This window comes from Undibacterium sp. RuTC16W, assembly GCF_049339445.1.
Taxonomy (GTDB): Bacteria; Pseudomonadota; Gammaproteobacteria; order Burkholderiales; family Burkholderiaceae_D; genus Undibacterium.
In genome coordinates, this window is the sequence record NZ_JBMPPE010000001.1 from 173,015 (window position 1) to 228,076 (window position 55,062).

Here is a 55,062-nt window from a genome sequence, read left to right on the forward strand (position 1 = left end):
GGCGTACTAGCGATCATACGCGATGCGACGATTGATCAGTTTTCTGAGCAATTAGTCAGAGAGAGTGAACAACGCCTTTTGCGGGTACTCGATAATCTCTATGCTTTTGTCGGTGTACTTGCGATTGACGGGACGCTGCTGGACGCGAATGCCGCGCCTTTATTGGCAGCGGGTATTCACATTGATGATGTGCGAGGGAAGAAAGTCTGGGACTGTTATTGGTGGACGCATGACAGTGAAGCGCAAGAACAATTAAAGCAAGCGATAGAACGCTGTCGTCAAGGGGAAACGCTGCGTTACGACGTACAAGTCAGAATGATCAATGACAGCCGCATGTGGATCGATTTTATGCTGGCGCCGTTATACGACGGTGAAGGTCGCATCACCCATCTGATACCGTCCGGAATGGATATTTCACAACGACATGAAAGTGAACGTCGTCTGCAGTTATCCGAAGAACGTTTTCGCTCGGTAGTCGAATCATCAGATGATGCGATTATCAGTAAATCCCTGGATGGTCTGATCACTAGCTGGAATCCGGCAGCCGAACGTCTTCTCGGCTATCAGGCAGCAGAGATTATCGGTCAATCGGTCACACTCCTTTTTCCTCAGGATAAATTAAGCGAAGAAGCAGAGATCATGAGGCGTATCCGGCTCGGTGAGCGGGTACCTTCGTTCGAAACAGTCCGCATCCATAAAGACGGGCACAAGGTTGATATCGCCGTAACAATTTCGCCCCTGCGAGGAAATAATGGAGCGATTGTCGGCGCCAGTAAAATCGCCCGCGATATCTCAGAACAAAAACGCTACCGTGAATTACTGGAACAAGCACTCGATGAAAAAACCTCACTCCTGCACGAGGTGCATCATCGCGTAAAAAATAATTTGCAAATTGTATCGAGTCTGCTGCATCTGCAAGCACGCAAAGAAACACCCGAGGTAAGACAGGCACTGGCAGAGAGTCAAGGTCGCATCAAGGCAATGGCGCTAGTGCATCAATTGCTATACGAGTCCAACACGACTGCCGATATTAATTTGGATGACTACCTGCGACGCCTGGTTTCTTTGACGAGCGCCACTTACAGTATGAGTAACCGGGATATACAAATTTTGTTCATCCCATCACATGAAAAAATCAAAATTGATATTCAGCGGGCGATTCCGTGCGGTCTGATTATCAATGAGCTGATACTAAATGCGACGAAGCATGCATTTCACGGAAAAACTAGCGGCAAGATTACGATAGAGTTGCATGCAGACGCCAATAACAGAGCAAGAATCGTGTTGTCCGATAACGGCTGCGGTCTGCCGGAAGATTTTAGCTGGAGCGGTGAAGGCAGCTTAGGTAAGCAACTGATTCCTATGTTTGTGCAGCAATTAAAAGGAGAACTACAGACAGAATCGACATCCGGTGGCGCACATTTTGTGATTGAGTTTATTTCATAGATTCAGGAGAACAACAGATGTATGCAGAAACGATACTCATAGTTGAAGATGAACCCGTCGTGGCACTGGATCTGCGCCAAACTCTGGAGGAAATGGGACATCATGTGTGCGGCATTCAGTCGAATATGAAGGCAGCAATCAATGCAGTGGAAAAATATAGCCCGACACTGATCTTGATGGATATCAACCTTGAAGGTCAGGAAGATGGCATTGACGCCTGCAATCATATTTATCTGCGCTGGAAATTACCGGTTATTTATCTGACTGCATTTGCCGATGAAAAAACCATTTTACGTGCAGCAGCCAGTAAGCCCTTTGGCTATTTACTGAAACCTTATGAAACGAAAGAACTGGCGGCAGTTATTCAGGTCGCGCGGTCACGTTGCGATACGGAGCAGGCGCTGGTCAAATCAGAAGAGCGCCTCTCCATCGCGATTGAGGCAGCCGAACTTGGCACCTGGGAGTGGGAATCTTTACTAGATCATGTGCAGGGTGACGCGCGCTTCCAGTCTATTTGGGGCAGCAACTTGAGCCGCTTTTCTGCAGGTATGGCGGCAATGCTCGATCGTATCCACCCGGAAGATAGAGATAAGCTTGATCAGCTATTGCATCAGGATGGCTACTTCAGCAGTATCTTCAGGGCACGCAGGGATTCTGGCGAATTTGCCTGGCTGGAGATGCACGGCAAATTACGCCGGGGAAAGAACGGAAGCAAACAAGTTATCGGTGCGTTACGCGACATCACAACACGCAAGCAAATGGAGGAGCGGCTGCGGCAAGCCAGTGTCGTATTCAGCTCAACGGCTGAGGGCATTCTGATATTAAACGATAGCTATCGGATCGTCTCTGCCAACCCAGCCTTTACCAAACTGACACAGTACACCTCCGACGAGGTCATCAATCGCCATCCTGACGATTTTTTACTGGTTCGCCGGGAAGGTGATCTCACCTACCAATCCATCGCAGAATCGACTGATGGCTATGTGTATTGCGAAGTAGCTTGCCGCTGCCGGGACGGGCGTATCTTTCCGACCTTGCAACATATCTGTGCGGTCAAGGATGAAGCTGGTGACGTACAGCAGTTTGTGCACATAATTTCAGACATCAGTGCCATCCGCGATGTGGAACTCAAACTCGCTCACCTTGCCTATCACGATCCATTGACAGGTTTAGGTAATCGCTACCTGCTGGAGCAAAGATTAAATATCGAATTAGAGCGGGCTCATTTTAACGGCAAAAAAATTGCGATTCTGTTTCTTGACCTCGACGGCTTTAAATCAATCAACGACACCATGGGTCACAATATCGGAGATCGCGTTATACAGGAAGTTGCAAAACGTATTAGTCAGCACATACGTCGTCATGATGAGGCAATCCGTTTGGGTGGCGATGAGTTTGTCGTGGTTGCACCCGAGCTGCACGAAATTAGCGAGGCTTTTTTAATTGCCGAAAAACTGCTCAATGTTTTATCACAAAAACCAATCAAAATCGACGATCAGGAATTGACCATCGGAGTAAGTATCGGTATCTCTATTTATCCCGATGATGGTACTAATATGACGCAACTTTTAAGCGCTTCAGACAGTGCTATGTATGAGGCTAAGCGTCTAGGCAAAGGACAATTCTGCACCTATACCAGCAATCTGATAGAGCGCGTCAGAGCACGTCTGAATATAGAACAAAATCTACATGTCGCACTCGAAAAAAATGAGTTCATTCTTCATTATCAACCAGTGATCAATTTGCCGCAAAACCGCCTAATCGGATTTGAAGCACTGGTACGCTGGAATCATCCGACACTGGGGTTGATCGGTCCCGATACCTTCATCAGTATTGCGGAAGAAAATGGCTTGATTGAACGTCTTGGTTACTGGGTGCTGGATACAGCATTAGCGCAACTTAAAGAGTGGGAGCTAGCAGGGCATACTAATTTATTCATGGCAGTCAATGTGTCCCTTCGACAGTTCAATGAGGAACATTTCGTCCATCATCTCGGACACGTCCTTCAGATGCATAGACTTCGCGGCGAGCAATTGGAAGTTGAAGTCACCGAATCAGTGATCCAGGATTTTCATAAGAGCCGTAAAATCGTTTCCGCCATCAGGGATTTGGGTATTACTGTTGCGATTGATGATTTTGGTACAGGTTATTCGTCACTTGCATTGCTTAAACATTTACCGATTACCCGAGTCAAAATTGATCGTTCGTTTATCGTCAATTTACCGGGCACATCACGTGATCTTGGTATGGTGAATGCGATCATGCAAATAGCGAACAGCCTGGAGCTCAATGTCACAGCAGAAGGAATAGAAACACCGGAACAAGCTAGCCTGTTGCACGAGTTAAACTGTCCCGCAGTGCAGGGATATTTTTTTGGGCGTCCTCAGGAGGCTAATTATTTTTCTTCCGAGTGGCTGAGATTGTCGGCGATGAGGGACCATTTTCAGCGATGATTCAATGAACTTAGTTGCGTTGGAGACCAAGATAAAACGCCCCAGACGAAAGGGGCGTTTTATCTTGGTTTTTATCTTTTTTCTATAACTAATTTTCTACACCACTACCGGCCAACTCACATTCCACGTCATTAACCGATATTGAGATTGCACTATGACATGCACAACTATTTATTCGGCTGTGGAGTAATACGTAAATAAGGACGAGGTGCGGTATAGCCTTTTGGATATTTTTGCTTGATCACGTCTTCATCTTTGATCGATAAAGGAATAATCACATCATCACCATCGCGCCAGTTACCAGGTGTCGCCACCGAGTAACCATCAGTCAGTTGAAGTGCATCAATGACGCGCAAGACTTCATCGAAATTACGTCCGGTAGTCAGTGGATAAGTAATGATCAGGCGTACTTTTTTCTTTGGATCGATGATGAACAAAGAACGTACGGTAACGGTCTCCGACTGATTCGGGTGAATCATGTCATACAGTGCGGCGACTTTTTTATCTGCATCAGCAATGATGGGAAAACCGACGATGGTTTTTTGCGTATCTTCAATATCTTTGATCCATTGCAGATGTGATTCCGCACCATCGACGGACAAAGCAATGGCTTTGACATTGCGCTGATCAAACTCTGGCTTTAACTTTGCGGTCAAACCTAACTCAGTTGTGCAGACCGGAGTAAAGTCAGCAGGATGGGAAAATAAAACAACCCATGAGTCGCCCGCCCAAGCATGGAAATTCAATTTACCTATCGAAGAATCCTGTTCAAAATCAGGAGCGATATCACCTAAACGCAGAGTCATGTTTTTCTCCAATCAAAAAGTTTGAGATAAAAACTATAGAGCGCAACCTCAATAGATTCAAGGATAGAGAAGTTGATTGCTTATATCTTGTCCGGTATATGCTTCTCTAAAAAATACCGGACAGTGGGGTCATGCCGTGGCGTAATGCGATTCAATTGTATGTTCGTCGCCGTTGCTGAGCAAGATGAGTATTCAACATACACTTCCACTCACTACTCGACATTCACTGCACCTAGCGATGTCAAAAATTTCTCTGCATTTTGATAACCAATAACACGGCCAGCAACTATTTCTTCGCCGCGCTTATTGAAGAAAATAATTCCTGGTGGACCGAATAAATTAAAACGTTTTAAGAGTGCTTTATCGTCGGCATTATTGGCCGTCACATCAACCTGTAATAACAACATTTGTTCCATCTGCGCTTTAACTTTGTCGTCAGTGAAGGTGAGTTTTTCCATTTCTTTACATGACACACACCAGTCAGCGTAGAAGTCGAGCACTGCTGTTTTACCTTTAGATTGTGCGATAGCGGCGTCTAGTTCTGCAATCGACCGGACTCGCGTAAAGCTAACACCATGTTTTTGCCCGCCCGTCAGATGTGCTAAAGGTGCAAAAACATCGCGCCCACCGGTGAGAACGCCGGCTAACTGAGCCGCACCAGCCAAGGCAAAAATAATGGCGAATCCTTTTGAATACAAATTCCCTTTGTGCAAAAACAGCAGATAGATCGCGTAGCTGATCAGCAACACAGACCAAGCTAGCATTTGTGACCAGACGGGTATCACCGGGGACACCATCCAGATTGCCATCGCGAGCATTAACACGCCAAAGAACCGCTTGATGCTTTCCATCCAGGCACCCGCGCGCGGCAACAGACTGCCCGCAGATAAACCAACTAATAACAAAGGAACGCTCATTCCCATTGCCATCGCAAATAAGGCAGAACCACCAACGATCACATCGCGGGTCTGACTGATGTAGACCAAGGCACCGGCCAGTGGCGCCGCCACACAGGGACCGACAATGAGTGCCGACATTGCCCCCATTAAAAAGACGCCGATTAACTTGCCGTTACGCTGACCTTCAGATGCAACCGTCAGTTTTGTTTGCAACGCGGCAGGCACCTGCAACTGATACACACCAAACATGGCAAGAGACAAAATCACCATGAGCAAGGCAAACGCACCGAGCACCCAAGGATTTTGTAATGTTGCCGCCAACCCCTCACCCAGGAGTCCGGCAGCAACGCCAAGAGCGGTGTAAACAAGCGCCATACCAAGCGCGTACATCATAGACAATAGAAACCCACGACTACGACGGACAGAGGTGCCTTCACCAACGATAATGAACGACAAAATAGGGACCATAGGCAGCACACAAGGTGTGAACGACAAACCCAGTCCTAGTAAGAAAAATAAAGGCAAAATGACGATTAACTTACCACTCTTCAACGCAGCGCTGATGCTGCCAATCTCAGTAGCTAAGGTCTGACCCTGACTATTGGCACCATCAGAGACTGGTTTGGTGACGTCGGTATTCGCCTTAGCCGGTGCATCGGTAATGGCAAGTGTAAATACCGCGTCTTGCGGCGGATAACATAGTCCCTGATCAGCACACCCCTGACTGGTCACTTTCAAATTAAAGTTACCTGAAGCTTGCACTGGAACCTTCACGACGATCTCGTGACGATAAGTCTCGACCTCTTTTTGAAAGGTTTCATCAAACTTCACTTTGCCTTTAGGCAGCACTGGCTCACCTAATTTGCTATCCGTCGAAACAAACTTCAAACGTTCGCGATACAAATAGTAGCCATCAGCAATGTGAAAACTGACTTCAGCTACGCCGGGCTCACTCATTTTGGCGCTGACTTTGAATGCGACCTCTGGGTCTAAAAAATCCTCTGCCTTGATTGAGGTAATTGTCGTTGCTAGCACAATGAACAGAGTGAGGAAAGCGGTCCATCTGATATGGAACTTAGACAACCAGTTTGAAAAGCGAGCTTGGGAATACGTTGTAAAAGTTTTCATGCAGATCCTGTTTCATGGAGAACCCATTGCCGATAAGCCGGTAAGCCTTGCGTGATGGGAGTGCCGATAATTTCTGGTATTTCGTAAGGATGAATGTTCTGGATAAGAGTTTGTAAAACCGTATATTTTGCTTCGCTTGTTTTGATCAGCAAGGCAATTTATGTTGCAAGCGAAAGTACTTCATTCCAATGAGAGAAAGACCTGATTGCTGGCAGTACGTTCACGCAAGCAGCCAATTTATTTTCCAGAGCTGAGTGAATAATCGCCTGAGCGGTGGCTTCATCCGACACATTAGTCGTAACGAGCAAGACTTTATCCATATTTGCTGACTCATCTTGGACATAAATATTCCATGATTCTAACAAGGTCTGACTGATCATGCCCGTCGCCTTATGATCCATCCGAATGGTCCGAATGTAAAAAAGCCAGGCAATGCCTGGCTTTTTTTGACGCTTCATACGAGCAACAAATTACTCTGCTGTTGGCGCTGCGTCAACATCAGTAACTTCTGGGCGATCTAACAGTTCTACGTAGGCCATAGGTGCATTGTCACCAACACGGAAACCCATTTTCAAAATACGCAGATAACCGCCGTTACGATTTGCGTAACGTGGACCGAGTTCAGCGAACAGTTTCAAGACCATTTCGCGATCACGCAAACGGGAGAAAGCCAAACGCTTGTTAGCCAATGTGTCTGTTTTACCCAAAGTCAGAATTGGCTCGATAACACGGCGCAGTTCTTTTGCTTTTGGCAAAGTTGTTTTAATAGCTTCGTGGCGCAGCAACGATACTGTCATGTTGCGCAGCATTGCCAGACGGTGGGAAGAAGTACGATTCAGCTTACGTAAGCCGTGACGATGACGCATGATATTTCCTTTCAGATTTTTAAAATAATTCCAGCTCTTCTATCACTGAGTTTTACAGCGCGGGCCGGTAATTGCTTGAGACTACTAATACAACCGATACTACTTGCTACTACAAATTTATTAAACAGCCTGAGTAAATTTGCTACTCAGGCGTGACCATAAATTACTTTTCCAGGCCAGCTGGTGGCCAGTTTTCCAATTTCATACCAAGAGACAAGCCACGGGAAGCCAGAACTTCTTTGATCTCGTTCAAAGATTTGCGACCCAGATTTGGTGTCTTCAACAATTCATTCTCGCTACGTTGGATCAGATCACCAATGTAGTAAATGTTTTCTGCTTTCAGGCAATTAGCTGAACGTACTGTCAATTCCAAATCATCGACTGGACGCAACAGAACTGGATCGACTGCCGGTGCGCGTGAAGGCGCCTCAGCAGCGGCTTCTGTACCTTCCAGAGCAGCGAAGACATTCAATTGATCAACTAAAACGCGGGCGGACTGGCGAATCGCTTCTTCTGGCGTAATAACACCATTGGTTTCGATATTGATGACCAGTTTATCCAGATCTGTACGCTGCTCTACACGTGCAGATTCTACAGAGTAAGATACGCGGCGTACTGGCGAGAATGACGCATCCAGTATCATACGGCCAATCGTTTTGTTCGCATCTTCTGACAAACGACGAACGTTACCCGGCACATAGCCGCGGCCTTTTTCAACCTTAATCTGCATATCCAGCTTACCGCCGGCTGTCAGATTGGCAATAACGTGATCTGGATTAATGAGTTCTACATCATGCGGCAAATCGATATCAGAGGCCAGTACTGCGCCTTCGCCATCTTTCTTTAATGTCAGCGTGACTTCATCACGGTTATGCAACTTGAAAACGATGCCTTTCAAGTTCAACAAAATATCCACAACGTCTTCTTGAACACCATCTAAAGATGAGTATTCATGAACGATACCGGCGATAGTAACTTCTGTCGGCGCGTAACCAACCATAGAAGACAACAATACACGGCGTAAAGCGTTACCTAATGTATGGCCATAGCCACGTTCAAATGGCTCCATCACAACTTTAGCGTGACCAGCACCCAACATTTCCACGTCGATAATACGTGGCTTCAACAAATTGTTTTGCATAACAATGTCCTTTTCAATACCCTCGACTCGTTACGTCGATAAGGCTGATGGCATTAAAGAAAAAAGCCTGCCTATCGAAAAATAGGCAGGCGGTGAAACTTGAATATTAACGTGAGTACAATTCAACGATCAGAGATTCGTTGACATCGTGAGCGATATCGCTACGATCTGGCATGGACTTGAAAGTACCTTCCATTTTCTTTGGGTCTACAGATACCCAGGAAGGCATACCAGTTTGCTCTGCCAAAGACAGGGCTTCAACAATACGTACTTGCTTTTTCGATTTCTCACGAACAGCAACAACATCACCAGCCTTAACTTGATAGGAAGCGATATTTACTACGATATTATTGACTGTGAATGCTTTGTGGCTTACCAACTGACGTGCTTCAGCGCGTGTGGAACCAAAGCCCATACGATAAGCAACGTTGTCCAGACGGGATTCCAGCAATTTCAACAGTGTTTCGCCTGTGTTGCCTTTTTGACGATCAGCTTCAGCGAAGTAACGACGGAATTGACGCTCCAAAACGCCGTACATGCGTTTAACTTTTTGCTTTTCGCGCAATTGGTTACCGAAATCAGAGGTACGAGCACCGGAAGTGCGACCATGCTGACCTGGTTTTGCGTCGAGTTTGCATTTTGAGTCTAATGAACGACGTGCGCTCTTCAGAAACAGATCCGTGCCTTCGCGACGGGATAATTTTGCTTTTGGTCCGATATAACGTGCCACGATATTTTCCTTGTAAATGACGTAATGTTTTCTACACTACGCTAGTCTGATCTGCCTGCAACCAGACGGTGGTCTTAACAACAAAGACGATGTCTTTGTCAATTGTAAAACTTCCACAACACAAAACCCGCCAACGAAATGGCGGGTCCGCATTCTAACGGAGATTCCATAAGAATGCCAGCAGAAAATAAATCTGCTTAGATGCGACGACGCTTTGGAGGGCGGCAGCCGTTGTGCGGAACTGGTGTGACGTCTTGAATCAGGGAAATTTTAATGCCCAGATTGTTTAACGCACGCACTGAAGATTCGCGACCTGGGCCTGGGCCTTTGATACGAACTTCCAAGTTTTTGATGCCGCATTCTACAGCAACTTTACCAGCTGCTTCCGCTGCAACCTGCGCTGCAAACGGTGTAGATTTACGTGAGCCTTTGAAACCCGCACCACCAGCAGTTGCCCATGACAGCGCATTGCCTTGACGATCAGTGATCGTAATGATGGTATTGTTAAACGAAGCGTGTACGTGGGCAATACCCTCGGCTACGTTCTTTTTAACTTTTTTACGAGCGCGGGCTGCTGCTGCGTTATTTTGTGCTTTTGCCATAATATTTCCTTGAATCTAGTTACCTAGATTATTTCTTCAAAGATTGCGCTGCTTTACGTGGGCCCTTACGTGTACGAGCATTCGTACGTGTACGTTGACCACGGCAAGGCAAGCCCTTACGATGACGCAGGCCGCGGTAGCAACCTAAGTCCATCAAACGCTTGATGTTCATCGAGAGTTCACGACGCAAGTCACCCTCTACGACGAATTTTGCAATCTCGTCACGGAGTTTTTCCAGTTCGTTGTCGTCCAGATCTTTAACTTTTTTATTAGTTAAAACACCGGTAGCGGCGCAGATGTCTTCTGCGCGTGGGCGGCCAATACCATAGATAGCTGTTAAGCCGATTACGGTATGCTGATGATTTGGGATATTAACCCCTGCGATACGTGCCATTCGTTATTCCTCGTCAATAACCTGAATTAACCTTGACGCTGTTTATGGCGTGGTTCTGTGCAAATTACACGAACTACACCTTTGCGCTTGATGATCTTGCAATTGCGGCAAATCCGCTTAACTGATGCGAGAACTTTCATTTTTTGCCCTCTTCCTTCTTTACTTGGTTACTTAGTACGGAACACTATTCGCGCCCGGCTCAAATCATAAGGCGTCAATTCCACTGTCACCTTATCACCAGGGAGAATGCGAATATAATTCATGCGCATTTTTCCAGAGATATGGCCTAGTACAATATGCCCGTTTTCCAACTTAACTCGAAATGTTGCATTTGGAAGATTCTCAAGAATCTCACCCTGCATCTGTATAACGTCGTCTTTTGCCATTCGGTCTGCTGTTCCTCTGAGTGCTACCTTGAAGGTATGCCACCCTTGAAATTTGCTTTACGAAGAAGCGATTCGTATTGCTGTGACATCACATAGTTCTGCACTTGTGCCATGAAGTCCATCGTCACTACTACGATAATCAATAATGATGTACCGCCGAAATAAAATGGAACCTTCCAGTGTGCCACCAAAAACTCTGGCAACAAACAGACCAAGGTAATGTAAAACGCTCCAGCTAAAGTCAAACGCATCAAAATCTTATCGATATAACGCGCTGTTTGATCGCCTGGGCGAATACCTGGTACAAATGCACCGCTCTTTTTCAAGTTATCTGCAGTCTCTTTGCTATTAAAAACTAAAGCAGTGTAGAAAAAACAGAAGAAAATAATTGCAACGGCGTATAACAAAGCATGAATCGGTTCGCCGGGAGCCATCGATGCGGAAAGATCCTTTAAAAAGCGAATAAAACCGCTATCTGAAGACTCCATACCTTTGGTGAACCAACTTGTAATCGTCGCAGGAAACAAAATGATAGAAGAAGCAAAAATCGGAGGGATTACACCCGCCATATTCAGTTTCAACGGCAAATGACTACTTTGCCCACCGTATACTTTATTTCCTACCTGACGCTTCGCATAATTGACCAGAATTTTACGCTGACCACGCTCTACGAATACTACAAAGAAAGTTACTGCAGCAGCAATTAAGCAAATCAATAATGCAGAGAAAGCATTCATAGAACCGGTACGAACCAGTTCAAACAAGCTAGCCAAACCGTTTGGCAAACCTGCTGCAATACCAGCAAAAATAATGATCGAAATGCCATTACCTAAGCCACGCTCCGTAATCTGCTCACCCAACCACATTAAAAACATGGTGCCGGTAACCAAAGTAACTGTCGTAGTGAAGCGAAATGCCACACCAGGGTCAATCACCAATCCCGGCTGAGCTTCAAGACCGAAGGCAATGAAATAAGCCTGCAAAGTTGCGAGCAACAAGGTACCGTAGCGCGTATATTGAGTAATCTTGCGACGACCGGACTCACCTTCTTTTTTCAAGGCTTCCAATTGGGGCGAGACTATTGACATTAACTGCATGATAATCGATGCAGAAATATACGGCGTGATTCCTAGTGCAAGCACAGCGAATCGTGACAACGCACCGCCGGAGAACATATTAAACATCCCCAAAATACCACCTTGGTTTTGCTTAAATAAGTCAGCCAATGCATTAGGATCAATGCCTGGAACCGGTATGTGCGCACCTATCCTATATACAACTAATGCCCCCAGTAAAAACCACAGTCTTCCCCAAGGAAAACCACTGGCGGCACTTTTAGCTTGTTGTGGAGATGTTGCCAATTATTGCTCCAGTGTCAGCACTGATTACGCGACTGAGCCGCCAGCAGCTTCGATTGCAGCTTTAGCGCCTTTTGAGGCGATCAAACCGTTCAAAGTTACTTTTTTAGTGATTGTACCTGCCAGGATCACGCGAACAACGCGAGCCAATTCAGACACGACACCAGCTTGTTTTAAGGCCAGAATATCGATTTCAGTCACTGGTAAATTTTCCAGATCTGTCAAACGAACTTCTGCTTTGTATGGCGTTGCCAAGGATTTAAAACCACGCTTAGGCAAACGACGTTGTAAAGGCATTTGACCGCCTTCAAAACCGACTTTATGAAAACCGCCTGAACGAGACTTTTGACCTTTGTGACCACGGCCTGCTGTCTTACCTAAACCAGAACCGATACCGCGACCAACACGACGTTTGTAGTGTTTTGCGCCATCTGCTGGCTGGATTGTATTTAATTCCATAATTTGCTCCGATCGCAAACCTGACGGTTTACGATACAACCTTCACAAGATACGAGACTTTATTGATCATGCCACGTACGGATGGAGTGTCTTGCAATTCAGAAACTGAATTCACACGACGCAAACCCAACCCACGGACTGTAGCGCGATGAGACTCACGAGTCCCGATCAAACCTTTGACCAAAGTTACTTTTACTGTCTTTGTCATTTCGCTCACCTTAGCCCAGAATTTCTTCAACGGACTTACCACGTTTCGCAGCGATTTCCGATGGTGTACTCATTTTGGACAAACCATCCAAAGTTGCACGAACCATATTGTATGGATTAGTAGAGCCGTTAGATTTCGCAACGACATTAACTACACCCAATACTTCGAAAATAGCGCGCATTGGTCCGCCCGCAATAACGCCAGTGCCTTCTTTAGCTGGCATAATCATCACTTTGGATGCACCATGACGACCCGTAACGGCATGCTGCAAAGTACCATTATTTAAAGTCACCTTGATCATCTTGCGACGCGCTTCTTCCATTGCTTTTTGTACGGCTACAGGAACTTCTTTCGATTTCCCCTTACCCATACCGATGCGGCCATCACCGTCACCAACGACTGTCAGTGCTGCGAAACCCATGATACGACCACCTTTAACCACTTTGGTTACACGGTTGATCGCGATCATTTTTTCGCGCATGCCATCATCTGGCTTGTCGGCTGCCGTTTTCGCTTGCATTTTTGCCATGACGAATTTTCCTTAGAACTTCAGACCAGCTTCACGCGCGGCTTCTGCCAACGCCTTGATGCGGCCGTGGTAACGGAAACCGGAGCGATCAAACGCGACTTCGGTAACCCCTGCTTTCAATGCTTTCTCTGCAACGCGCTTGCCGATCAAAGTTGCTGCGGCTGCATTGCCACCATTGCCAGACGCTGCTGCCAACTCTGCACGAACTTCTGCCTCGAGGGTAGAAGCCGACGCTAACACTTTGGCATCTGGGCCAATGATGTTTGCGTAGATATGCAGATTTGTACGGTGCACCGCCAGGCGGTTCACCTTGAGTTCTGCGATCTTGGCACGGGTTTGAGTCGCGCGGCGCAGACGTGATTGTTTCTTGTCCATCGTCAACCCCTATTACTTCTTCTTGGTTTCTTTAATCACAACCACTTCGTCCGCGTAGCGGACACCCTTGCCTTTATAAGGCTCTGGGCTGCGGTATGCACGGACTTCAGCTGCCACCTGACCTACTTGCTGCTTGTTGATCCCTTTAATCAGGATCTCAGTAGGTGTTGGTGTAGCGCACGTTACGCCTTCCGGCATTTGGTGCACAACTGGATGTGAAAAACCCAAGGACAAATTTAATTTGTCGCCTTGTGCTTGCGCTTTATAACCAACGCCAACCAAAGTGAGTTTTCTTTCGAAGCCTTTAGTAACGCCGTTAACCATGTTATTGACCAGAGCACGTAATGTGCCTGTCATTGCATTGGCTTCACGACCATCATTGGCTGGTGAAAAACTCAAAGTGCCGTTATCGTTCGCTATTGCGACCAAGCCATTTAAGCCTTGAGTCATCGCGCCCATTGGGCCTTTTACTGAAATCGCTTCTGCCGAGATCTTAACTTCTGCACCTGCTGGCAAAGCGATTGGCATTTTACCTACTCGTGACATCTTGCACTCCTTAGGCGACGTAGCAAATAACTTCGCCACCGACACCGGTTGCGCGTGCTTTGCGGTCAGTCATGACGCCTTTTGGTGTGGAAACAATCGCCACTCCCAAACCGTTCATCACACTTGGGATTTCGTCTTTACCTTTGTAAATACGAAGACCAGGACGTGAAACACGTTCCAAGCGCTCAATAACAGGACGTCCTGCATAATATTTCAAACCGATTTTCAATTCGGATTTACCTGCAGCTTCAACAACTGCGAAATCCTCAATGTAACCTTCATCTTTAAGCACGTTTGCAATTGCAATCTTTACTTTAGAAGATGGCATCGCAACAGCAGTCTTTTGAACAACTTGCGCATTACGGATGCGGGTCAGCATATCGGCGATAGGATCGCTCATACTCATTGCATATTCTCCTATTACCAGCTGGCTTTAGTCATACCCGGAACTTCACCACGCATGGCGACTTCACGGAGTTTAATACGGCCCAAACCGAATTTACGGAATGTTCCACGTGGACGACCTGTCAAAGCGCAGCGATTGCGCTGACGAGTCGGATTGGAATTACGTGGCAATGCCTGCAATTTGAGGCGAGCTTCATAACGCTCTTCCTCAGATTTTGACTGGTCATCAATGATGGCCTTCAATTCGGCGCGTTTGCCAGCGAATTTCTTCACCAGATCTGCACGCTTTTGCTCACGATTAATCAGTGCCAATTTTGCCATGGCGACCTCAGTTTCTGAACGGGAATTTAAATGCGGCGAGAAGGGCTTTCGCTTCTTCGTCGGTCTTTGCTGTCGTCGTGATACTAATATTCATACCACGCAGCGCGTCAATCTTGTCGTACTCGATTTCAGGGAAAATAATCTGTTCCTTGACGCCGATATTGTAGTTACCACGACCATCAAACGCACGACCAGACACACCACGGAAGTCACGCACACGCGGCAGTGCCACGGTGATGAAACGATCCAGGAATTCATACATTTGAGCGCCACGCAAAGTTACCATACAACCAATTGGATAACCTTCACGAATTTTGAAGCCAGCAATCGCTTTACGCGCTTTAGTGACAACAGGCTTTTGACCAGCAATTTTCGTCAAATCGCCAACAGCGTGCTCAATGATCTTTTTGTCAGCAACTGCTTCTGACAAACCCATGTTCAGGGTAATTTTCAAGATACGAGGCACTTCCATTGAAGATTTGTAAGAGAATTTCTCTGTCAAATCAGCAACAACTTTTTCTTTATAAAATGCTTGTAGACGGGCCATGATGTTATGCCTTCACAACTTCGCCAGTCGACTTATAGGTACGGACTTTCTTACCATCCACAACCTTTAAGCCTACACGGTCTGCTTTACCAGATGCAGCGTTAAACAACGCAACATTGGAAACATGAATCGGCATCAATTTATCAACGATGCCACCAACTGCGCCAGTCATTGGGTTAGGCTTAGTCGCTTTTTTTGCAACATTAACACCTGCGACAACAACGTAATCAGCTCCAACACATTGCTGAACTTGACCACGCTTACCTTTGTCTTTACCCGTCAAGACGATGACTTCGTCGTTTTTACGAATTTTGCTCATGACGTTCCCTTACAGCACTTCTGGAGCAAGCGAAACGATTTTCATGAAGCGCTCAGTACGCAATTCGCGTGTTACTGGGCCGAAAATACGAGTTCCGATAGGCTCAAGCTTTGCATTTAACAAAACTGCAGCATTGCTGTCGAACTTTACCAAAGAGCCATCTTGACGACGAACACCTTTAGCAGTACGAACTACAACTGCATTGTAAATCTCACCTTTTTTTACACGACCGCGAGGAGCAGCAGATTTCACAGTGACCTTAATTACATCACCGATACCCGCATAACGACGCTTAGAGCCGCCCAACACTTTAATGCACAATACTTCACGCGCACCAGTGTTATCAGCCACTTCCAGCCGGCTTTCTGTTTGAATCATAATGTTCTCTTTCCCAACTTAATCCACATAATCCGCACGATGCAAATCTGTAGTCAGTCTTGGTCCCGCCAGCCAACCCAATACACAACAAACAATGCACGAGCCAACTGATTAGGTGGACGAATTTTTAATTACTTTCACAACACATTTAATGTTGCGAAAGGCATTTAGGCTGTCATTTGCAATGATTTGCAAATGACAGCCAACTATTATTACATCAAAAAACGATTTGTGCAATAACTTTATAAAACTTGAGCAACTTGAACCACACGTGTCACTGTCCAAGCTTTAGTCTTGGAGATTGGACGACCTTCTTGAATCTCAACAGTGTCGCCAGCCTTTGCTTGGTTTGCTTCATCGTGTGCATGGTACTTGTTAGTACGGACGATGATTTTACCATACAAAGGATGCTTGACGTGACGTTCAACGACCACTGTTACGGTCTTGTCCATCTTGTCAGAAACAACCTTGCCAATCAATGTGCGCTTCAATGCCACTTTAACTTGATCGTTCATTATTTGGCATCCTTCTGATTCATGACAGTTTTTACGCGTGCGATGTCGCGACGAACCTTCTTCAATTGGGAAGTATTATTCAGCTGCTGCGTAGCAATCTGCATGCGCAGGCTAAATTGAGCCTTCAACAATTCGTTCAGTTCTTTCGTCAAAGCCGCCTGATCCTTACCTTGGAGTTCAGATACTTTCATTTACAACTCCTATTATTGGCCGACTTGACGCACGACGAACGTAGTCAATAACGGCAGTTTAGCTGCAGCCAAGCGGAACGCTTCGCGTGCCAGCGCTTCATCAACGCCATCCATCTCATACAACATTTTGCCTGGTTGAATCTCAGCAACGTAGTATTCAGGATTACCTTTACCATTACCCATACGAACTTCCGCTGGCTTTTGGGAGATTGGCTTATCTGGGAAAATACGAATCCAGATACGGCCACCACGTTTGATATGACGAGTCATAGCACGACGTGCCGCTTCGATTTGACGCGCAGTAATACGACCACGGCCAACCGCCTTCAGACCAAATTCACCAAAAGAAACAGCTGTGCCGCGGGTATGTGAAATACCCTTATTACGGCCTTTTTGCTCTTTACGATACTTTCTGCGTGCTGGTTGCAGCATGATTATTCTCCTGCTTTCTCAGCCGGTGCTGCTGCTACGCCATCCGCCTTAGTGCGAGCACGTTTGGCTGCTGGAGCGACTGCTGTACCGGGTGTGTTTTGTCCCTCTGGGCGCTTAGTGCGAGGACGGCTATTTGGTTTGCCATCATCACGACGCGGACCGCGACGTTTTTTGTCGTCTTCTGGAGTGGATTCAATCACAGGTGCGTCGCCGTTAGCTAAACGATCACCTTTGTAAACCCAGACCTTAACGCCAATAATGCCGTAAGTTGTCGATGCTTCGCCGAAGCCGTAATCGATATCGGCACGCAATGTATGCAGAGGCACACGGCCTTCGCGATACCATTCTTTACGTGCGATCTCAATACCATTCAAACGACCGCCAGACATGATCTTAATACCCTTAGCACCCAGACGCATTGCATTTTGCATCGCACGCTTCATTGCGCGACGGAACATAATACGTTTTTCGAGTTGCTGAGCAATAGAATCAGCGATCAATTGCGCATCGATTTCTGGCTTGCGAATTTCTTCGATATTGACATGCACAGGCACGCCCATCAGCTTCGCCAAGTCAGCCTTCAACACTTCAATGTCTTCACCTTTTTTACCGATTACAACACCCGGACGGGAGCTATAAATAGTAATACGGGCGTTTTTTGCCGGACGCTCAATAGTGATACGACCTACAGATGCGTTTTTCAGTTTTTTCTTCAGGTATGCACGTACTTTCAGATCTTCACCAAGCATAGAGGCAAAGTTACCATTGCCTGCATACCAGCGTGATGACCAGTTACGTGTTACCGCAAGACGAAAACCGGTTGGATGTATCTTCTGTCCCATCGTGACTCCTTAATTACCGACAGTCACGTAAATGTGACAGGATTGTTTAGAGATACGATCACCACGACCCTTAGCGCGCGCTGTGAAGCGCTTCAGGATCGCACCTTTTTCAACATAGATAGTCTTCACTTTCAACTCATCGATGTCGGCGCCATCATTGTGCTCAGCGTTTGCAATCGCAGACTCCAAGACTTTCTTGATGATTGTTGCGCCTTTTTTCGGGCTGAAGGCCAAGATATTCAATGCTTGATCTACTTTTTTACCGCGAATCAGATCAGCCACCAGGCGACCTTTTTGCTCAGACAGACGCACACCGCGCAGAATTGCTTTAGTTTCCATCATTGCACCTATCTCTTAGCCTTTTTATCGGCGGCGTGACCCTTGAACGTACGAGTCAACGCGAATTCGCCAAGTTTGTGACCAACCATGTTTTCGGATACATATACTGGCACATGTTGCTTGCCATTATGTACCGCGATCGTCAGGCCAATAAAGTCCGGCATAATTGTCGAACGGCGTGACCATGTCTTAATTGGCTTTTTGTCTTTAGTTGCTTGCGCAGTTTCGACTTTTTTCACCAAGTGGGCGTCGCAAAACGGCCCTTTTTTCGCTGAACGTGTCATGTGTTATCCCTTATTTCTTACCACGGCGTGAGACGATCATCGAAGTAGTACGCTTGTTGCGACGTGTCTTCTTACCCTTGGTCTGTTGACCCCATGGCGATACTGGATGACGGCCGGCTGCAGTTTTACCTTCACCACCACCGTGCGGGTGATCGACCGGATTCATTACCACACCGCGAACGGTAGGACGAACACCACGCCAACGCATCGCACCAGCTTTACCAATCTTACGCAGATTGTGCTCGCCGTTACCGACTTCACCGATCGTTGCACGGCACTCAATGTGAATGCGGCGAACCTCACCGGAACGCAAACGAACTTGTGCATAAGTGCCATCACGAGCCATCAACACAACACCAGCGCCGGCTGTACGCGCAATCTGCGCACCTTTACCTGGTAACATTTCGACGCAATGCATCGTAGTGCCAACTGGAATGTTGCGAATAGGCAAGCAGTTACCAGATTTGATCGACGCTTGCGAGCCGTTCATTACTTGATCACCAACAGCCATACCTTTAGTTGCGATGATGTATTGACGCTCACCATCTGCGTAGCACAACAAAGCAATGTGCGCAGTGCGGTTAGGATCGTATTCAATACGCTCAACTTTTGCAGGAATACCGTCTTTAGTACGCTTAAAGTCCACCAGACGATAATGCTGCTTATGACCACCACCGATATGACGGGTAGTGATATGACCGTTATTATTACGGCCAGCAGTTTTTGATTTCTTTTCCAACAGAGCAGCAAACGGACGACCTTTATACAGGCCTTCAGTTACCACTTTCACCATACCGCGACGACCTGGTGAGGTTGGCTTCATCTTAACGAGTGCCATGCTTATGCCCCCTCAGTGAAGTTGATTTCCTGACCCGGCTTCAAGCATACAAAAGCGCGTTTTGTATGATTGCGACGGCCATTAAATCTACCGGTACGTTTTTGTTTACCTTGGCGATTTGCAACTTGAACAGATTCAACTTGAACCTTGAACAGCAATTCCACGGCGGCTTTAATTTCTGGCTTAGTAGCGTCCGGAGTAACCAGGAATACCACTTGCTCATTCTTTTCAGCAACCATAGTTGCCTTCTCAGAAATCACAGGAGCCAGCAACACCTTCATCAGGCGCTCTTCGCTATGCTTAACTAATGCGTTCATGCCAGCATCTCCTCAATCTTTGCCAATGCAGGCTTAGTGATCAACACTTTCTTGTAGAACACCAAAGAAACCGGATCAGCGTAGCGTGGCTCAACGACCAAAACATTTACCAGATTGCGAGCAGCCAACATCAGGTTTTCATTGAATTCTTCAGTAATAATCAAGACCGAATCCAAGCAACCCATCGCCTTCAATTTATCGGACAATAATTTTGTCTTTGGAGCATCGACAGCCAGAGTATCAACAACATTCAAACGACCTTCACGAGCCAACTGAGACAGAATCGAGCAAATACCTGCACGATACATTTTCTTGTTAACTTTGTGAGAGAAATTCTCATCAGGTGAATTCGGGAATATACGACCACCTCCGCGCCACAGCGGGGAAGAAGACATACCAGCACGAGCACGACCAGTACCTTTTTGACGCCAAGGCTTCTTGGTTGTGTGATGAACTTCTTCGCGATCTTTTTGCTTGCGATTGCCACTACGAGCATTCGCTTGAAAAGCAACAACCACTTGATGAATCAAAGCTTCGTTGTAATCACGGCCGAAAATAGTATCAGGAGCAGCAACATTAGATGCAGCTTGACCTTGTTCGTTTAGGAGCTTCAGTTCCATAGATTAAGCCCCCTTCTTTGCTTTAACTTTAATAGCAGGAGATACAATCACCTGACCATTTTTCGCACCAGGCACAGCACCCTTCACCAGCAACAACTGACGCTCAGCATCAATGCGAGCGATTTCCAGATTTTGCACAGTACGATTCACATCACCCAAGTGACCGGTCATGCGTTTACCAGGGAAAACACGACCCGGATCCTGCGCCATACCGATAGAGCCCGGCACGTTATGTGAACGAGAGTTACCATGAGTTGCACGGCCAGAAGAGAAGTGATGGCGCTTGATAGTACCGGCATAGCCTTTACCAATCGTCACACCCTGCACGTCTACTTTCTGACCAGCTTCGAACAATCCAACAGGCACAACATCACCCGCCTTGAGTTCAGCAGCTTTAGCAGCATCGACACGGAATTCTTTTAAGACAGTACCAGCTTCAACACCTGCTTTTGCGAGGTGACCTGCAGCCGCTTTTGTTACACGGGATGCACGGCGCTGACCGAAAGTTACCTGAACAGCGGAATAACCGTCTGTGTCAGGAGTTTTGATTTGTGTCACGCGGTTGTTAGACACATCTAAAACTGTGACTGGAATTGAATCACCATCATCAGTAAAGATACGCATCATACCAACCTTGCGACCAACAAGGCCCAAGCTCATTGTTTTCTCCATTCCCACCTACGATTGGGTGGGGCTGACTGTTTAAAAAACTTAAACGAATAGGCCAGCATAAGCCGACCCACATCTAAGCCTTCGATTATAGCTTGCAAAATTTTATTTCACAAGACTAATTATTTGAAAATACCAAAAATTGTGGTATGTGGCATTTTCAGAAAAATTTATTGCAATTTGATTTCAACATCCACACCAGCTGGCAAATCCAACTTCATCAGCGCATCAACAGTTTTATCTGTTGGATCAACAATATCCATCAGACGCTGATGAGTACGAATTTCGAATTGATCACGAGAAGTTTTATTCACATGCGGGGAACGCAGAACGTCAAAACGCTGAATACGTGTTGGCAGAGGAACCGGACCCTTAACGACCGCACCAGTGCGCTTAGCTGTTTCAACGATTTCCAGTGCAGACTGGTCGATCAACTTGTAATCAAACGCTTTCAAGCGGATACGGATTTTTTGATTTGTAGACATAACAATCCTATAAAGAACGGGCCGACGCCTGACTTGGGACGGCATTTTAAAAAAGAACGAATACTAAAAAATCGGCTGCCATACCAAAAAGTATGACAGCCGACTAGTGTACTACAAAATTAAAGTAAACCAACAAACAAATCACCTAATTTAGGCGATTTGCTCGATAAGTTAATTACTCAATAATTTTAGCAACGACACCAGCACCAACAGTACGACCACCTTCACGAATCGCGAAACGGAGACCTTCTTCCATCGCGATCGGGTTGATCAGCTTCACTGTGATGGAGACGTTGTCGCCTGGCATGACCATTTCTTTGTCTTTCGGCAACTCGATCGAGCCAGTAACGTCCGTTGTACGGAAGTAGAATTGTGGACGATAGTTGTTGAAGAATGGTGTGTGACGACCACCTTCGTCTTTGGACAAGACGTAGATTTCACCCGTGAAGTGGCTGTGTGGCTTGATGGAACCTGGTTTTGCCAACACTTGACCACGCTGGATGTCTTCACGCTTAGTGCCGCGCAACAACACACCGACGTTGTCGCCTGCTTGACCTTGGTCGAGCAGTTTGCGGAACATTTCTACGCCAGTACAGGTGGTTTTGACGGTGTCTTTGATGCCGATGATTTCGATTTCTTCGCCGACTTTGACGATACCGCGTTCGATACGGCCTGTGACGACTGTACCGCGACCGGAGATGGAGAAGACGTCTTCTACTGGCAACAGAAAGGCGCCGTCAACAGCACGTTCTGGTGTCGGGATGTAGGAGTCCAGTGCATCTGCCAGTTTCATGATGGCTTCTTCGCCCAGTGGTCCTTTGTCGCCTTCGAGGGCGAGCTTTGCGGAACCTTGGATGATTGGCAGGTCGTCGCCTGGGAATTCGTATTTGGACAGTAATTCACGAACTTCCATTTCAACCAGTTCCAGCAATTCAGCGTCATCGACCATGTCGCATTTGTTCAGGAATACGATGATGTATGGAACGCCAACTTGACGTGCCAACAGGATGTGTTCGCGAGTTTGTGGCATTGGGCCGTCTGCTGCGGAGCAGACCAGGATCGCGCCGTCCATCTGCGCCGCACCAGTGATCATGTTTTTCACATAATCAGCATGGCCTGGACAGTCAACGTGGGCGTAGTGACGACCGGCTGTTTCGTATTCTACGTGGGCTGTATTGATGGTAATACCGCGCGCTTTTTCTTCTGGTGCTGCATCGATCTGGTCGTATGCTTTGGCTTCGCCGCCGAATTTCTTGGACAATACTGTCGCAATCGCTGCTGTCAGAGTGGTTTTACCGTGATCAACGTGACCAATTGTGCCTACGTTGACGTGCGGCTTGGTGCGTTCAAACTTACCTTTTGCCATTTTATTCTTCCTTCAAAAAGAACGATTTATCAATAATGTGCCCACCTCGGCATGAGGCGGGCTTTTCAGATACTTACTTGTTTCAGCTTAAATTACTTCGCTTTTGCCGTCACGATTGCATCGATAACGTTTTTCGGCGCTTCGGAGTAGTGCTTGAATTCCATCGTGTATGTTGCACGACCTTGAGTTGCTGAACGCAGGGAAGTCGAGTAACCAAACATTTCGGACAATGGCACTTCTGCCTTGATGATCTTGCCGCCACCACCAGGAATCTCGTCCATGCCTTGCACCATACCACGGCGCGAGGACAAATCACCCATGACTGTACCAGCGTAATCTTCTGGCGTCTCAACTTCAACAGCCATCATTGGCTCCAGAATAACTGGGCTCGCTTTGCGGCAACCATCTTTAAACGCCATCGAACCCGCCATACGGAACGCGTTTTCGTTGGAATCGACATCATGGTAAGAACCGAAGAACAAAGTTACCTTAACGTCAACAACTGGGTAACCAGCCAATACACCCGAAGCTAAAGTTTCTACAACGCCTTTTTCAACTGCAGGGATGTATTCACGAGGAACAGTACCGCCTTTGATTGCATCAACGAATTCAAAACCTTTACCCGGCTCTTGCGGCTCGATCTTCAGAACAACGTGACCGTACTGACCACGACCACCAGATTGCTTAACAAACTTACCTTCGATTTCTTCGCAAGTCTTGCGGATAGTTTCGCGATACGCAACTTGTGGCTTACCAACTGTCGCTTCCACGCCAAATTCACGCTTCATACGATCAACGATAATTTCCAGATGCAATTCACCCATACCACCGATGATAGTCTGACCGGATTCTTCATCTGTTTTTACACGGAATGAAGGATCTTCCTGCGCCAGACGATTCAAAGCCAAGCCCATTTTTTCCTGGTCAGCCTTAGTCTTAGGCTCAACAGCCTGAGAAATAACTGGCTCAGGGAAAACCATGCGCTCGAGAGTGATGATCGATGCTGGATCACACAGAGTTTCACCCGTTGTCGCTTCTTTCAAACCAACGGCAGCAGCGATATCGCCAGCGTGAACTTCTTTAATTTCTTCACGTTGGTTAGCATGCATCTGCAAAATACGACCCAGACGTTCTTTCTTGTTTTTGTTCGGGTTGTAAACTGTATCGCCCGACTTGACAGTACCAGAATAAACACGGAAGAAAATCAGTTGACCGACGAATGGATCCGTCATGATCTTGAATGCCAAAGCGGAGAACTTCTCAGTATCTTCTGCTTTACGCGTTGTTGGCTCATCATCTTCATCCAGACCAGACACCGGTGGAATATCCACTGGTGATGGCAGGTATTCAATGACCGCGTCCAACATCGCCTGTACGCCCTTGTTTTTAAACGCAGTACCGCACAACATTGGAACGATTTCAGCAGCAATAGTGCGTGCACGAATCGCTGTTTTGATCTCAACCTCAGACAAATCACCTTCTTCAAGGTATTTATTCATCAGTTCTTCATTGGCTTCAGCAGCAGCCTCTACCATTTTTTCGCGCCATTCAGCAGCTTGGTCAGCCAGTTCTGCAGGGATATCGCGGTAATCAAACTTCATACCCTGGGATGCGTCATCCCAGTAGATCGCCTTCATTTTGACCAGATCGACTACACCCAGGAAGTTCTCTTCCGCGCCGATAGGAATTTGCATCAAAATTGGATTGGCTTTCAAACGTGCGCGCATTTGCTCGTACACTTTGAAGAAGTTCGCACCGGTACGATCCATCTTGTTGACGAATGCCAAACGCGGGACTTTGTACTTGTTAGCCTGACGCCATACAGTTTCAGACTGAGGCTGCACACCGCCTACTGCACAGTAAACCATGCAGGCACCATCCAATACACGCATGGAACGCTCAACTTCGATTGTGAAGTCAACGTGACCTGGCGTATCAATGATATTGATGTGATGCTCAGGGAAATTATTTGCCATGCCTTTCCAGAAGCATGTTGTCGCAGCGGACGTAATAGTAATACCACGTTCCTGCTCTTGCTCCATCCAGTCCATGGTAGCCGCGCCATCATGCACTTCACCGATTTTGTGGTTTACACCGGTGTAGAACAAAACGCGCTCAGTTGTCGTCGTTTTACCAGCATCAATGTGAGCCGAAATACCGATGTTACGGTAGCGCTCAATGGGGGTCTTACGGGCCATAGCTAATCCTAAATCTTTTAATGGACAAAACCGAGCGCAATTTTTCGTGAAAATTACGCCCGGCCTGATTCAAAATACTTGCCAGAACTGCCGCATTAATCATCACCTCGATTAAACGCAACAGCTCCCTACTCTTACTCTTAGAAACGGAAGTGGGAGAAGGCCTTGTTGGCTTCTGCCATACGATGAACTTCATCACGCTTCTTCATTGCACCGCCGCGACCTTCTGCAGCTTCGAGCAATTCACCACCCAGACGTTGTGGCATGGATTTTTCGCTACGCTTGTTAGCGGCTTCACGCAACCAACGCATAGACAAAGCCAAGCGACGAACTGGACGAACTTCGACCGGCACCTGGTAGTTAGCACCACCAACACGGCGGGACTTCACCTCAACCAGAGGCTTAGCGTTGTTAATTGCCAGCGCAAACACTTCCAGTGGATCTTTACCAGATTTTTGCTGGATGTGATCGAATGCACCGTAGATAATGCCTTCAGCAACAGATTTCTTGCCTGACAACATCAATACGTTAACAAATTTTGCAACTTCTACATTGCCGAACTTTGGGTCCGGCAGAATGTCCCGTTTCGGGACTTCACGACGACGTGGCATTTCAATTCCTTTCAATCTTCAGTTGAGCATCGAGCAACAATTCACTCCACACTCGCGGTAAGCCATCATAACCCACCACTTACTCGACCCATTCGGGACCGACACTGATCCGTAAAGCTTACGGAGATTAAATTACGAGATTATTACTTCTTAACAGCTTTAGCACGCTTCGCACCATATTTGGAACGAGCTTGCTTACGGTCTTTAACGCCTTGAGTATCCAAAGCACCGCGAACCATATGGTAACGAACACCTGGCAAATCCTTTACACGACCACCGCGCAGCAACACTACGCTATGTTCTTGCAAGTTATGGCCTTCACCGCCGATGTACGAAATCACTTCGAAACCGTTAGTCAGACGTACTTTGGCAACCTTACGCAAAGCCGAGTTAGGCTTTTTTGGGGTTGTAGTATAAACACGGGTACATACGCCGCGTTTTTGCGGGCTGTTTTCCAGCGCCGGAGATTTGCTCTTGACACGTGCAGAAACACGTGGCTGGCGAATCAGTTGATTGATGGTTGGCATCGCTCTTAATTCCAACAAAATACAACGTTAAAACACAATCCCGGAAACGGTTGCCCGGGGACTTAAATCCATTTTTATGCCCGGCATTTCATTGGGCAAACTCAATTTTTTACTTAGTATGCCGACCACATTTTGCAAGAAAACGTGCTAGCCATAGACCATCCAAAATCGAGAACTCGCAAGTTTAAACCCTAAATAATGTGACTGTCAATCTGTTTGTTTTGCCGGAAGCTTCTGGCAAATCAAGTAGTTACGTGCATCCGCTACGAGACAGGGCTTAAAGAATAGATGGTTTTTGACGGATTACAAGGATGAACATCGGGACTTGTTTTGCTCAATCCAATTCAAGATTTTCGTAACAATACTCAAGCCGAGCGCACCGGAGTGCATAAATCATTTATATTTACGCGCTCTATTTAGTTCTGATTTTAGTTCTGACCAGCTCCGGGTCAGCTAAACAACTTATTTATCAGACGTCACACTCAGGATCGCTATGCCGTTGTTGCAGCCTGCTGCCTTATTTATTTTGGTCAGCTATTTTCTTTTGTCCGCGCTCCCCTTCTTTTCTCTCCTGCAGGGGAAACCCGTCGAGCAGGCATGGCATATCATCACGCTGGAATTATTTGCCTGGCTGGGAATCTGGTCATTGTGCAAACGACCGCGCTGGTTTCAGTGGCTGCTATTGCCTGCTTTTTTTGCGATCCCCACAGAAATATATTTGCGCCTGTTTTTTGGGCAGGGAATTTCCACCCATCATCTAGGCATCATTGCCGAAACCAGCCCGAAAGAAGCACTCGAGTTCCTCGGCAATAAAACCTGGTTGCTTTTGCTCGTTTCAATTGCCGTGATTGCCTGGTGGTGGAGTATACTGACACTCAGCAAGCGAACCAAGGTACTCGACTGGACGCACGTCTCGCGCTGGCCGGTATTAGTAATAATCCTGTCAGGCATCGCTGTTTGGACCTATGGCCAGCAAATTGGCATCCAGCCAGCGCCAGCCAAAGTCAGCGCTAAAGCCAATGCCAACCTAAGCTCCGCCAGCGGAACAGCCAGCGCGTCTGACGACAACGAAGAAGAGGGGAAGGAGGACGAGGACAGCAACACATCATCTTCGGCAGCCTCGCAACAGGAGTCTTCCTATCTGGAAAAACAATGGGCAAAGCTCCTGCCGCAACTCCCGAAGCTGCCACACTGGGCCAACATCCCTTATGACGAAGAGCTGTTTGCCCGCACCTGGCCGTTTGGCCTGACAGTGCGAGGCGTCGACTTTTGGAATGAGCGCAGCTACCTCTCGAAACTCGCCGATAAAAGCAGCGAATTCCAGTTTAAAGCCTACCAGACCGGCGACCAGAGCAAGCCACAGATCATCGTCATGGTCATCGGCGAATCTTCGCGCTACGATCGCTGGAGCCTGAACGGCTATGAACGCGATACCAACCCCCTGCTTAAACTGGAAAGCAATCTGGTCAGTTTCAGCGACGTCGTTACCGCCGTTGCTGCAACGCGCCTGTCGGTTCCTATCATCGTTTCACGCAAACCCGCTGCGCAAAGCCTGAAAGCAGGATTCTCTGAAAAGTCCTTTATCACCGCATTTAAAGAAGCTGGTTTCAAAACCTTCTGGCTGTCAAACCAAATGAGTTTCGGTCAATTTGACACACCGACCTCGGTGTTTGCCAAAGAAGCTGATGTCACGCAATTTCTTAATCTCGGCGGCTTTACCAACAGCTCAAATTTTGATCAGGTACTGTTAGCGCCAATGGGCAACGCCATGCGCGATCCCGCGCAGAAAAAACTGATCGTTCTGCATACGCTCGGGAATCACTGGAACTACAGCCATCGCCACCCGAAAGAATATGATCACTGGAAACCATCGCTGTTTGGCATCGCCAATCCAGCCTATACGGATCTGAAAAACAAACAGGCGCTAAACAACAGCTACGACAACTCCATCCTGTACACCGACTGGATGCTGTCCGAAGTCATACAAAAACTTAAAGCCAGCGAGCAGATCACCTCGGTGCTGTACGTATCAGATCATGGACAGACCCTGTATGACGGCACCTGCAATCTGGCCTTTCACGGACACAATACCCAATACGAATTTCATATTCCGGCGTTCATGTGGTATTCCGACGCCTATCATGCACAACACCCGGACAAAATTGCACAGCTCCGCAAACACCAGAACGCGAAACTCTCAACGGAAAACGTATTTCACTCCCTGCTCGACCTCGCAGATATTCACTATCCCGGAGAACGACTGGAATGGAGTTTTCTAAATCCAAAATTACAGTCACATATCCGCTACGTCGATAGCTACGGCTGGACGAATTATGACAATGCCACATTCAAAGGCGATTGCCGCGAAGTGATGGACAAAAAGACGCCGATACCACAAGAAAAATAGGGAGTATCCGGCAGTGCAGGCTGATTCTGCACGTATTCATTGCGGATTAAATAAAAATAATCGCATACTCACTACCAGTATATTGACGAAACGCAACTAAAGATAGTCCGGCCCCAGATAGTACTTTAGGCATTACGCCGGCAAAACAGAACGCAAAATACGCAATTAATATCTGCCTGTTTCAGCCTGACTGTCTGCCCGGTACCGGGCACCGCAACATGTCTCACCATTTTGTACATGCATTACCCCCTTCATGCCGGAATACTTGTATGCCACAGACCACCTTGTTTGCCAGATTATTTTCGGAATGATCGGCGCAGTAATTTAACGGGCTTTAACGGACTATTTGCGCAATTATTTGCAGCATCATTTGCTGCACTACCTAATCTCCCTTACACTGATCGTATGCCTCGTGAGATTCCCCCAGCACTGACCATTCAACCGACCTCGCCTGTCACGATACGCCTGACGGGCTCTTGGCGCGCGCATACCTTGAGCGATCGCCAGACCATGCAAATTATCAGCAAGCAACTGCTCGATCTGTCTTCACCAATTGACAGTACAGCACACTGGGATCTCAGCAGCATCAGTGCGCTCGATCACATCGGTGCCCAGCTCTTGTGGCAAGCCTGGGGCAAATTGCGTCCTGCGCATCTGGCACTGCAATCCTGTCATGAGGGATTGCTGGTCAGGCTAGAAGAAGTCAGTAAACTCCCGGTACCACGCCCACCCAAAGAGCGACTGACCCGCGTCATGCGGCTCGGCGTCATCATGCTGGGCTTCTTCGAGCATGCCATCGGTCTGGTCGCTTTGCTCGGTCAATTAATACTGGATCTCATGCGCTTTGTGCGTCATCCGTTAAAAGGTCCATGGAAAGAAATTTCTGCCAATCTCTATCGCACCGGTTTTCAGGCGCTCGGCATTACGGCACTGGTCGGCGTGCTGATCGGCATCGTATTGTCCTATTTATCGGCACAACAATTACGCACCTTTGGCGGCGATCTGTATATTGTCAATATTCTCGGCATGAGTATCATCCGCGAGTTAGGGCCACTGCTTGCGGCGATTCTGGTCGCGGGTCGCTCAGGCTCGGCTATTACGGCGCAGCTCGGCGTCATGCGTGTCACCGAAGAGCTCGATGCCATGCGGGTGATGGGCATACCGCACGGTTTTCGTCTGATCATGCCAAGAGTATTGGCGCTTGCCATTGCGATGCCCCTACTGGTGATCTGGACCGACGTTATGGCACTGGCTGGTGGCATGCTTGCCGCCCAATATCGCCTGGGGATGTCACCAGAGTTTTTTCTGCATAAACTGCCCGAGGCCGTCGCGCTGGTGAACTATTGGATAGGTTTATTGAAAGGTGTGACGTTTGGCATATTGATTGCGCTGGTCGCCTGCCATTTTGGCTTGCGCATCAAACCGAATACAGAAAGTCTGGGGCAAGGTACCACCAGCTCCGTCGTCATCTCGATCACCATCGTGATCATCGCCGATGCTGTGTTCGCGATTATGTTCAGTAAGGTAGGTTACTGATGGACAAAATCATGACTAGCTACGCAGCCCAGGGGACGACGCAAGGTGCCACTACAGCAACTAGCGGACGACCGGTGATTGATATTCAGGGCCTGCGCACGCAATTTGGCCGTGCCGTGGTGCATGACAATCTGCAACTCCAGGTTATGCAGGGCGAGATTTTCTCTATCGTCGGCGGCTCCGGGTCGGGCAAAACCGTTCTGATGCGCCAGATACTAGGGCTGGAGAAACCTAAGCGCGGCATAATCCGGGTGTTTGACGAGGATATTCACGCGCCTAAAGAAGATAATCTGGATTTTTTGCGGCGTCGCTCGGGTATGCTATTTCAGCATGGCGCTTTGTATTCCGCGCTGACCGTATTCGATAATGTCGCGCAGCCGATGCGCGAGATGGGTACCTTGTCCGAGAGCCTGATCGCCGATATGGTGTATTTAAAACTGCATATGTCGGGCATCGCTTTTGAGCATGCGCGCAAAATGCCCTCAGACTTATCCGGCGGCATGATCAAACGGATTGCGCTGGCTCGCGCGCTGGCACTGGACCCTGAATTATTGTTCCTGGATGAACCGACTGCCGGCCTTGATCCAGACCGCTCAGATAGTTTCGTCAGCCTGATTCAGGCGCTGCATCAGCAACTGAACCTGACCGTGGTCATGGTCACGCATGATCTGGATACCTTGTTCGCGTTATCAAACCGGATTGCGGTGCTCGCAGAAAAGAAAGTCGTCACCATCGGCGCGCCACAAGAAGTCGTGACATTCCATCACCCATTTATCGAAAAATTCTTCCTCGGCGGTCGCGGCATGCGTGCCATGGAAGTGTTTACGCCTGCGGGCGTTGAAGGAGCAAGACCGTAATGGAAAACCGATCACATGCCCTGATGGCGGGCTTTTTTACCATCGCCCTGCTAGTGCTGACCGCCGTGTTCGCGCTCTGGCTGGGCAAAGATAAAATCAAGCGCACACCGTATGAGATTGTCACCAAGCTCTCTGTTGCTGGACTGAATGTGCAAGCCGCCGTGCGCTATAAAGGGATCAAGGTTGGCAATGTCAGCAGCATCAATTTTGACCCCGCAGTACAAGGCCAGATTTTGCTCAAAATCGATGTCGTCAGCGATACACCGATCACACCCGACACCTACGCCACTCTCGGTTACCAGGGCGTTACGGGAATCGCTTACGTGCAGCTCGATGAAGATAACGTTCATGCACCGCACGGCGCTTTGATTGCCGCCAGCGGCGATGCGCCCGCACGCATTCCACTCAGACCCGGGATCATGCAAAATCTCGAACAACGTGGCATGGCAATATTGAAGCAGACCGAAGAACTGACTAAACGACTCAACACGCTGCTGGATACGGATAATCAAAAATCCATTGCCAGCGCGATCGATAACATCGGCAAAGCCGCCGTCGCATGGCAAAAAGTACCTGACAGACTAGGGCCGACTTTAGATAAATTACCCGCACTGGCGGATCAAACTCAAAGCACGCTGGCCGCCGTTAAAACACTGTCGGGCGATGCCAGCAAACTCAGCAATAACCTGAACCAGTTCACAATCAGCATGCAAGCACCGGACGGCCCGCTAGCCAGACTGAACAACTCGGTCGAGCTCATCAGCGCCGGCATCAGCCAGGACACGCTGCCAAAAATCAATGCAGTGACCACGGATGCGCGCAACAGTTTGCGTTCGATCAATCGCACTAGCGATGCGCTGAACGAGCGCCCGCAAAGCCTGTTATTTGGCAACCCCACGACACCGCCGGGTCCGGGCGAAGCCGGATTCAGTCCAGCGAAATAATGGACTCAGCTTACGTCCAATTACCTTACTCATTGCCTTACTAAGTTACGCCAAGTCCGCAACCAAGGAATTGTCATGAATTACCGAAATATCGCTTATCTGCTGAATCTGATGGCCTGTCTGCTCGTGCTGCAAGGCTGCGCAAGTCCGGCCCCCGTCAAACAAGCCTATGATTTTGGCTCCATACCGGCAAGTGGATTGGCCGGATTAAGCGCGACATCAGCAGCACCGCTAACCGCGACATTTAAAGGGAATTTCGCCATCAGCCTTGCCGACATCACTACACCGGCGTCGCTGGACGGCACGGCCATGCTATATCGCCTGGAATACGACAACGCGCAGCAGACCCGCCCTTATTCTCTGCATCGCTGGAGCATGCCACCGGCGCAATTGCTGACGCAACGTTTAAAAGCGCGCATCGCCGATGCTGGTGGCAGCGTCGTATCCCCCCGCGATGGCATCAATAATTTACCGCTGCTGCAAATCGATCTCGATGAGTTCTCACAAGTCTTTGCTTCCAGCTCGGCAAGTACCGCACAAATCCAGCTCCGCGCAACAGTGATCAAAGGACGCACACTACTTGCGCAGCGCAGTTTTAGTCGGCAGATCGCCTCATCCAGCGCCGATGCGCCCGGTGGTGCCAAGGCCATGATAAACGCCAGCGACGCCGTTATTGCCGACTTGCTGGCATGGCTTAACACTCTGGCACTGCGCTAGCCGATGTTTGGCTGTTGACGCTCGCTTGTGACCGGATCATTTTTAAGCTGATCATGCTTAATCTGATCATTTTTCCCGTTCCGCACTCTCTTTGTTCTAACTCAATCGCCGATGGAAGAACCCAGCATCACCTCTGATCCGACTACCTCGTTCGATGAGCTGATCGCCGAACGTCAGGCGTCGCCATTCGCAAGAGCAGCACTGATTGCGTATTTGTTCCTGATTATGTATGCGAGCCTGTATCCTTTTTCGGGCTGGCAAAACGACAACCTGGCTGCCTTGCTGGATGTGATTCAGCAATGGCCGCGCTACTGGACAGGCTTTGATGCCCTGACCAATGTGTTGGGTTACATCCCGCTCGGTATGCTGATCGTGTTCGCGCTGTACCCCGTGTGCCGCCGCAGTATGTCAGTCGTAATTGCGTCCGCCAGTGGTGCACTGCTGTCAGCGACGATGGAGATCACACAGTACTTTCTGCCGAGCCGCGTCACTTCCCTGCTCGATTTTTTAACCAATGCGGGTGGCTCCATTGTTGGTGCCATCATCGGTGCACTGATGATTCCGCTCTTGCTGGAAAAAGGCCGCTTGCGCCTATTACGAAAACGCTGGCTGTACACCGAAGCCAGCAGAGAAATTCTGGTACTTAGTCTGTGGCCGATGGCGCAGATTTATCCTCAGGCTTACTTATTCGGACTGGGACAAATCCTGCCGATTCTGTCGTTCTGGATCAACGATTTCTTTGACGTGTCGATTGATATCAGCAGCCTCCTGATCAACAACATCGACCTGAGTCCTGAGCAGTTTTTAATCGCAGAGACCATTATTACGGCTTGTGGCTGCACCGGTGCGGTCTTGATTGCCTTGTCCATCCTGAACCGTCATGCACCAAAAGTTCGCTTGGCAGGATTACTGTTAGTCACCACCATTTGCGCCAAGGCGCTGGCAAGCGCACTCTTGTTTAAGCCGGAGTTTGCTTTCACCTGGCTAACTCCCGGCGCGCAAGGCGGTCTGGTGATTGCCGCGATCATGCTGTACGGCTTTTCATTTGCACCTCATCATATGCAGCGACGCTTAGCGATCCTAATGCTGGGAATTAGTTTGTTCGTTGTCAATCTGGTGCCGATTAATCCTTACTTCATCGTCACACTACAGACCTGGGTGCAAGGTAAATTCTTGAACTTCAACGGAGCCGCGCAGTTTTTATCCTTGTTATGGCCATTCCTGACACTTTGGGTCTTGCTCAGAAGAAAATTACCTGAACGCAAGTAAGCAGCTTTTTTTCTAAAGCACCCATGCATCAAGTCTGACTACCTCGCTAGCGTGTATCATACTGGCTCACTTCAGACACACCGACATATCATGGCTGACACTCCCTATTTTGAAAAACACGTGTTTTTTTGCATGAACCACCGCGATGACGGTCGTCCTTGCTGCATGGATCGCGGCGCTCAGGCGGCACAAGAGCATGCAAAAAAACGTATCAAACAACTTGACCTGAACGGTCACGGCAAGATCCGCATCAACAAAGCGGGCTGCCTGGATCGCTGCGAAGAAGGTCCGGTCATGGTGATCTATCCGCAAGGCACCTGGTACACCTTCGTCGATCAATCCGATATTGATGAAATTATCGAGGTCGATCTGGTCGGCGGACGCACTGTTGAACGATTAAAAATTTAAGTATGAACGCCCACACTGAACATTTCATGATCAACGGCGCAGTCGGGCAACTCGAATGCGCGCTCGATCTGCCGGATGCCGGACAATTTACCGCACCGCGCGGACTCGCACTGGTCGCGCATCCGCATCCGCTGTTCGGCGGCAGCATGGACAACAAGATCGCCCAGACATTGGCACGCGCTTTTGTCACGCTTGGTTATGTCGCCGTCCGCATGAATTTTCGCGGCGTCGGCAAATCCGAAGGCGTCCATGACCATGGCGCTGGCGAAACCGATGACATGGCTCTGCTGCTCGCACATATGCGCCAGCGCTATCCTGAGCTACCGCTGGCGCTCGGTGGATTTTCTTTTGGCACCTTCGTGCAGTCACAATTGCAACAACGACTGACCGCGCAAGGCAAGCCCGCAGAACGCCTCGCCCTGATCGGTACCGCCGCGGGAAAATGGCCGCTACCCGACGTCCCGGCAAACACGATACTGATCCATGGCGAACTCGATGACACGATCCCGTTGCAGGCAGTGTTTGACTGGGCACGTCCACAGGACATCCCTGTCATCGTGATCCCAGGCGCTGATCATTTTTTTCATCGCAAGCTGCAACATATCAAGAACTATGTGGTCACCTTGTGGGACACGCCTGAGATCTCTTCGATGTAGCCATTTATTTCTGCAATTTATTTTCGCATTCATTTTTGCATCCACATTAATACCGTTTACTACCGATTCAATGAAAAAATTCTTCGCATCACTACTCAGCATCAGCACACTCGCTGCCAGTATTTTCACCGCCCCCGTCGCCACAGCACAAAATCTGCCAGCTCCAACGATCGCCGCGAAATCCTGGCTGCTGCTCGACGCCACCAGCAATCAGGTCATCGCCTCGCAAGATCCGACACTGCGCATAGAACCGGCCTCGCTGACCAAGATCATGACCGCTTATCTGGTGTTCACGGCTATTAAAGAAAAAAAACTCGATCTCAACCAGAGCGTGAATGTCTCGACCCGCGCCTGGAAGGTCGATGCCAGCAGTTCAAAGATGTTTATCGAACCCAACAAGCCCGTCACCATCAATGAATTGCTCTATGGACTGATCGTTCAGTCTGGCAATGACGCGGCGGTAGCCCTGGCCGAGGCAGTCGCTGGTAGCGAAGACGCCTTCGTCGTACAAATGAATCGCGAAGCAGATCGTATCGGTCTCAAATCCAGTCATTTCGCTAATCCGCATGGCTTGCCCAGCCCGGAAAACTATTCAACCGCCCAGGATTTATCCACGCTGGCAGCACGCCTGATCGCTGACCACCCAGAATTTTATAAAACGTATTACTCAACGAAGAGCTACACCTACAACAAAATCACCCAGCCAAACCGCAACCGCCTGCTGTGGCTGGATCCAACTGTCGACGGCATGAAAACCGGTCACACCGAAGCCGCAGGATACTGCCTGATCTCGTCATCCATCCGCCCCAACGGCACAGGCCAGCGCCGCCTGATTTCTGTGGTAACCGGCACAGCCAGCGATCAGGTACGTGCACAGGAAAGTCTCAAACTATTGAACTGGGGCTTCCTGAATTTCGATACAGTCAAACTCTATGAAAAAGGTCAGGCAATCGCCACACCAGAAATCTGGAAAGGCACTCAGGCCCAGATCAAAATCGGCTTTAACAGCGATCTGTATGTGACACTGCCAAAAGGCGCTGCAGCCAAGCTAAAACCTGCACTCGAACGCAAAGACCCGCTGGTCGCACCGATTGCCTTGAACGGTAAAGTCGGCACCGTAAAAATGATGTTAGACGGCAAACCGATTGCAGAATTTCCTGTGCTGGCGCTGGAACAAGTCGATCAGGCAAGTATCTTCGGACGCGCATGGGATTCGCTGCGATTGCTGTTTAAATAGTCCGGCCTTACGCAAAAACTAAAACCTCTCACCACAGAGACACGGAGAAAAGGTAAGAGTAAGCGGTTCAATAGAATGTTTATATAAAAACAAATCCGCAAGCTGAGTGCGCCTCTTGGCACGAAAAACGCTTAGAAACTTTATCCAACCTGTGGATTCGATGCCTATGGTAGTAAACAGCTTATCGTTTTGCGTAAGTACTGGTAGTAAGAAAAAAGAACAAGAGTGAAAATTATCTTGTTCTTTATCCAATCTGATAACGTAAAATTTCTCTAAAGTCCAAATATTTTTAAATCACCTTGTTTGATTGCAGCTAAATATATTTTCATTTTCTGACGAACGTCATCCGCTTCAGCAGGCGTCAATAATTTCATCGTTCTAGATTCCAAAGAGTCTTCACATGATCCGGCGTATACACACATCACTTGCATGTCTAATGCATCCTTACTACAGTCTCTGCCCAGATCACACGCTGCCAATCTCAACGCAACCGCGCTAGTATCTGCCTCGGGTGGCTTACCCGAATTTTGCTGGTTTATTTTCTTTGCGTCCCAATACACTTGCATAGAATCGACTAACGCCATAATTGCATCTGGTTCTTTGGATTGAAGAACTTGCTTAGCAAGCTTGACGGCATCTTCTTCATTTTTATGCGTAATAAACAGCTCATTCGCTTGTACAGCCGCAATCGAATTACTCCCTCCATTGATTGCACTTTCTTGAACCTGCTTTAATTGAGCTCTGTATTGTGTTGGTGTAAATTCTTTGAATCCCGCACATTTTCCAAAAAGACGTTGGTTCATCGCATCCTGCTCTTGGGTCAGACCTGGAAGCGGCTCTGGTTGCGACACAAATATATCTCTATTGGTAGATAGTAAATAACGTGAGCAAAAGTCAATCGCTTTCCATGCGAAGAATTTTTCCGTGGGGTTATTACTAAGACGATATTTTGTAAACAAACTATGTAGATCTCTCGTGCTTTGATACTCACTAGATATAGCTAATACAGAAGTCAAATCAAATACTTCTTTTTGCTGCACGCCCCCTGATGTCAACAATCGCCCGCCATCTTTATCTGACGATTGTTTTATGTTCGCAATTGAGTGCTCCTTAAGCTTAATTTCCGAAACTGGTTGAAATGACAGGTATAGAACTACGCCCAAAAAAACTGACGCAAGGCCTATAAAAAATTGTCTTGATTTCATATTGCGCTCTCAAAATTGAATGTGAGGCAAACTGTTAGCAATGCCTCACGTTAATAGAAATAATTTTGATCTATAAATCAAGCGAAGTTTGGGCGCAATACGGACCCCGAGATAAATAATTTGGGAAGCTACCTAGGCTATCTGCAACCCAAAAATCTGCCGTCGTATACGTTGGACTTCCGCCGTCAACACTAACGCTACCGGTTACAGACTCCCAGTGTCCAGTAACATTTAAGTAGCTTGATGTAAGATTTTGATTGCCTGAACAACTTACAGTATTGCGAATATTATCTAAATAACTAGATAAATTCTCAAGTGCCGGTACAGTAAACTGGAAGTTACCCATGTACACTTTTGTTACTTTAGTACCGTCAGCATAAACAAATACAATTCTGTCTTTTGGCTTTAATTTGCCACTCAAGTAAGCAGGCAGTAAGACCGTACGCATTGCAGCCCCTGCACCCGGATGTCCAAGTTCCTCATCCTCTGAAGCGGAAATATTTCTATTATTTCCGCCAAAAAGTGCGACTGAAACAGGTCCCCATGTTGTAGCCGCTATTACAAAAATTGGGATAATAAGAAAAAGCAAAAACCACTTAGATTTACGTAAATGAGTCATTTCTAGTTCCTTTATAAAATGTTTGCAGAATTACAAACATTTATATGGAAACACAATTTACATAACCATTCAACAACTTTTTTATCATTTTCATCATAGAAATGTAGTCAATAAGTAAATTTACACTACATATTTACATCCGATTCATTCCTAATTTGCATAACCTTAGACTAGCTTCTGTGTAAAAATTTATGCATTCCCTTTTTCATCACTCCATAACCGGCCACATCATGAATGATCCTCTTGTTTATCTGAACGGCAGTCTGACGCCACTCTCTGATGCCAAAATCCCTGTGCTTGATCGTGGCTTTATTTTTGGTGATGGTATTTATGAAGTGATTCCGGTGTATGGACGCAAGATGTTTCGCGCTGACCAGCATCTGGCGCGCTTATTTCGTAGCCTGGCGGCGATCGGTATTCCAAATCCGCATGACAGGGCGAGCTGGCTGGCGCTGATTGCGCAGGTCATGGATGCCCATCCTGCTGACGATCAGATGGTGTATCTGCAAGTCACTCGTGGCGTGGCGAAACGTGCGCATGCGTTTCCTCAGGAAGTCGTGCCGACGGTTTTTATCATGACCAATCCGATTGTGCTGCCATCGGACGCGGTGCGCGCCAAAGGGGTGACTTGCGTGTCGATGGAAGACAAGCGCTGGTTGCGGTGCGAGATTAAGTCGATCTCGTTGCTGGGTAACGTGCTGGCAGCGCAAAACGCGGCGGAGCACGGTGCGACCGAGAGCATCCAGTTTCGCGATGGCTTTTTGACCGAGGCATCAGCGTCGAATGTCTGGATCGTCAAGGGCGGCGTACTGTCGGGGCCGCCAAAAGATAATCTGATACTGGAAGGTATCCGTTACGGCCTGATCGAAGAACTGTGCGCGGCGAATGGCATCGACTTGCAAGCGCGCAAAATCACACGTGAAGAAGTGTTCGCTGCCGATGAAGTATTGCTATCATCCGCAACCAAAGAAGTGCTTGCTGTCGTGAAGTTAGACGAGCAGACTATTGGAAAAGGCGTTCCCGGCCCCATCTATCAGACACTGTATGCGGCTTACCAGCTAGCGAAAGCCGCTTAATTTTCTAAATAATTACTATGTCAAACCAAATCCTCCCCCCTGTCGATCCTGCCGAAAGCCTGATTGAGTATCCAAGCGAATTCCCGATCAAGATTATGGGGGTAATGCACGATAACTTCGCGCAAACCATGGTGGAATTGGTGACATCGCACGATCCGACTTTTCATGCAGGCAAATTGGAGATGCGCCCGTCATCAAAAGGCACCTATCTGGCGCTGACCGTGACTGTCTGGGCTGTCAGCCGTGAACAATTGGATAATCTGTACCGCGAATTGTCTGCGCATCACATGGTGAAAGTCGTTTTGTAAAAAAAGGACTCTCTGCATCAGATGATTTGTATTTGCATCTTTATCTGATCATGACCATACTCCGCCTCAGTATAATTTAGCCCACTACGCCAATTAAGCGGAGTGGGCTATTTTTATATATCGCATCAGGGGAGTATGTGCTTTGACGCGATGAAACCTGTGATCAAACCGGGTTCGACTCAGTTATACGTCTTATCCGGCGTCACATATGCTGGCAAACCCAGTAACTCGCGCTTCAGTGTGTCTTGGACTGGCTGATCGCCGAGCCAGATGCGGAAAAATACGCGGGCAAACTGATCGCCTTGCAGCACGGTTCCTAACTGGGTTTTATTCACGTAAGCGCTCGATCCAATACCAGGCACATAGTCAAAGGTAATCGTATCGCCATTTTTCACCATGGGAATAGTGCCAAACACCTGACCAAACGAAGCCATCTGCATGGTCACATCAGCAAGATCTTTTTGACTATTATTTTTGCGCATGCCTTTCAGCATCGCTGCAGCCAGCTCATTGACGTCGATGTCGCGCAAAATATGCAGTACCATTTTGCGCGGACCGCTGGCAATCACCTGCGCTGGATTATCTGTTTTGGCCGGGACATACAAGGCGGCGACATAGGCTTTAGCAAACAAGACCGAACGCACGCCCGTACCGTTCAACACCAACTCCTTGCTTCCTAGTGTCACCTGATTGGCAATCTTGATCTGCTGGATTTCGACCGCATGACATGGCAACACAGCAAGACATAAACTCAGGGAGGCAATACCGGAAAAGATACGTAATGAAAACGATGTCATCATAGAGAGTCAAAGTGAATTTAGAGAGAATGCTCTATTATCATCTAAAACCCTTTAAAAAATGACAAATTTGCAAAACTTCACGTTGTGCAATGCAGAATGACCGCCGTGCGGATCATCGTCACTATCTCTCACCGCACTCCTTACTTACCAATTTCCTCCAGCAACCAGGCCCGAAATGCCTTGACCTGCGGCTTCTCCATGGCATGCGCCGCGTAAACGAGGTGGTAGGACACCGGACTTGGGATAGCGATATCAAATAAACGCACTAGCAAACCGCTTTCTATATCTGGCCGCACAATCGCATGCCGCCCCAGAGCAATGCCCTGCCCGTCCACCGCGGCACGCGACAGAATTGAGGCATCCTGAAACACCAGCCCGCTGGTCGGCTCCTCGTTATCCAGACCCGCTGCACGGAACCAGGGTTCCCACGGCTCCTCATCACAACGCAGCAAATGGGATGATGCCAGCTCAGCAGGTGTTTTAGGCAGTTGTCCTCCATGATAGTAGGGGCTCACGACCGGGTAATAATAATCACCCATCAGCAGCTCGCTCACCAGTCCCGGATAATTACCCAGACCAAACCGGATCCCGATATCAATCGACTCACGACTAAAATCAGAAAGCTGATTACTGGACTGCAAACTCACTTCCAGATCAGGATAATGCTCAATAAATCGCCCCAGTCGCGGCGATAGCCAGCGCGCGGCAAACGAAGGCAATGCCGTGATCGCCAGCCGTGGCTGCTGCTGCCGTACTTTTAGCGTCTCGGCGGCTTTGGCAATATCACCCAGTGCTGTGCGTATCGTGTTGGCGAACTGCTCGCCATCCGGCGTAATCGCGATGCGCTTGCCATGACGGGTGAACAGCGCAACGCCCAATTCCTCCTCCAAAGCGCGGACCTGATGACTGATTGCACCATGCGTCAGATGTACTTCATCTGCAGCACGTGAAAAATTCTGGTGTCGTGCCGCCGCCTCGAACGCGCGCAGTGCTGCCAAATTAGGCAAGCGCCGAAAATCACTCATCGCCTTTTGAACTCCGTTTTGTTGTGAATCAAACGCATTGCAATCACATCCTCATGTGAATTAAATTAGCAAACAATTCAAAAATTACTCGTTTTGCATATCCAATTTGAGCGCCTACAATGCTCTTATCGCAGCGCAACAAATGATTTTCACTCTCTACAAATCACAATGACGCTGATTTTAATGCCTTAAAGCAAGGAGTTTTGAAATGACAAATAATTTCGCAAAACCATCTTACACCATTCCTTCCGGTGACACCGTTTCCGGCACACTGGAACAAGCACGCCGCATCGAGATCGCCTGCGGTCGCGTCTGGTTGACGATTGCCGGTGAAGAACATGATTTCTGGTTATCTGCCGGTGACGCAGTCAATCTGCCGGCAAACCGCCTGATCGTGATCGAATCGGATCAGCAGGCAAGTTTGATTGAATTATCCGACGTCGTTGAAGCAACTACCGGATCAAGCGAGCGTCAACATGCGTCACTGAACGTAGCCAGCTATTTGCAAAAATTGTCGCAAAAGCTGCGCGACCAGGTATTTGCCTGATTCTCTGCAATGGCGAACGGCAAGGGCGCGAAATGTTAAACTAGCGCCCTATGCCAGAAAATCGTTCAGAACCCCATTCAGAAACCAGCCTGTCTTCAAACGCGCCAAGAATCCTGCGCCGCGGTCTTGAAGATTATCAAGCCAGCTTCGATGCGATGCGCGCCTTTACCGATGCGCGCATCGCCGATACCCCCAATGAATTCTGGATCGTCGAGCATCCACCCGTGTTCACACTGGGTCTTGGTGCGGATCAGTCGCATGTTCTGGCGCCCAATCACATTCCCGTCGTACAAACCGATCGCGGTGGCGAAGTCACTTACCATGGCCCCGGCCAGGTCGTGATTTATCTCATGATGGATCTGCGCCGCAGTCATCCCAAGGCACGTCTGTTTGCCCGCGAATTTGTGAATAAGATAGAACAAGCCGTGATCGACACCCTGGCAGCGTATAATCTTGCTGGTGAGCGTAAGGCTGGTGCGCCGGGCATCTATGTCAGTAATGGCGAATTTGCCGGAGCCAAAATTGCCGCACTGGGACTCAAAGTGCGTGGCAACGGCTGTACGTATCACGGCGTGTCATTGAACGTCGACATGGATCTGACGCCATTCTCCTGGATCAATCCTTGCGGCTATGCAGGTCTGGCCACCGTCGATATGAAAACGCTGGGTGTCTGCGCAGCACTGGCCGATGTCCAGAACACCCTCGCTCACCATTTGCAAGACCTTTTGACTTCGTAATTACTCAGCACCATGACAACCGAAAACACACCCGTCTCCGCAGCAACGACCACCGCATACGATCCGACTGAGAAACAAAAAGGCGCCAGCAAAACCGCGCGTATTCCAATCAAGATCGTCCCGATGGAACGCCTGCCAAAACCAGACTGGATCCGTGTTAAAGCCGGTTCGCCGACCACACGCTTTTACGAAATCAAAGACATCCTGCGCGTTAACAACCTGGTAACCGTCTGCGAGGAAGCCTCCTGCCCGAACATCGGCGAATGCTTTGGCAAAGGTACGGCGACTTTCATGATCATGGGCGACAAGTGCACACGCCGCTGCCCGTTCTGCGACGTCGGTCACGGCCGTCCCGATCCGCTCGATGTCAATGAGCCACTGAACCTGGCGAAAACCATCGCGGCGCTCAAACTCAGCTACGTCGTGATCACCTCTGTCGATCGTGATGATCTGCGTGATGGCGGCGCGGCCCATTTTGCAGAGTGCATTACCAAGATCCGCGAATTGTCACCATCAACCCGCATCGAAATCCTGACACCGGATTTCCGTGGCCGCATGGACCGCGCCCTGGAAATTCTGAATATGGCACCACCTGATGTCATGAATCACAATCTGGAAACCGCACCGCGCCTCTACAAAGAAGCACGCCCGGGATCAGATTATGAGTACTCGCTGAACCTGCTCAAGCGTTTTAAAGAACAGCATCCCAACACACCGACCAAATCCGGCATCATGGTTGGTCTGGGTGAAACCGACGAAGAAATCCTGCAAGTCATGCGCGACATGCGCGCCCACAATGTCGATATGCTGACCATCGGTCAATACCTGGCACCAAGCGGACATCACCTGCCGGTGCGCCGTTACGTGCATCCCGATGTATTCAAAATGTTTGAAGAAGAAGCCTACAAAATGGGCTTCGCCCACGCAGCGGTCGGTGCAATGGTCAGGTCGTCGTACCATGCAGATCAGCAAGCGCATGGCGTTGGTGCTCAATAGCCTCATTCGCAAATTAATTAGGTAAGATTTTACTTAGTAAAAATCTAAATTCACTTTTAGCATGAGACAAATCTGATCCTAAGTTCATCTCCATATTGCTCATAAAATTAGAACACTCACATCACGTGAACAAATTCTTTTGTGAGCATTTCATAAAGCATTGAAGATATAAAGGCGTTAACGAGAATATTAATTTCAAAAAAATGATAGGAATAATCCTGTTGTTTTTGGACCATCTCGTAATTACTAGACCGATACATTTGTATTTTAAATTATTATCAATAACCATCAAATGCTAGCAAGGTTTCGCGTAATAATAATTATATGCTATCTATTCAATCTATTGACAAGCGGAGAGAGTCAATCTCTATCGCAACTCCAGCGCAACACAAAACAGAGTTAGGGCAATTCCTGACTCCAAGCATAATTGCCAAGTTCATGGCTGGACTTTTCAATCCGTTAAAAGATAAAGAAATTCGTATACTTGACGCAGGAGCAGGCATTGGCACACTCACCGCGGCTTTTGTAGAGCGTGCCGCATGCGAAAACGTCGCTTCGCTCAATTGTGAAGTGTGGGAAATAGACACTCTGCTAGCGGATGAATTAAGAATCACTATGAATGAATGTGGTTTAGTCATGAAAGGTTCTGGTTCGAAATTCAGCGAAACTATAGTGTTTGAGGATTTTATTGAATCATTCAACAACCTATTCTCAGCAAAAAAACTCGCTAGTCATACTCACGCGATTTTGAATCCACCGTACAAGAAAATTAACTCTAATTCGTCACACCGATTCGCACTAAGAGCACTCGGAATTGAAACTACAAACTTATATTCGGCATTTGTAGCATTGGCACTCATGGCACTAGATGACGATGGTGAATTGGTTGCGATTACACCGCGTAGTTTTTGTAATGGAACCTACTTTAGGCCGTTTAGAGAACTGATTTTTAGAATAGCCACGCTAGAAAAAATTCATATCTTTGAATCCCGCACCGATGCATTTAAGGTAGATGATGTCCTTCAAGAAAATGTAATTTTTCACTTAAAAAAAGGAAAAAAACAAGGTGCTGTAACAATAAGCTCGTCAACTAATGCAACTTTTACCGACTTAAAGGAGCGTGTTATTCCGTTCGGTCAAGTTGTATTTCCTGGCGACAAAGAAATGATCATGCACCTAGCATGTGAAGATGAGTCACAAAGTGCCATCGAAACAATGGAGTGCTATACAAAGACACTTGAAGAAATCGGCGTATCGGTTTCAACAGGACCAGTAGTCGATTTTAGACTACGAGAACATCTTTGTGATCAATTAAAAGACGGTGTAGCGCCATTAATTTATGCACACCATTTTGATCAAGGATTAGTAGTCCACCCCAAAACTGATGCGAAAAAACCAAACGGAATCTTGATCTGCGAATCGACAAACAAATGGCTGATGCCGATTGGGAATTATCTCGTAGTCCGCAGATTATCCTCAAAAGAGGAAAAGCGGAGAATCATTCCCGCTATTTTTAATGCATCCCATTTTGACGATCAATTAGTCGGATTCGAAAACCATTTAAATGTCTTCCATTTCCAAAAAAAGGGACTCCCACTAGAAATCGTGAAAGGCCTTGCGATCTACTTGGGATCAACATTTACAGATAAGTGGCTCCGGCGATTTTCAGGTCATACTCAAGTGAACGCTGGGGACTTACGTGCGCTTCGCTATCCTGATATCGAAACACTTGCCAAGTGGGGGAAAAGCATAAATACAGCTCTCCCGTCACAAACCGAGATTGATGCAATTGTCGAAGGAAAAAATGACTAAAATTGAAGAGGCAATCAGCATTATTGCTGCGCTAGGTTTTCCGCGAGCGCAACAAAACGAGCGTTCTGCACTTGCGTTACTTGCACTAATTCAGCTCCATGAAAAAGGATCATGGAAAAGCCTAAAAAATCCACTTTTAGGGGTGCGTGCGATTCTAGATTTTGCTCGAAATGTATATCACAAGCCATATGCGGAAAATTCGCGAGAAAGTTTTCGAAAAGAGTCGTTACATCAGTTTGTTGCCGCTGGATTATGCCTACAAAATCCTGACAAACCTTCACGAGCTCCCAATAGCCCAAATTGGTGCTACCAAATTGCTCCTGAAGCAAAGACTTTACTAGAAGCCTTCGGCGCAAAAAAATGGCCTAAGAAACTCACTGAATATTTGGATGGCGTGGAGACTTTAGTAGACCGCTATAAGAAATCGAGGGATCTTACATTGATACCTTGTAAGTTACCAGACGGCGCTAGTTTTGAAATGTCCCCAGGATCTCATAGTGAACTCATCAAAGAAATAATCGAACAATTCGCTCCACGGTTCGCTCCTGGGAGTAAGGTCTTATATGTCGGAGACACTGGAAATAAAGGTGTAGTTCACGACGAAATGTCATTAGAAAATCTTGGTATTTCAGTTCATGAACGAGGGAAAATGCCAGATGCGATCTTATATCTTGAAAACAAGAATTGGCTCTACCTCTTAGAGAGTGTAACAAGCGTTGGGCCGGTGGATGGCAAACGTCATGCCGAACTAACTGAGTTATTTGGAAAATCATCCACAGGGTTAGTTTTCGTAACAGCATTCCCGAGTCGCGAACTTATGGCTCGATTTCTCGCTACGATCGCATGGGAAACTGAGGTTTGGGTTGCAGACAATCCCGATCACCTTATCCATTTTAATGGTGACAGATTTATGGGGCCGCACGACAGTGCCTCAAGTAAATAAACCACATACTAAAAACACTGCAAAATAAATAATATGACCGAACAAAATACTCAATTGATGCAAGAAGTCAACGATGCCCGAAACGAAATAAAAACTGACACTTATCAAATGAGTATTGGTGAAATTATCAGCTTGTATCAAGCTGGCGATATCAATCTTGCTCCGGCTTATCAGAGGTTATTTCGCTGGAAAGACGAACAAAAAACAAACTTTATAGAATCGCTAATTATCGGAATACCAGTTCCTCCAATTTTTGTCGCTCAAAAAGAAGATGGGAAATGGGATATTGTTGACGGTGTACAGCGAGTTTCTACGATTTTGCAGCTGACTGGAGATCTGAATGGACAAAAACTATTCGACCTCACAAGTTGTAAATATTTGCCATCAATAGAAGGACTTACATGGGAAACCTTACCAGCAGAAATTCAAAGACTCATCAAAAGATCCAAACTTACGTTGAATATCATTCTGACTAAAAATAGTATTAAAGCGCAATATGAGGTATTTCAGCGCTTAAATACTGGGGGACTGCATCTTTCGGAACAAGAGATTAGAAACTGCTTAATCATTATGTCTAACGAAAATTTTTACAATGAAATTAATAGATTCAAAGATGATGCTGGATTCAAAGGTATTACACTTTTAAGTACCGAGCAAAACGAACAAGAATTTAGAATGGAGTTAATCCTAAGGTATTTGATTGCAAAATACAGGAAGACGAACTTTGAAGAATATAAACTTCATTCAATGTTAGTTTCTGAGTTTATTGATTCTGAAACCTTAGCCCTAATTAATGATCCCCACTTCAACCTCACGTCTGAACTTGAAATACTTCAAAGAACTTCTGATTTACTTTTCACAAAATTAGGTCCCACAGCATTTGCAAAATATTGGATTGATAAGCAATCATTTGACAATAAATTCAATCTTCAGGTCTTTGAAGCGCTGTTACCCGGTTTAGCTAGCAACATCGACAGACTTGGAAGTAAGTCGACAACTGAGCTAAAGGAAATCATAAAGGGACTATGCTGCCAACCCAGCTATGTTCTTGCAACTGGACGAGGCATCAAAGCGTTGAAGAGATTTAAAGACCTTACTGATCTTTCCTTTCAATACTTTGGGACAGTTTAGTTTATGGGGCTCGACAGTTTTTTAGACGGTTTAGACAATGACCTAGCTTGGCGGAAAAAGGAAATCTCTGAGTTGCAGATGCTATGTAAGAGTAACGTTAATGAAATTTTATTGAAGTCATTGTTGTTGATGCTGTATGCACACTGGGAAGGCTTTATTAAAAATTCGTCAAAACAGTATTTAGCTTATGTGAGTGGACTTAGAATTGACATTGGAGCGTTGACATTAAATTACAAAACTATTTCGATGAAAGGGATTATCGCTCAATGTTATGAAACTCGTGATAAACCATCCTTACATAACGAATTGGATTTCGTCGAACGCTTTATTGAAAAAGACAACGCAAAATTTCAACTTGGCTCAAATTTAAGTAAAGAAAAAGATAAATCTATCATCGATACACGCGATAATCTCTCATCGGAAGTTTTTTTTAATTTATGCAAAGTTGTTGGCTTTTCAGAAAAGAGCTGCATAAGGACAAAAAAACGCCTACTTGACGAACATTTTCTAAACAATAGAAATGCCATAAGCCATGGTAGCAAATTGGAAGGATTAGATTCCGATGAATTTAACTTAGATCACGAATCAGTTTTTAAATTGAAAGATCTTATATTTAAAATTATGTCATCATACCAAGATGATTTAAAAGAGTATGCTCAAAGTCAGCTTTACCTTAGAGAAAAGACAGATATTAAGAAATCATATGACTTAAAAAGTGACTTAAGTTTAAAAAATGAGTTAGATACATCATCATGATACAACATGAAAAAAATCCCCGGCAATCACTAAAAACGACCGGGGATTTTTTTTAGTCACTTAGCGTATTAACGCGCTTGAGTCTCTAGCTGAGCTGGCACAGATCCTGGCTGCAACTGCTCAAATACCAGCATCGATAATTGCGACAGACTGTCTTTATCAATATTGCCTGACAGCGCGTAGCCGAACTGGCCGTCTATCCAGTAAAACACACTGACCTGACCTTCTTTGAGATAACGAAAACCCGTGTCTTTGTTACTCTTGTTTTCGTTTGATGCATACAGGGTCAAACGCAGACCCGAGGCGTTCTGGTACATAAATTGCGCCACGGGTCCGGAGCTGCCAGGCAGCAAGCGACCACCGACCAGCTCATAGCCTTTTGCGCTTAGTTTCGGCGGCTTGAGCGGGCTACCGAGTCGTTTCGATAACCACTTAACCAATTGCTCTTCCTGATCCGAGCCGACCTCGACCGGACGCTTGACGTCTGGTGTGTAGACCACATGCGCAATGGCGGCGCGATGGGGCAGACTATCGCTCTGATTGTCCGCCTGATTACCTGCGGAATGACCCTGCTCATTGATTGCCAAGGTCGCGGTCTGCGTTGCATGCAAATTCCAGCCAGCAAGGCCTCCACCGGTACCACAGATCACCGCGAATAGAACGCCTGCGGCGATCCGTTGCAGAGACCCGTGCGATAAAAAGGAGTGCTGGCTTTGAGTTGATAATTTTTGTGCAGACAATTGCTCTTGCAACCTCAGCGGAATTGGCTCATCGAGTACGTCATCCATCATCTGGTGGATTCCGGCATTCTGGGATTGGTAAGCTTGCACTCTCAGCAGATCTTCAGGATGCTCTGCCAGCCATTGCGCGACTTCGTGCCGGCGGGCATCAGATAAGGCATCATCGACGTAGGCGTGCAAATCGCTTTCAGAGATGCTCGGAATAGACGGCGACATCATTTAACAACCTTTAATGTGGGTAATGTTCCAGAATTATTTTTATGCGTTTGAGGCATGTCATTGGTCGCCATCAATAGCCGCAATTTTTCGCGTCCGCGACTCAGGCGCGACATGACAGTGCCGAGCGGAATATCCAAGGCCAGCGCGATCTCTTTGTAATCCATCTGCTCCAGCGAGACTAGCAATAACACTGGGCGCTGCTCTCGCGGCAGCATGCGTAAAGCAGTATGCAAATCATGCATCTCCAGACGGTCACTTTGTGTTGCACGAGTCGAACTCTCTGCCGTTTCCTGACCGTCTGCGTTGCGACTACCCTCTGTCGCTTGCTCGATGTCGATCAGTTGCAAGGAGCCTTGTCTGACCTGCGTGACATACAGGTTGTGCATGATGCCAAATAACCATGGCCGGATGTCACCGCCTGCGCGCCATTGTGCACGCTTCAGCCATGCGCGCTCCAGCGTGTCTTGCACTAGATCATCGGCAAGTACTCTATCTGCCACCAACGCCCGCGCATAACGTCGCAGGCGTGGCAAGCAGTCGGTCATTAACGCGGTGATATCAGGTAATGCCATTGACGGTAGCGTCCTTAGTTTTTAATGACGTGCCAGATTTCTTTCACATTATCGCCAGTGCGATCGCCCTCTTGCTTATCTTTTGCAAACATATACAGCGGCTTGCCTTTGTATGCCCATTGCTTGCTGCCATCGTCACGCGTGATCACGGTGTAATCGCCACTACCAGTCGCACCGGTGGCTGCCGTCAATGCAGGCCAGAGTGTCAGACAGGCGTCGTTACAGACGCTTTTGCCGTTACCGGCGACATCTTTATCAAAAGTGTACAGCGTCATGCCAGCCTGACTCACCAGAATATCGCCGGATTTTTTGACCGGCACATCGGCGGCTAATGCAACACTAGCGAGCGAAAGAGAGGTTAGCAGAGTGGCTACCAGGTGTGAAATTTTCATCATATCTCCAGATTCATCATTGAGTTCGTCGTTAAATTCATTCATAACAAGAGCGTTACAAATGGGTATACGTAAAAACTCAGGAATTTATTCCAGCGACAGACAATTCATTTGGATGACAGCCGTTGCAAACAAACATGCCGAGGCGATCATGCGGACGATGCAAGGAGATCAGGCATTACAGTCGTTGCGGTCGTTGCGGTCGTTGCGGTCGTTGCGGTCGTTATGGTCATTATTGTCGTTTTAGTTACAGCGCAGACTTTTTACAAGACTACCGAAAACAAGCTTATGCCGTGAGAACGCGAAAAATGAAATTCAGTGCAACCAATACCAGCAATCCGGCAAAAGCAATCTGTATGGTGTGCTCGCGCAAATGCCGTCCGATATAGCGCCCTGCCAGCATACCCAACGCCGAACTCAGCATAAACAACGCCGTGAACTCGGGTGGAATCACCGCGCCATGCATGACCGCACTAGCCACGCCTGCGCTTCCCACCAGCGCAATTACCAGCAAAGACGTCGCCACCGCCCCATGCATGCTGAGATTCGTATAACGGCGCAACATCGGCACTATCACAAAGCCACCGCCGACACCGAGCAATCCTGTCACGAATCCTGCGATGCCACCGATACCGGCAATCACCAGGCTGGTTGTCAGCGTCCAGTCAAATCGCCCCGTCGCATGATTAATACACAAAAGCGGCGGTGTTTGCGCATCTGCCGGACGCAATGCTGCCTGCGCAGAATGCTTGAACAGACGCACAGCAACGATCAGCAAAATCCCGGCAAATAAAGTCATCAACCAGCTCTGTGGCAATGTCTGTGCAGCCAGGACACCGACAGTCGTCAACGGCATTCCCACCAAGGCCATCACAATCGCGGCACGGTAGCGCACCAGCTTTTTGCGAAATCCCTCCACCGTACCGACCAGTGCACCGGCAGTGACCGCCAGTAAGGCAACCGGCATCGCCTGCTGCATTTGCCATCCCATCGCCTGCACCAGCGCGGGAACAGCAATGATGCCGCCGCCAGCGCCAATCAAGCCCATGACAGCACCGACAATCAGACCAATGAATAAGGCAACCAGAATGCTCATGTTTGATGACAATAGGATTGAGAATAACTTGCTTCCAAGATGAAGAATGGCGGGTGATTCGTCATCGGATTAGGACGATTAGGACAAAAAACTACGAACGCTGACGCTCCAGCCAGTTAGCCAAATTAAAGAGTCCCATCCCGGCCAGCATCGCAATGACGAACACCAGCCCCTTCGCCACACCGGCACCCAGCAACACCATCGCAGGTCCCGGACAGATTCCAGCCAGCCCCCAGCCGGCACCGAACAACAGACTGCCGATGATCAACCGGCGGTCGATCGAAGTACTGGCCGGTATCATCAAAGGCAAACCCAATAACGATTTTTGCCAGGCCCCAACGAACGCAAACATCACGCTGGCGACCACAATCGCCCCCGCCATGACCAGTGCCAGAGACGGATCCCAGCTACCTGTTAGATCCAGAAATCCTATTACTTTCGCCGGATCAGCCATACCGGCAATAATCAGGCCGATACCAAAAATCAAACCGGCAATCCAGGCAAATAAAATCATCATCATGCGACTCCCGCACTATGCGGCATTACGTACTGCAAACCATGCCGGACAAGGTATACCACCACAAATCCCGATCCCATAAACGTCATCGTCGCCACCAGCGAACGCAGAGAAAAACATGACAAACCGCATACACCGTGACCGCTGGTACAGCCGGATCCGTAACGCGTGCCGACACCGACAAGCAGACCCGCAATCACCACCGTCAGCCAGTCAGCATCGATCGTCGCGACGGGCAGCGCTACAAACAGACGAAACAGCAACGGCGCCATGATCAGACCAGCGACAAACGCTGCACGCCATTGCCACTCGCCGCGCGCAGGCTGCAACAGACCTGCAACAATCCCGCTGATACCCGCAATACGACCATTAAAGCTAATCAATAAAGCGACCGCCAGGCCAATCAGGGCGCCGCCTATCAGAGCTGTCCAAGGGGTAAATACTTGCCATGCAATCGTCATCCGAATATCCTTTTCATCATATACTCCCCATTAGTTTATGAAAAATATGCCTCAATCCGCTTTATTTATTAGGCATCAAAAATATACTCGCCCCAAGTATGCATTATTTAGGGCAATATAAGGTGTACATCAGCTCCAGCAGATGCAAGACTTTAGGATCGGCGACCGAATAATAAATACGCTTCCCATCACGGCGCGTATCAACCAAACCCTCAGCACGCAACACACCGAGTTGCTGCGACAAACTAGGCTGATGGAGGTCAAGCAATTCTTCCAGCTCACTAACGGATTTCTCTCCCTGACTGAGCTGACATAGCAAAAGCAAACGATCCTCGTTCGCCAGGGCACGCAAGGTGCTGGTAGCGGCCTGCGCCGCAATGCGCATTTGCGCAATCTCAATGACTTGATCAGTTGGCATAAAAAATTAAAGCAATGTATTTGACTACATTCTATGTTTTGATATTATGTAAGTCAATATATTGTTATTGAGTAGAATATGAAACCCATAACCAACACCCCGACGGCAACACCTCCAACTGAGGCGCATATTCAGGCCTTCTTTGACAAAACTACGTTCACGGTCAGCTATATAGTCTTCGACAGGGTTGGGGGACATGCTGCCATCATCGATAGCGTGCTCAATTACGACCACAAATCCGGACGTACCAGCACCACGTCTGCGGATCAGATACTGGACTTTCTCCACGCTCATCAATTGACCTCAGACTGGATTTTAGAAACCCATGCTCACGCCGACCACCTGTCTGCGGCGCACTATCTGCAAGAAAAAATCGGCGGCAAGATCGCCATCGGCGCGCATATTCATCAGGTGCAAAAAGTATTTAAAGCCTTGTTCAATCTGGAACCCGGCTTTGCGGTTGATGGTTCGCAATTCGATTATCTGTTTGCTGAAGACGAAGAGTTTCAGATCGGCGACCTGACAGCCAGGGCGCTGTTTGTCCCCGGTCACACGCCTGCCGACATGGCATATCAGATCGGTGATGCGGTTTTTGTCGGTGATACTTTATTCATGCCGGACGTCGGCACAGCACGATGTGACTTCCCGGGTGGCGATGCCCGAATGCTGTATCGGTCAGTCAAAAAGATATTAGCGCTGCCAGAGCAAACCCGCCTGTTCATGTGCCATGACTACCCGCCAGACGAGCGTGACGTGCAATGGATGTGTACGGTGGCAGACCAGCGTCACAACAACATTCATGTGCATGACGGTATCAGCGAAGACACCTTCATCACCATGCGTACCGAACGCGATGCGGGTCTTGACATGCCGGTACTGATTTTGCCATCGGTACAGGTGAATATTCGTGCGGGCGCACTGCCGCCAAAAGAGGATAACAGCATACGTTATTTGAAAATTCCGCTGAATGGAATTTAGGTATTACAGATGCGAATTCAGTACGCAAGCAAGATCCTAAATTTAACTATTCGGGACATGAAGCTTCTCATCAGGAGCACAGACAGATAGATACGCATATCGCAGGACCAGCACTCATGGCGCAGCCTGACCGGGCGCATCGGGATGTGGGGATGGCTAGGCATCGTGCCGGTTTTGACGGGAACATTCCGCTTTTGTCCGGCCTACCGGCTTTTTGGTTTCTCGACTTGCTGCATCAAAAAATAACCGCGCAAAAAAATGCACAACATCATCCCAGATCGAGACAAAATCTGATCAGGGACTTTGCTTAGGATAGATGCGCACCAAGACGATACGCGGTCCATTCATCTTTTTGACGACGGCATCAAAAAGCTCGAACTCCACTTTCTGACCTTCTGTTGGCAGATCGCCGAGAGTATGCATGATCAAGCCACCTATCGACTCAACCTCTTCGCTATCGAGATCAATACCGAGTGCAATGCCCAGCGTGAATAAAGGTAAGCTGCCTTTACCCATCAGGGTGCCATCATCCAGCGTCACCCAGTCGTTTTCATTTAAACGGAATTCATCACGGATCTGACCGACCAGCGCACCGAGCAGATTGTCGAGCGTCAGAAAACCGAGTGGCTTACTTTCTTTGTAACCGACAATCGCAAAATGCGGCGCGCCCTTGCGGAAGCGGCGAAATAATTCCAGCGCAGGCATGGTCGGCGGAACAAATTCCACCTGACGCAAATGATCGCTTAAATCGTCCAGCGTCTTACCGCTTTGCTGCGCCAAAAATAAATCTTTCAGGTGCAGCATACCCAGCACGGTTTCACCGTCAGCATCGAGATACGGATAGCGGCTGAAGCGGTTGCGGTAGGCGGTTTCCATGTTATCGGCCAGGCTGTGATCCTTGTACATAGCGACCACTTCGCTGAACGGACGCATCAGATCAGACACCTCCAGGTCACCAAAATCCAGCATCTGCGCCATGATGCTCCACTCATCGGGTGTCAGTTTTTTACTGCCATGACTGCCGCGCAAAATCAGCTTGAGTTCATCGGGCGAGTAATGTGCATCGCTGCCATGAGTGGCATCCAGACCTAGCCATTTCAATACTTTGTTCGCACTAAAGTTCAGGGTCCAGATCGCTGGATACATCATCCAG

69 protein-coding genes and 1 pseudogene (2 of these 70 only partly in view) are annotated in these 55,062 nt (G+C 47.8%); 22 read left to right on the forward strand and 48 right to left on the reverse strand.

The window, feature by feature from the left end; genetic code table 11:
• Window positions 1–1,446, forward strand: the 3' portion of a protein-coding gene (locus ACO0K4_RS00770; RefSeq protein ID WP_422954711.1) for a PAS domain S-box protein. Its footprint begins 339 nt before the window's first position; only the last 1,446 of its 1,785 coding nucleotides appear in the window; the start codon falls outside the window, past its left edge; the stop codon is at window positions 1,444–1,446.
• Window positions 1,447–1,463: 17 nt separating this feature from the next.
• Window positions 1,464–3,899 (forward strand): two-component system response regulator, encoded by a 2,436-nt coding sequence (locus tag ACO0K4_RS00775; protein ID WP_422954712.1) that lies wholly within the window; start codon window positions 1,464–1,466, stop codon window positions 3,897–3,899.
• Window positions 3,900–4,066: 167 nt separating this feature from the next.
• On the opposite strand, the gene ACO0K4_RS00780 is transcribed toward ACO0K4_RS00775, so the two are convergent.
• From ACO0K4_RS00780 to rpsL, 36 genes and pseudogenes are all read right to left on the reverse strand, one after another.
• Entirely contained in the window at window positions 4,067–4,705 is a 639-nt protein-coding gene (locus ACO0K4_RS00780; protein ID WP_422954713.1) for a peroxiredoxin, read from the reverse strand.
• 212 nt (window positions 4,706–4,917) lie between these two features.
• Window positions 4,918–6,732: a protein-disulfide reductase DsbD gene (dsbD, locus tag ACO0K4_RS00785; protein WP_422954714.1), complete on the reverse strand. Its 1,815-nt coding sequence runs from the start codon at window positions 6,730–6,732 to the stop codon at window positions 4,918–4,920.
• Window positions 6,729–7,190 (reverse strand): annotated as a pseudogene (gene cutA / locus ACO0K4_RS00790) (divalent-cation tolerance protein CutA). Before cutA ends, dsbD begins: the two are co-directional and overlap by 4 nt.
• Window positions 7,191–7,202: 12 nt before the next feature.
• Window positions 7,203–7,598, reverse strand: a complete 396-nt coding sequence (gene rplQ, locus ACO0K4_RS00795; RefSeq protein ID WP_262835016.1) for a 50S ribosomal protein L17 — start codon at window positions 7,596–7,598, stop codon at window positions 7,203–7,205.
• Between the two features lie 163 nt (window positions 7,599–7,761).
• Window positions 7,762–8,739 (reverse strand): DNA-directed RNA polymerase subunit alpha, encoded by a 978-nt coding sequence (locus ACO0K4_RS00800; RefSeq protein ID WP_262835015.1) that lies wholly within the window; start codon window positions 8,737–8,739, stop codon window positions 7,762–7,764.
• Between the two features lie 106 nt (window positions 8,740–8,845).
• The gene (gene rpsD, locus ACO0K4_RS00805; RefSeq protein WP_422954715.1) at window positions 8,846–9,469 is read right to left on the reverse strand and encodes a 30S ribosomal protein S4; all 624 of its coding nucleotides are present in this window, start codon (window positions 9,467–9,469) and stop codon (window positions 8,846–8,848) included.
• A 197-nt stretch (window positions 9,470–9,666) separates the two neighbouring features.
• Window positions 9,667–10,071, reverse strand: a complete 405-nt coding sequence (rpsK, locus tag ACO0K4_RS00810) for a 30S ribosomal protein S11 (protein WP_110255932.1) — start codon at window positions 10,069–10,071, stop codon at window positions 9,667–9,669.
• Between the two features lie 28 nt (window positions 10,072–10,099).
• Window positions 10,100–10,465 (reverse strand): 30S ribosomal protein S13, encoded by a 366-nt coding sequence (rpsM, locus tag ACO0K4_RS00815; protein ID WP_262835013.1) that lies wholly within the window; start codon window positions 10,463–10,465, stop codon window positions 10,100–10,102.
• A 26-nt stretch (window positions 10,466–10,491) separates the two neighbouring features.
• A complete protein-coding gene (gene rpmJ, locus ACO0K4_RS00820) occupies window positions 10,492–10,605 on the reverse strand; it encodes a 50S ribosomal protein L36 (RefSeq protein ID WP_014004415.1) in 114 nt (37 codons plus the stop codon).
• Between the two features lie 27 nt (window positions 10,606–10,632).
• A complete protein-coding gene (infA, locus tag ACO0K4_RS00825) occupies window positions 10,633–10,851 on the reverse strand; it encodes a translation initiation factor IF-1 (RefSeq protein WP_014004414.1) in 219 nt (72 codons plus the stop codon).
• A gap of 23 nt (window positions 10,852–10,874) precedes the next feature.
• Window positions 10,875–12,212: a preprotein translocase subunit SecY gene (gene secY, locus ACO0K4_RS00830; RefSeq protein WP_422954716.1), complete on the reverse strand. Its 1,338-nt coding sequence runs from the start codon at window positions 12,210–12,212 to the stop codon at window positions 10,875–10,877.
• Window positions 12,213–12,236: 24 nt separating this feature from the next.
• Entirely contained in the window at window positions 12,237–12,668 is a 432-nt protein-coding gene (rplO, locus tag ACO0K4_RS00835; RefSeq protein WP_422954717.1) for a 50S ribosomal protein L15, read from the reverse strand.
• Window positions 12,669–12,696: 28 nt separating this feature from the next.
• Entirely contained in the window at window positions 12,697–12,876 is a 180-nt protein-coding gene (gene rpmD / locus ACO0K4_RS00840; protein ID WP_126771746.1) for a 50S ribosomal protein L30, read from the reverse strand.
• 10 nt (window positions 12,877–12,886) lie between these two features.
• On the reverse strand, window positions 12,887–13,405 hold the full coding sequence (gene rpsE, locus ACO0K4_RS00845; RefSeq protein ID WP_262835004.1) for a 30S ribosomal protein S5: 519 nt from the start codon (window positions 13,403–13,405) through the stop codon (window positions 12,887–12,889).
• Window positions 13,406–13,417: 12 nt separating this feature from the next.
• Entirely contained in the window at window positions 13,418–13,780 is a 363-nt protein-coding gene (rplR, locus tag ACO0K4_RS00850; protein WP_422954718.1) for a 50S ribosomal protein L18, read from the reverse strand.
• A gap of 12 nt (window positions 13,781–13,792) precedes the next feature.
• Window positions 13,793–14,326: a 50S ribosomal protein L6 gene (gene rplF / locus ACO0K4_RS00855; protein WP_422954719.1), complete on the reverse strand. Its 534-nt coding sequence runs from the start codon at window positions 14,324–14,326 to the stop codon at window positions 13,793–13,795.
• Between the two features lie 10 nt (window positions 14,327–14,336).
• Complete coding sequence (gene rpsH, locus ACO0K4_RS00860) at window positions 14,337–14,732, reverse strand: 30S ribosomal protein S8 (protein WP_262835001.1); 396 nt, start codon at window positions 14,730–14,732, stop codon at window positions 14,337–14,339.
• Window positions 14,733–14,746: 14 nt separating this feature from the next.
• Window positions 14,747–15,052: a 30S ribosomal protein S14 gene (gene rpsN, locus ACO0K4_RS00865; protein WP_153236341.1), complete on the reverse strand. Its 306-nt coding sequence runs from the start codon at window positions 15,050–15,052 to the stop codon at window positions 14,747–14,749.
• Between the two features lie 7 nt (window positions 15,053–15,059).
• On the reverse strand, window positions 15,060–15,599 hold the full coding sequence (rplE, locus tag ACO0K4_RS00870; RefSeq protein WP_422954720.1) for a 50S ribosomal protein L5: 540 nt from the start codon (window positions 15,597–15,599) through the stop codon (window positions 15,060–15,062).
• 4 nt (window positions 15,600–15,603) lie between these two features.
• Window positions 15,604–15,918 carry a 50S ribosomal protein L24 gene (gene rplX, locus ACO0K4_RS00875; RefSeq protein WP_422954721.1) on the reverse strand — a complete coding sequence of 105 codons (315 nt, stop codon included), beginning with the start codon at window positions 15,916–15,918 and terminating at the stop codon, window positions 15,604–15,606.
• Window positions 15,919–15,927: 9 nt separating this feature from the next.
• Window positions 15,928–16,296, reverse strand: coding sequence for a 50S ribosomal protein L14 (gene rplN, locus ACO0K4_RS00880; protein ID WP_016836029.1), 369 nt, complete (start codon window positions 16,294–16,296; stop codon window positions 15,928–15,930).
• 242 nt (window positions 16,297–16,538) lie between these two features.
• Window positions 16,539–16,811: a 30S ribosomal protein S17 gene (rpsQ, locus tag ACO0K4_RS00885; RefSeq protein ID WP_422954722.1), complete on the reverse strand. Its 273-nt coding sequence runs from the start codon at window positions 16,809–16,811 to the stop codon at window positions 16,539–16,541.
• A complete protein-coding gene (gene rpmC / locus ACO0K4_RS00890) occupies window positions 16,811–17,002 on the reverse strand; it encodes a 50S ribosomal protein L29 (RefSeq protein WP_186917408.1) in 192 nt (63 codons plus the stop codon). The genes rpsQ and rpmC overlap by 1 nt, the downstream gene beginning before the upstream one ends.
• 12 nt (window positions 17,003–17,014) lie before the next feature.
• Window positions 17,015–17,434, reverse strand: coding sequence for a 50S ribosomal protein L16 (rplP, locus tag ACO0K4_RS00895; protein ID WP_188566869.1), 420 nt, complete (start codon window positions 17,432–17,434; stop codon window positions 17,015–17,017).
• Between the two features lie 2 nt (window positions 17,435–17,436).
• The gene (rpsC, locus tag ACO0K4_RS00900) at window positions 17,437–18,276 is read right to left on the reverse strand and encodes a 30S ribosomal protein S3 (protein ID WP_422954723.1); all 840 of its coding nucleotides are present in this window, start codon (window positions 18,274–18,276) and stop codon (window positions 17,437–17,439) included.
• Between the two features lie 9 nt (window positions 18,277–18,285).
• A complete protein-coding gene (rplV, locus tag ACO0K4_RS00905) occupies window positions 18,286–18,618 on the reverse strand; it encodes a 50S ribosomal protein L22 (RefSeq protein WP_188566867.1) in 333 nt (110 codons plus the stop codon).
• A gap of 5 nt (window positions 18,619–18,623) precedes the next feature.
• Window positions 18,624–18,899 (reverse strand): 30S ribosomal protein S19, encoded by a 276-nt coding sequence (gene rpsS / locus ACO0K4_RS00910; RefSeq protein ID WP_262834994.1) that lies wholly within the window; start codon window positions 18,897–18,899, stop codon window positions 18,624–18,626.
• A gap of 10 nt (window positions 18,900–18,909) precedes the next feature.
• Window positions 18,910–19,737 (reverse strand): 50S ribosomal protein L2, encoded by an 828-nt coding sequence (gene rplB / locus ACO0K4_RS00915; protein WP_422954724.1) that lies wholly within the window; start codon window positions 19,735–19,737, stop codon window positions 18,910–18,912.
• A gap of 2 nt (window positions 19,738–19,739) precedes the next feature.
• Window positions 19,740–20,054 (reverse strand): 50S ribosomal protein L23, encoded by a 315-nt coding sequence (rplW, locus tag ACO0K4_RS00920; protein ID WP_422954725.1) that lies wholly within the window; start codon window positions 20,052–20,054, stop codon window positions 19,740–19,742.
• Window positions 20,051–20,674: a 50S ribosomal protein L4 gene (gene rplD, locus ACO0K4_RS00925; protein WP_262834991.1), complete on the reverse strand. Its 624-nt coding sequence runs from the start codon at window positions 20,672–20,674 to the stop codon at window positions 20,051–20,053. The genes rplW and rplD overlap by 4 nt, the downstream gene beginning before the upstream one ends.
• A gap of 3 nt (window positions 20,675–20,677) precedes the next feature.
• Window positions 20,678–21,334, reverse strand: a complete 657-nt coding sequence (rplC, locus tag ACO0K4_RS00930; RefSeq protein WP_422954726.1) for a 50S ribosomal protein L3 — start codon at window positions 21,332–21,334, stop codon at window positions 20,678–20,680.
• 179 nt (window positions 21,335–21,513) lie between these two features.
• Complete coding sequence (gene rpsJ / locus ACO0K4_RS00935; protein WP_262834989.1) at window positions 21,514–21,828, reverse strand: 30S ribosomal protein S10; 315 nt, start codon at window positions 21,826–21,828, stop codon at window positions 21,514–21,516.
• A gap of 175 nt (window positions 21,829–22,003) precedes the next feature.
• Window positions 22,004–23,194 carry an elongation factor Tu gene (tuf, locus tag ACO0K4_RS00940; RefSeq protein ID WP_422954727.1) on the reverse strand — a complete coding sequence of 397 codons (1,191 nt, stop codon included), beginning with the start codon at window positions 23,192–23,194 and terminating at the stop codon, window positions 22,004–22,006.
• A 92-nt stretch (window positions 23,195–23,286) separates the two neighbouring features.
• Window positions 23,287–25,392, reverse strand: a complete 2,106-nt coding sequence (gene fusA, locus ACO0K4_RS00945) for an elongation factor G (RefSeq protein WP_422954728.1) — start codon at window positions 25,390–25,392, stop codon at window positions 23,287–23,289.
• Between the two features lie 140 nt (window positions 25,393–25,532).
• Window positions 25,533–26,003: a 30S ribosomal protein S7 gene (gene rpsG / locus ACO0K4_RS00950; protein ID WP_262838688.1), complete on the reverse strand. Its 471-nt coding sequence runs from the start codon at window positions 26,001–26,003 to the stop codon at window positions 25,533–25,535.
• A 143-nt stretch (window positions 26,004–26,146) separates the two neighbouring features.
• Window positions 26,147–26,530 (reverse strand): 30S ribosomal protein S12, encoded by a 384-nt coding sequence (gene rpsL, locus ACO0K4_RS00955; protein WP_110258019.1) that lies wholly within the window; start codon window positions 26,528–26,530, stop codon window positions 26,147–26,149.
• Between the two features lie 493 nt (window positions 26,531–27,023).
• On the opposite strand from rpsL, the gene ACO0K4_RS00960 reads away from it, so the two are divergent.
• From ACO0K4_RS00960 to ACO0K4_RS01000, 9 genes are all read left to right on the forward strand, one after another.
• Complete coding sequence (locus ACO0K4_RS00960) at window positions 27,024–28,937, forward strand: phosphoethanolamine transferase (protein WP_422954729.1); 1,914 nt, start codon at window positions 27,024–27,026, stop codon at window positions 28,935–28,937.
• A gap of 405 nt (window positions 28,938–29,342) precedes the next feature.
• Window positions 29,343–30,473: an MlaE family ABC transporter permease gene (locus ACO0K4_RS00965; RefSeq protein WP_422954730.1), complete on the forward strand. Its 1,131-nt coding sequence runs from the start codon at window positions 29,343–29,345 to the stop codon at window positions 30,471–30,473.
• Window positions 30,474–30,484: 11 nt separating this feature from the next.
• Window positions 30,485–31,330: an ABC transporter ATP-binding protein gene (locus tag ACO0K4_RS00970; RefSeq protein ID WP_422954731.1), complete on the forward strand. Its 846-nt coding sequence runs from the start codon at window positions 30,485–30,487 to the stop codon at window positions 31,328–31,330.
• On the forward strand, window positions 31,330–32,274 hold the full coding sequence (locus ACO0K4_RS00975) for an MlaD family protein (protein WP_422954732.1): 945 nt from the start codon (window positions 31,330–31,332) through the stop codon (window positions 32,272–32,274). Before ACO0K4_RS00970 ends, ACO0K4_RS00975 begins: the two co-directional genes overlap by 1 nt.
• Before the next feature lie 75 nt (window positions 32,275–32,349).
• Entirely contained in the window at window positions 32,350–32,991 is a 642-nt protein-coding gene (locus ACO0K4_RS00980) for an ABC-type transport auxiliary lipoprotein family protein (RefSeq protein WP_422954733.1), read from the forward strand.
• Between the two features lie 111 nt (window positions 32,992–33,102).
• The gene (locus ACO0K4_RS00985) at window positions 33,103–34,260 is read left to right on the forward strand and encodes a VanZ family protein (RefSeq protein ID WP_422954734.1); all 1,158 of its coding nucleotides are present in this window, start codon (window positions 33,103–33,105) and stop codon (window positions 34,258–34,260) included.
• 90 nt (window positions 34,261–34,350) lie between these two features.
• A complete protein-coding gene (locus ACO0K4_RS00990; protein ID WP_422954735.1) occupies window positions 34,351–34,668 on the forward strand; it encodes a (2Fe-2S) ferredoxin domain-containing protein in 318 nt (105 codons plus the stop codon).
• A 2-nt stretch (window positions 34,669–34,670) separates the two neighbouring features.
• The gene (locus tag ACO0K4_RS00995) at window positions 34,671–35,324 is read left to right on the forward strand and encodes an alpha/beta hydrolase (RefSeq protein ID WP_422954736.1); all 654 of its coding nucleotides are present in this window, start codon (window positions 34,671–34,673) and stop codon (window positions 35,322–35,324) included.
• Window positions 35,325–35,394: 70 nt separating this feature from the next.
• Window positions 35,395–36,561, forward strand: coding sequence for a D-alanyl-D-alanine carboxypeptidase family protein (locus ACO0K4_RS01000; protein ID WP_422954737.1), 1,167 nt, complete (start codon window positions 35,395–35,397; stop codon window positions 36,559–36,561).
• 272 nt (window positions 36,562–36,833) lie between these two features.
• Here the strand turns inward: ACO0K4_RS01000 and ACO0K4_RS01005 are convergent, their stop codons facing one another.
• Both ACO0K4_RS01005 and ACO0K4_RS01010 read right to left on the reverse strand, forming a co-directional pair.
• Window positions 36,834–37,766 (reverse strand): hypothetical protein, encoded by a 933-nt coding sequence (locus tag ACO0K4_RS01005; RefSeq protein ID WP_422954738.1) that lies wholly within the window; start codon window positions 37,764–37,766, stop codon window positions 36,834–36,836.
• Window positions 37,767–37,836: 70 nt separating this feature from the next.
• Complete coding sequence (locus tag ACO0K4_RS01010; RefSeq protein ID WP_422954739.1) at window positions 37,837–38,385, reverse strand: hypothetical protein; 549 nt, start codon at window positions 38,383–38,385, stop codon at window positions 37,837–37,839.
• Window positions 38,386–38,615: 230 nt separating this feature from the next.
• On the opposite strand from ACO0K4_RS01010, the gene ACO0K4_RS01015 reads away from it, so the two are divergent.
• Both ACO0K4_RS01015 and ACO0K4_RS01020 read left to right on the forward strand, forming a co-directional pair.
• Entirely contained in the window at window positions 38,616–39,461 is an 846-nt protein-coding gene (locus ACO0K4_RS01015) for a D-amino acid aminotransferase (protein ID WP_422954740.1), read from the forward strand.
• 17 nt (window positions 39,462–39,478) lie between these two features.
• Complete coding sequence (locus ACO0K4_RS01020; protein ID WP_422954741.1) at window positions 39,479–39,769, forward strand: DUF493 family protein; 291 nt, start codon at window positions 39,479–39,481, stop codon at window positions 39,767–39,769.
• A 179-nt stretch (window positions 39,770–39,948) separates the two neighbouring features.
• Here the strand turns inward: ACO0K4_RS01020 and ACO0K4_RS01025 are convergent, their stop codons facing one another.
• Both ACO0K4_RS01025 and gcvA read right to left on the reverse strand, forming a co-directional pair.
• Complete coding sequence (locus ACO0K4_RS01025; RefSeq protein ID WP_422954742.1) at window positions 39,949–40,569, reverse strand: chalcone isomerase family protein; 621 nt, start codon at window positions 40,567–40,569, stop codon at window positions 39,949–39,951.
• A 140-nt stretch (window positions 40,570–40,709) separates the two neighbouring features.
• Window positions 40,710–41,594, reverse strand: a complete 885-nt coding sequence (gcvA, locus tag ACO0K4_RS01030) for a transcriptional regulator GcvA (protein WP_422954743.1) — start codon at window positions 41,592–41,594, stop codon at window positions 40,710–40,712.
• Between the two features lie 208 nt (window positions 41,595–41,802).
• Here gcvA and ACO0K4_RS01035 point away from each other — a divergent pair, with 208 nt between their 5' ends.
• From ACO0K4_RS01035 to ACO0K4_RS01065, 7 genes are all read left to right on the forward strand, one after another.
• Window positions 41,803–42,141 carry a DUF2917 domain-containing protein gene (locus tag ACO0K4_RS01035; RefSeq protein WP_422954744.1) on the forward strand — a complete coding sequence of 113 codons (339 nt, stop codon included), beginning with the start codon at window positions 41,803–41,805 and terminating at the stop codon, window positions 42,139–42,141.
• A gap of 50 nt (window positions 42,142–42,191) precedes the next feature.
• Window positions 42,192–42,878, forward strand: a complete 687-nt coding sequence (lipB, locus tag ACO0K4_RS01040) for a lipoyl(octanoyl) transferase LipB (protein WP_422954745.1) — start codon at window positions 42,192–42,194, stop codon at window positions 42,876–42,878.
• 12 nt (window positions 42,879–42,890) lie between these two features.
• On the forward strand, window positions 42,891–43,874 hold the full coding sequence (gene lipA, locus ACO0K4_RS01045; RefSeq protein ID WP_422954746.1) for a lipoyl synthase: 984 nt from the start codon (window positions 42,891–42,893) through the stop codon (window positions 43,872–43,874).
• 324 nt (window positions 43,875–44,198) lie between these two features.
• The gene (locus ACO0K4_RS01050; RefSeq protein ID WP_422954747.1) at window positions 44,199–45,686 is read left to right on the forward strand and encodes an Eco57I restriction-modification methylase domain-containing protein; all 1,488 of its coding nucleotides are present in this window, start codon (window positions 44,199–44,201) and stop codon (window positions 45,684–45,686) included.
• Window positions 45,679–46,629, forward strand: a complete 951-nt coding sequence (locus ACO0K4_RS01055; RefSeq protein ID WP_422954748.1) for a BsuBI/PstI family type II restriction endonuclease — start codon at window positions 45,679–45,681, stop codon at window positions 46,627–46,629. Before ACO0K4_RS01050 ends, ACO0K4_RS01055 begins: the two co-directional genes overlap by 8 nt.
• Window positions 46,630–46,662: 33 nt before the next feature.
• Window positions 46,663–47,760, forward strand: a complete 1,098-nt coding sequence (locus tag ACO0K4_RS01060; RefSeq protein WP_422954749.1) for a DUF262 domain-containing protein — start codon at window positions 46,663–46,665, stop codon at window positions 47,758–47,760.
• 3 nt (window positions 47,761–47,763) lie between these two features.
• Complete coding sequence (locus ACO0K4_RS01065; RefSeq protein ID WP_422954750.1) at window positions 47,764–48,516, forward strand: MAE_28990/MAE_18760 family HEPN-like nuclease; 753 nt, start codon at window positions 47,764–47,766, stop codon at window positions 48,514–48,516.
• Between the two features lie 68 nt (window positions 48,517–48,584).
• On the opposite strand, the gene ACO0K4_RS01070 is transcribed toward ACO0K4_RS01065, so the two are convergent.
• The 7 genes from ACO0K4_RS01070 to ACO0K4_RS01100 form a co-directional block, all read right to left on the reverse strand.
• A complete protein-coding gene (locus ACO0K4_RS01070; protein ID WP_422954751.1) occupies window positions 48,585–49,475 on the reverse strand; it encodes an anti-sigma factor family protein in 891 nt (296 codons plus the stop codon).
• The gene (locus tag ACO0K4_RS01075) at window positions 49,472–50,047 is read right to left on the reverse strand and encodes an RNA polymerase sigma factor (protein WP_422954752.1); all 576 of its coding nucleotides are present in this window, start codon (window positions 50,045–50,047) and stop codon (window positions 49,472–49,474) included. The genes ACO0K4_RS01070 and ACO0K4_RS01075 overlap by 4 nt, the downstream gene beginning before the upstream one ends.
• A gap of 14 nt (window positions 50,048–50,061) precedes the next feature.
• A complete protein-coding gene (locus ACO0K4_RS01080) occupies window positions 50,062–50,439 on the reverse strand; it encodes a hypothetical protein (RefSeq protein ID WP_422954753.1) in 378 nt (125 codons plus the stop codon).
• A gap of 286 nt (window positions 50,440–50,725) precedes the next feature.
• Window positions 50,726–51,529 carry a sulfite exporter TauE/SafE family protein gene (locus ACO0K4_RS01085; RefSeq protein ID WP_422955409.1) on the reverse strand — a complete coding sequence of 268 codons (804 nt, stop codon included), beginning with the start codon at window positions 51,527–51,529 and terminating at the stop codon, window positions 50,726–50,728.
• A gap of 97 nt (window positions 51,530–51,626) precedes the next feature.
• Window positions 51,627–52,052, reverse strand: coding sequence for a DUF6691 family protein (locus ACO0K4_RS01090; RefSeq protein ID WP_422955410.1), 426 nt, complete (start codon window positions 52,050–52,052; stop codon window positions 51,627–51,629).
• The gene (locus ACO0K4_RS01095) at window positions 52,052–52,513 is read right to left on the reverse strand and encodes a YeeE/YedE family protein (RefSeq protein WP_422954754.1); all 462 of its coding nucleotides are present in this window, start codon (window positions 52,511–52,513) and stop codon (window positions 52,052–52,054) included. The genes ACO0K4_RS01090 and ACO0K4_RS01095 overlap by 1 nt, the downstream gene beginning before the upstream one ends.
• 103 nt (window positions 52,514–52,616) lie before the next feature.
• Window positions 52,617–52,931: a metalloregulator ArsR/SmtB family transcription factor gene (locus ACO0K4_RS01100; protein WP_422954755.1), complete on the reverse strand. Its 315-nt coding sequence runs from the start codon at window positions 52,929–52,931 to the stop codon at window positions 52,617–52,619.
• Window positions 52,932–53,009: 78 nt separating this feature from the next.
• On the opposite strand from ACO0K4_RS01100, the gene ACO0K4_RS01105 reads away from it, so the two are divergent.
• Window positions 53,010–53,909 carry an MBL fold metallo-hydrolase gene (locus tag ACO0K4_RS01105; RefSeq protein WP_422954756.1) on the forward strand — a complete coding sequence of 300 codons (900 nt, stop codon included), beginning with the start codon at window positions 53,010–53,012 and terminating at the stop codon, window positions 53,907–53,909.
• 138 nt (window positions 53,910–54,047) lie between these two features.
• Window positions 54,048–54,155, forward strand: coding sequence for a YgaP family membrane protein (locus tag ACO0K4_RS01110; protein WP_422955411.1), 108 nt, complete (start codon window positions 54,048–54,050; stop codon window positions 54,153–54,155).
• Between the two features lie 48 nt (window positions 54,156–54,203).
• Here the strand turns inward: ACO0K4_RS01110 and ACO0K4_RS01115 are convergent, their stop codons facing one another.
• Window positions 54,204–55,062: the 3' portion of a hemolysin family protein gene (locus tag ACO0K4_RS01115; protein ID WP_422955412.1), read on the reverse strand. It continues 443 nt past the right edge of the window; only the last 859 of its 1,302 coding nucleotides appear in the window; its start codon lies beyond the right edge, outside the window — the gene reads right to left on this strand; the stop codon is at window positions 54,204–54,206.

Excerpts from the sequence above, each read along its gene's own strand:
- ACO0K4_RS00775 (WP_422954712.1), top strand. The coding sequence starts at position 1,464 with ATGTATGCAGAAACGATACTCATAGTTGAAGATGAACCCGTCGTGGCA.
- ACO0K4_RS00780 (WP_422954713.1), bottom strand. The coding sequence starts at position 4,705 with ATGACTCTGCGTTTAGGTGATATCGCTCCTGATTTTGAACAGGATTCT.
- dsbD (WP_422954714.1), bottom strand. The coding sequence starts at position 6,732 with ATGAAAACTTTTACAACGTATTCCCAAGCTCGCTTTTCAAACTGGTTG.
- rplQ (WP_262835016.1), bottom strand. The coding sequence starts at position 7,598 with ATGCGTCATCGTCACGGCTTACGTAAGCTGAATCGTACTTCTTCCCAC.
- ACO0K4_RS00800 (WP_262835015.1), bottom strand. The coding sequence starts at position 8,739 with ATGCAAAACAATTTGTTGAAGCCACGTATTATCGACGTGGAAATGTTG.
- rpsK (WP_110255932.1), bottom strand. The coding sequence starts at position 10,071 with ATGGCAAAAGCACAAAATAACGCAGCAGCAGCCCGCGCTCGTAAAAAA.
- rpsM (WP_262835013.1), bottom strand. The coding sequence starts at position 10,465 with ATGGCACGTATCGCAGGGGTTAATATCCCAAATCATCAGCATACCGTA.
- rpmJ (WP_014004415.1), bottom strand. The coding sequence starts at position 10,605 with ATGAAAGTTCTCGCATCAGTTAAGCGGATTTGCCGCAATTGCAAGATC.
- infA (WP_014004414.1), bottom strand. The coding sequence starts at position 10,851 with ATGGCAAAAGACGACGTTATACAGATGCAGGGTGAGATTCTTGAGAAT.
- rplO (WP_422954717.1), bottom strand. The coding sequence starts at position 12,668 with ATGGAATTAAATACAATCCAGCCAGCAGATGGCGCAAAACACTACAAA.
- rpmD (WP_126771746.1), bottom strand. The coding sequence starts at position 12,876 with ATGACAAAGACAGTAAAAGTAACTTTGGTCAAAGGTTTGATCGGGACT.
- rpsE (WP_262835004.1), bottom strand. The coding sequence starts at position 13,405 with ATGGCAAAAATGCAAGCGAAAACGGCAGCCGACAAGCCAGATGATGGC.
- rplR (WP_422954718.1), bottom strand. The coding sequence starts at position 13,780 with ATGGACAAGAAACAATCACGTCTGCGCCGCGCGACTCAAACCCGTGCC.
- rplF (WP_422954719.1), bottom strand. The coding sequence starts at position 14,326 with ATGTCACGAGTAGGTAAAATGCCAATCGCTTTGCCAGCAGGTGCAGAA.
- rpsH (WP_262835001.1), bottom strand. The coding sequence starts at position 14,732 with ATGAGTATGAGCGATCCTATCGCCGATATGCTGACCCGCATCCGTAAT.
- rpsN (WP_153236341.1), bottom strand. The coding sequence starts at position 15,052 with ATGGCAAAATTGGCACTGATTAATCGTGAGCAAAAGCGTGCAGATCTG.
- rplE (WP_422954720.1), bottom strand. The coding sequence starts at position 15,599 with ATGGCCCGTCTACAAGCATTTTATAAAGAAAAAGTTGTTGCTGATTTG.
- rplX (WP_422954721.1), bottom strand. The coding sequence starts at position 15,918 with ATGAGCAAAATTCGTAAAAACGACGAAGTCATCGTCTTGACGGGTAAA.
- rplN (WP_016836029.1), bottom strand. The coding sequence starts at position 16,296 with ATGATTCAAACAGAAAGCCGGCTGGAAGTGGCTGATAACACTGGTGCG.
- rpsQ (WP_422954722.1), bottom strand. The coding sequence starts at position 16,811 with ATGAACGATCAAGTTAAAGTGGCATTGAAGCGCACATTGATTGGCAAG.
- rpmC (WP_186917408.1), bottom strand. The coding sequence starts at position 17,002 with ATGAAAGTATCTGAACTCCAAGGTAAGGATCAGGCGGCTTTGACGAAA.
- rplP (WP_188566869.1), bottom strand. The coding sequence starts at position 17,434 with ATGCTGCAACCAGCACGCAGAAAGTATCGTAAAGAGCAAAAAGGCCGT.
- rpsC (WP_422954723.1), bottom strand. The coding sequence starts at position 18,276 with ATGGGACAGAAGATACATCCAACCGGTTTTCGTCTTGCGGTAACACGT.
- rplV (WP_188566867.1), bottom strand. The coding sequence starts at position 18,618 with ATGATGGAAACTAAAGCAATTCTGCGCGGTGTGCGTCTGTCTGAGCAA.
- rpsS (WP_262834994.1), bottom strand. The coding sequence starts at position 18,899 with ATGACACGTTCAGCGAAAAAAGGGCCGTTTTGCGACGCCCACTTGGTG.
- rplB (WP_422954724.1), bottom strand. The coding sequence starts at position 19,737 with ATGGCACTCGTTAAGATGAAGCCAACCTCACCAGGTCGTCGCGGTATG.
- rplW (WP_422954725.1), bottom strand. The coding sequence starts at position 20,054 with ATGAACGCATTAGTTAAGCATAGCGAAGAGCGCCTGATGAAGGTGTTG.
- rplD (WP_262834991.1), bottom strand. The coding sequence starts at position 20,674 with ATGGAACTGAAGCTCCTAAACGAACAAGGTCAAGCTGCATCTAATGTT.
- rplC (WP_422954726.1), bottom strand. The coding sequence starts at position 21,334 with ATGAGCTTGGGCCTTGTTGGTCGCAAGGTTGGTATGATGCGTATCTTT.
- rpsJ (WP_262834989.1), bottom strand. The coding sequence starts at position 21,828 with ATGTCTACAAATCAAAAAATCCGTATCCGCTTGAAAGCGTTTGATTAC.
- tuf (WP_422954727.1), bottom strand. The coding sequence starts at position 23,194 with ATGGCAAAAGGTAAGTTTGAACGCACCAAGCCGCACGTCAACGTAGGC.
- fusA (WP_422954728.1), bottom strand. The coding sequence starts at position 25,392 with ATGGCCCGTAAGACCCCCATTGAGCGCTACCGTAACATCGGTATTTCG.
- rpsG (WP_262838688.1), bottom strand. The coding sequence starts at position 26,003 with ATGCCACGTCGTCGTGAAGTCCCGAAACGGGACATTCTGCCGGACCCA.
- rpsL (WP_110258019.1), bottom strand. The coding sequence starts at position 26,530 with ATGCCAACCATCAATCAACTGATTCGCCAGCCACGTGTTTCTGCACGT.
- ACO0K4_RS00960 (WP_422954729.1), top strand. The coding sequence starts at position 27,024 with ATGCCGTTGTTGCAGCCTGCTGCCTTATTTATTTTGGTCAGCTATTTT.
- ACO0K4_RS00965 (WP_422954730.1), top strand. The coding sequence starts at position 29,343 with ATGCCTCGTGAGATTCCCCCAGCACTGACCATTCAACCGACCTCGCCT.
- ACO0K4_RS00970 (WP_422954731.1), top strand. The coding sequence starts at position 30,485 with ATGACTAGCTACGCAGCCCAGGGGACGACGCAAGGTGCCACTACAGCA.
- ACO0K4_RS00975 (WP_422954732.1), top strand. The coding sequence starts at position 31,330 with ATGGAAAACCGATCACATGCCCTGATGGCGGGCTTTTTTACCATCGCC.
- ACO0K4_RS00980 (WP_422954733.1), top strand. The coding sequence starts at position 32,350 with ATGAATTACCGAAATATCGCTTATCTGCTGAATCTGATGGCCTGTCTG.
- ACO0K4_RS00985 (WP_422954734.1), top strand. The coding sequence starts at position 33,103 with ATGGAAGAACCCAGCATCACCTCTGATCCGACTACCTCGTTCGATGAG.
- ACO0K4_RS00990 (WP_422954735.1), top strand. The coding sequence starts at position 34,351 with ATGGCTGACACTCCCTATTTTGAAAAACACGTGTTTTTTTGCATGAAC.
- ACO0K4_RS00995 (WP_422954736.1), top strand. The coding sequence starts at position 34,671 with ATGAACGCCCACACTGAACATTTCATGATCAACGGCGCAGTCGGGCAA.
- ACO0K4_RS01000 (WP_422954737.1), top strand. The coding sequence starts at position 35,395 with ATGAAAAAATTCTTCGCATCACTACTCAGCATCAGCACACTCGCTGCC.
- ACO0K4_RS01005 (WP_422954738.1), bottom strand. The coding sequence starts at position 37,766 with ATGAAATCAAGACAATTTTTTATAGGCCTTGCGTCAGTTTTTTTGGGC.
- ACO0K4_RS01010 (WP_422954739.1), bottom strand. The coding sequence starts at position 38,385 with ATGACTCATTTACGTAAATCTAAGTGGTTTTTGCTTTTTCTTATTATC.
- ACO0K4_RS01015 (WP_422954740.1), top strand. The coding sequence starts at position 38,616 with ATGAATGATCCTCTTGTTTATCTGAACGGCAGTCTGACGCCACTCTCT.
- ACO0K4_RS01020 (WP_422954741.1), top strand. The coding sequence starts at position 39,479 with ATGTCAAACCAAATCCTCCCCCCTGTCGATCCTGCCGAAAGCCTGATT.
- ACO0K4_RS01025 (WP_422954742.1), bottom strand. The coding sequence starts at position 40,569 with ATGATGACATCGTTTTCATTACGTATCTTTTCCGGTATTGCCTCCCTG.
- gcvA (WP_422954743.1), bottom strand. The coding sequence starts at position 41,594 with ATGAGTGATTTTCGGCGCTTGCCTAATTTGGCAGCACTGCGCGCGTTC.
- ACO0K4_RS01035 (WP_422954744.1), top strand. The coding sequence starts at position 41,803 with ATGACAAATAATTTCGCAAAACCATCTTACACCATTCCTTCCGGTGAC.
- lipB (WP_422954745.1), top strand. The coding sequence starts at position 42,192 with ATGCCAGAAAATCGTTCAGAACCCCATTCAGAAACCAGCCTGTCTTCA.
- lipA (WP_422954746.1), top strand. The coding sequence starts at position 42,891 with ATGACAACCGAAAACACACCCGTCTCCGCAGCAACGACCACCGCATAC.
- ACO0K4_RS01050 (WP_422954747.1), top strand. The coding sequence starts at position 44,199 with ATGCTATCTATTCAATCTATTGACAAGCGGAGAGAGTCAATCTCTATC.
- ACO0K4_RS01055 (WP_422954748.1), top strand. The coding sequence starts at position 45,679 with ATGACTAAAATTGAAGAGGCAATCAGCATTATTGCTGCGCTAGGTTTT.
- ACO0K4_RS01060 (WP_422954749.1), top strand. The coding sequence starts at position 46,663 with ATGACCGAACAAAATACTCAATTGATGCAAGAAGTCAACGATGCCCGA.
- ACO0K4_RS01065 (WP_422954750.1), top strand. The coding sequence starts at position 47,764 with ATGGGGCTCGACAGTTTTTTAGACGGTTTAGACAATGACCTAGCTTGG.
- ACO0K4_RS01070 (WP_422954751.1), bottom strand. The coding sequence starts at position 49,475 with ATGATGTCGCCGTCTATTCCGAGCATCTCTGAAAGCGATTTGCACGCC.
- ACO0K4_RS01075 (WP_422954752.1), bottom strand. The coding sequence starts at position 50,047 with ATGGCATTACCTGATATCACCGCGTTAATGACCGACTGCTTGCCACGC.
- ACO0K4_RS01080 (WP_422954753.1), bottom strand. The coding sequence starts at position 50,439 with ATGAAAATTTCACACCTGGTAGCCACTCTGCTAACCTCTCTTTCGCTC.
- ACO0K4_RS01090 (WP_422955410.1), bottom strand. The coding sequence starts at position 52,052 with ATGATGATTTTATTTGCCTGGATTGCCGGTTTGATTTTTGGTATCGGC.
- ACO0K4_RS01095 (WP_422954754.1), bottom strand. The coding sequence starts at position 52,513 with ATGACGATTGCATGGCAAGTATTTACCCCTTGGACAGCTCTGATAGGC.
- ACO0K4_RS01100 (WP_422954755.1), bottom strand. The coding sequence starts at position 52,931 with ATGCCAACTGATCAAGTCATTGAGATTGCGCAAATGCGCATTGCGGCG.
- ACO0K4_RS01105 (WP_422954756.1), top strand. The coding sequence starts at position 53,010 with ATGAAACCCATAACCAACACCCCGACGGCAACACCTCCAACTGAGGCG.